Raw genomic sequence first — 54,914 nt, 5'->3', positions numbered from 1 at the left:
GACAGCAGCTCCTTCTGGTCGTCGTCCGGCAGCTCCTCGAGGACGTCGGCCAGGCGCTCGTCGTCCATCGCGTCGGCGACCTCGTGCCGGCGCTTGAGCGGCAGGTCGCGGACGGTCGCGGCGACGTCGACCGAGCGCATGGTGTCGAACAACATGAGCAGCTGGCCCGCGCCCTGCGGCTGCTTCGCCAGGTCGGCGAGCCCCAGCCCGGCGACCTCCTCCCACCGCAGCACCTGCATGGCCGACCGGCGGCGGCCGAGCCCGGCGCGCCGCTCGCGGATGGCGATCTTGGCCAGCACCCAGTCGCGGGTGCGGGTCGGCTCCATCCCGGCGTCGACGACGGTGATCCGGGTGCCGGACCCGGCCAGCGTCGCGTGCGCGTCGAGCAGCTGGCCGAGCACGAGGACCTCGTTGGGGCGCTGGTTGAACTGGCGCATGTTGACCGAGCCGGTGGCGAGCGTCACGGCGCTCGGTTCGATCGAGGTGACGCGCAGCATCGGCACGAACACCCGCCGCCGCGTGGTCAGCTCGACGACCAGCCCGAGGATCCGCGGTGGCTGCGCGTCGAGACGCAGGCCGGCGACCAGGTCGCGGACGCGTCCGATGGACTCGCCGTCCGGCCCGAAAACCGGCAACCCGGACAGCTGAGCTGCGAAAACCCTGTTGACCGCGGCCATGCCGCCGACCCTATCGGCTGGCTGCCCAGGGAGCGATTTCCGCCACGGTGGCGAACGCCGGGTCGTCGCTGTCCTCGCCGGAGTCCGCGAACTCTTCGACCATCCAGATCCAGTTCTGCACCGCGCGCACGAGCGTCCAGGCGCGTGCTTTCTCGGCGTCCAGCTCCAGCGAAGCGACGATCAGCGCCATCCGTTCGTCCAGTGTGGACTCGGTGAAGCGGTTCCAGAACAACGGGATCACGCCGTACTCGAGGTCACCGGCCAGCGGCTTCGGGTCGATGACCAGCCACGGCTCCCGCGTGCCGGCCAGGACGTTCTGGAAGTGCAGGTCCTCGTTCACCAGCAGCGATCCCGCGTCCGGCCCCAGTTCGCGGCAGATCGCGACGGCGTCGTCGACGAGCCGCCGCTCGAACGGCTCGCCCAGCTCGGCCCACCGGCGGGGCAGCTCTTCGGTGAGTCTTTCGGCCTCCACACGCACACTCCTGGCCAGCCCCGGCGGCGCGGCGACGGCCAGGCGGCGGGCCAGCGAGCCGAGCAGCGGGACGGCTTCGCGCAGCGGGAGGTCGTCGAGGGTGCGCGTGGCGTCGAGCCGTTCGAGCAGCAGGACGCCGTCCTCCGGGGCGGACTCCAGCAGCAGCACCGCACCCCGGCCGGCCCATGTGGACAGTGCGAGCGGCTCGTCGGCGGACTCTTCGTCGCGCCAGCCGAGCTTCAGCACCACCGGCGTGCCGTCGGGCCGGCGCGCGGGCTGCACCACGCCGACGTAGCCGTGCATGGCCTCGCCCTCGAACGTCAGGCCCCACTTCCGGGCGTACCCGGCGGCCAGGTCCGGCAGGGCGGCCACCCAGGCGGCGGCCTCCGGGCCGAGCACCCGGGGCGCCCGGTCGGCGAACAGCGGCGGGACGCGGAGATCGTTCACCACCCCAGTCTGGTCGGCGCGTCCAGTGCGTTTCGTCCTGGTCGAGGCGGGCGTACGCTGGGGTTTCAGGGGAAAAACGCAACCCCGGGAGCAGCCATGGTGGTGGAGATCCTCAGCGCCGTAGTCGTCGCGGGCGGAGCCTGGCTCGCGGCCGGTGTGCGCGTCGTGAAGCAGTACGAGCGAGGGCTGGTCTTCCGGTTCGGCCGGGTGCGGGCCCGGGTCTCGGACCCCGGCCTGACGCTGCTGGTGCCGTTCGTGGACCGGATGCAGAAGGTCAACATGCAGATCGTGACCCTGCCGATCCCCGCCCAGGACGGCATCACCCGGGACAACGTCACGGTCCGGGTCGACGCGGTCGTCTACTTCAAGGTCATCGACCCGGTCGTCGCGGCGGTCAACGTCCAGGACTACCGGTCGGCGGTCGGCCAGGTCGCGCAGACGTCGCTGCGCTCGATCATCGGCAAGAGCGAGCTCGACGACCTGCTCTCCAACCGCGAGCGCCTCAACGAGGGCCTGGAGCTGATGATCGACAGCCCGGCGCTGGACTGGGGCATCCACATCGACCGCGTCGAGATCAAGGACGTCGCGCTGCCGGAGGCGATGAAGCGGTCGATGTCGCGGCAGGCCGAGGCGGAGCGGGAACGGCGCGCGCGCGTCATCTCCGCCGACGGTGAGCTGCAGGCGTCGCACAAGCTCGCGCAGGCCGCGGCGACGATGGCCGACACACCGTCGGCGATGCAGCTGCGGCTGCTGGAGACGGTGGTCCAGGTGTCGTCGGAGAAGAACTCGACGCTGATCCTGCCGTTCCCGGTGGAGCTGCTGCGCTTCCTCGACGCGCACACGCCGAAGGCCGCGCCCGCGGCTCCCGCGGCTCAGCCCGAGCCCGAAGCCGTGGAAGCGAAGCCGGAGGCGAACGGCCACGCGACGTCGTCGCCGCGCAGCCCCGGCGACGCGGTGCTGCCGGCGGACTAGGTCAGCCGGCCGTTCGCGGTCAGGATGATGAGGGTGGTGAAGAAGCCGACCCACAGCGCGATCACGACGTAGCCCACGATCACGGCGGCCGTGGCCAGCCCGCGGCCGCCCGCTTCGCCGCGGTTCGTCTTGCTCAGCGCGAGGTGGCCCATGACCAGCCCGGCGATCGCGGTGATGCCGGAGCAGAAGCCGAGGATCGAGCACACCAGCGCGCCGATCGCCAGCGCGTTGTCCGCGCGGCGCGAGGCGGGGACGTACGGCGGCTGGACGTAGGGCGCCGGGCCGCCGTACGGCTGGCCATAGGCCGGCTGGTACGGCTGCTGGTACTGGTACGCGTACGTCGGCTGCGGCGTGCCGGGAGCGACGTACGGCGTGCCGGGGATGTGCGCGGCCGGGGCTTCGAACGCGCCGGGCGGCAGCTCACCGGCCGGCTCCGGAGCGGGCGGCTCCGGAGCCGGTGCGGAGGTTTCCGAGACGGCAGTGTCCGAGACAGTGCTGTCCGAGACGGCGGTGTCCGGGACGGTGGTGCCGGCGATCGTGCTGTCGGCCGCCGGCGGGTCGTAGTTCTCCGGCGTGTACGACGCGGGCTCCGCGGTGGGCGGCGGGTCGTACGAGACAGCCGGGTCTTCCGGACGGTCCTTGTCCCCGGACGGGTCGGTCATGGCGGGTCCCCTCGGTGCGTGCAGGAAGCCAACGTTAGCGGGCGTTCAGCGCAGGCCTCCGAAGAAGCCGAGGGTGAAGAGCAGGGCCACCAGCGCGATGTTCAGCGCGACCCCGGCGTACCCCACGATGACCGCCGCCAGCGCGAGCCCCTGCCCCTCCGCCTCGCCGCGCTTCGCCTTGGCGAGGGCGATGTGGCCCATCACGATGCCCGCGATGGTGACGAGGAAGCAGAGGAAGATGCCGAGGATCGAGCAGATCAGGGCGCCGACGGCGAGCCCCGGCCCCTCCGGCGGGCGCTGCATCCCGCCGGGGTACTGCGACGGGTACTGCGGAAAGCCGCCGGTCGGGTACTGCTGGCCGTAACCGGGCTGCTCGTAGCCGCCCGAGGGCGGCTGCTGGCCGTACGGATTGTTCGGGTCCTGCGGATAAGTCATGTTTTCCCTCCCGCGGAGCACTTTACGGTGCAGATCACGGGCAGCGTGAGCGCCCTCATAGCAGGGTTGGGGCTTTCGGGTCATACTCACCGGTAACCCAGCGCCGGGAGCCGGCGTCGCAACCGGAAAGGGAGCCGTGATGGCCCGTCTCGCCCAGACCGCCGGCTTGACCGACGTGCAGTCGGAGATCCTCGCGACCGTCCGCTCGTTCGTGGACAAGGAGGTCATCCCGCACGCGCAGGAGCTCGAGCACTCCGACACCTACCCGGCGGACATCGTCGAGGGCATGAAGGAGATGGGCCTGTTCGGGATCACCATCCCGGAGGAGTACGGCGGGCTCGGCGAGTCGCTGCTGACCTACGCGCTGGTCGTCGAGGAGATCGCGCGGGGCTGGATGAGCGTGTCCGGCGTGATCAACACGCACTTCATCGTGGCGCACATGATCACCCGTCACGGCACCGAGGCGCAGAAGCGGCACTTCCTGCCGCGGATGGCGACCGGTGAGGTGCGCGGCTCGTTCTCGATGTCGGAGCCGGACCTCGGCTCGGACGTCGCGGCGATCAAGACCAAGGCGAAGAAGACCGACGACGGCTACGTCATCGACGGCGCCAAGATGTGGCTGACCAACGGCGGCTCGTCGAACCTGATCGCGCTGCTGGTCAAGACCGACGAAGGGGCCGAGAAGGCCCACCAGAACCTGACGGCGTTCCTCGTCGAGAAGCCGGAGGGCTTCGGCGAGGTCGCGCCGGGCCTGACGATCCCCGGCAAGATCGACAAGATGGGCTACAAGGGCGTCGACACGACCGAAGCGGTCTTCGACGGCTACAAGATCGGCGCCGACATGGTGCTCGGCGAGGCGCCGGGCAAGGGCTTCGCGTACATGATGGACGGTGTCGAGGTCGGCCGCGTGAACGTCGCGGCGCGGGCGTGCGGCATCGCGATCCGGGCGTTCGAGCTGGCGGTGGAGTACGCGCAGCAGCGCAAGACGTTCGGCAAGGCCATCGCCGAGCACCAGGCGGTCGCGTTCAAGCTGGCCGAGATGGCGACCAAGGTCGAGGCGGCGCACCTGATGATGGTGAACGCGGCGCGGCTGAAGGACTCGGGCGAGCGCAACGACGTCGAGGCGGGGATGGCGAAGCTGATCGCGTCGGAGTACTGCGCGGAGGTCACGCAGGACGCCTTCCGCATCCACGGCGGGTACGGGTACTCGAAGGAGTACGAGATCGAGCGCCTGATGCGCGAGGCCCCGTTCCTGCTGATCGGCGAGGGGACGAGCGAGATCCAGAAGACCATCATCAGCCGCGGCCTGCTGCGGGAGTACAAGTCCCGCTCCTGAAGGAAGGCGCCGATTGTCGATACGGCGACAGTCGGCGCCCGGCCTTTCGGGGTAAGCGGCTCGCACGGTCCGGGCGTTCTTGACAAGATGGACGCCCAGACCCACGAGTGCGCAGGTGATGATGGTGAGTAGTCCCTTTGGCGGGGGCCGGGCGCAAGGTGGCCTCCCGCGGCTGCCGACCCCGCCGACCGGCTGGCCGATCGGGTCGTACGCGACCTACGGCGAGGCGCAGCAGGCCGTCGACTTCCTCGCGGACAGCGAGTTCTCCGTCAGCGACGTGACGATCGTCGGCGTCGACCTGATGCTCGTCGAACGCGTCATCGGCAAGCTCAGCTGGGGCCGTGTGCTCGGCACCGGCGCCGTCTCGGGCGCCTGGTTCGGCCTGTTCGCGGGGTTGCTGCTCGGGCTCTTCGTCAACCAGGGCTTCGCGCTGCAGCTGCTCACCGGGCTCGTGCTGGGCGTCCTCTCCGGGCTGATGTTCGCCGCCATCGGGTACAGCATGTCGCGCGGGCGGCGGGACTTCTCCTCGGCGAGCCAGCTGGTCGCCGGCCGCTACGACGTCCTGTGCCAGCCGCGCTCGGCCGAGCGGGCCCGGGAGCTGCTCGCCAAGCTGGCGCTCAAGCCGCCGCCGGCCAACATCTGAAAGAAACCCTGGAAAACACCGCCAATACCAGGGGAAAATCACAGTTCAGTCTGCAGTGGGCTGAATCGTTACCGATACTGCTTGCGGGGTGTGATCGCCCGGCATAAGTTGTCCGACACCAGTCGGGCGGCCTCGCCCTACCAGCGCGGCGGCCCGATCACTAGCACGTCGGGGTGCTGGCGCGGTTCGCCTCATCGCGTCGTGGTGCCACCGGCACCGCGGTATCCGGCGTGCATGCGGGTGAGGAGGCCTTATGGGGAAGAGGATCGGCGCGGGCAAACGGGGGCGCTCGCCCGGCCGTACCGCGGTCCTGCTGGGGGCAGGGGCTCTGGTGACCGGCATGCTGGCCGGTTGCGGATCGAGCGGCGGGCTCAAGATCAACGTTTACTACGCGCCCGAAGACAGCTTTCAGAAAGTCGTCGACAACTGCAACGCGGCGGCGAACGGCAAGTACGAAATCGTCTACAACAAGCTGCAGCGCGGGGCGGACGACCAGCGCCTGCAGATGGCCCGGCGGCTCGCCGCGGGCGACACCGCGATGGACGTCCTCGGCCTCGACGTGACCTGGGTTTCGGAGTTCGCCGAAGCCGGCTGGGTCGAGGAGTGGAAGGACCAGAACAAGGCGGCGGCGACCGAAGGCGTCCTGCAGGGACCGCTGGAAACGGCGACCTACAACGGGAAGCTCTACGCGGCCACCAAGAACACCAATGTCCAGCTGCTCTGGTACGACGACCGGATCACGCCCACGCCGCCGAAGACGTGGGACGAGATGATCCAGACGTCGAAGGACCTGAAACAACGCGGCAAGCCGTACAGCATCGTGTTCACCGGCGCGCAGTACGAAGGCCTGGTCGTCTTCTACAACACGCTCGTGGAGTCGATGGGCGGGCACATCCTGTCCGACGACGGCAAGTCCGTCGTCCTGGACGACGGCGCGGTGAAGGCGCTGGCGCTGCTGAAGCAGATCGCCTCGTCGGGCATCACCGACCCGTCGCTGACCAACTCGAAGGAGGACGACGTCCGGCAGACGTTCCAGCGCGGTGACGCCGCGTTCGAGCTCAACTGGCCGTTCGTCTACGCCTCCTACGCCAAGGAAAAGCCGCAGGACGTCTCGCACTTCAAGTGGGCCGTCTACCCCGAGGCGCAGGCCGGCACGCCGGCCAAGACCACGATCGGTGGCTACGACCTCGGCGTCAGCTCGCTGTCGCAGCACAAGCCCGAGGCGTTCGAAGCGGCGCTGTGCCTGCGCAACGCGGAGAACCAGAAGTTCTCGGCGATCAACGACGGGGTGCCGCCGACCATCGAATCGGTGTACCACAACGACGCGCCGCTCGACCCGTCGAAGCCGGCGAGCGCCGACAACCCGAACATGGCGCTCAAGTACCCGATGCGCGACTCGATCATCGACGCCATCAAGGACTCGGCGGTGCGGCCGCTGACCCCGGCGTACCAGAACATGTCGACCGTGATGTCGAAAGTCCTTTCCCCGCCGGGTGACATCGACCCGAAGGCCACCGCGGACAAGCTGCGCGAGCAGCTCAACGACGCGCTCCAGTCGAAGGGAGTGATCCCGTGACCGTCCAGGACTCGACCCCGGCGGACACCTCCGGGGCCACGGTCGCCCAGGAGGCGACCTCCCACAAGAAGGGCAAACCCGCCCTGTCGGAAGGGAAGAAGGCCGAGCGGAAGCTCGGGCTGTGGCTGTGCGCGCCCGCGTTCGTCGTGATGATCGCGGTCACCGGCTACCCGATCGTCTACTCGATCTGGCTGTCCCTGCAGCGCTACGACCTGAGGTTCCCGGCGCAGCAGGAGTTCGTCGGCTTCGACAACTACGGGGCCGTGCTGTCCAACTCGTACTGGTGGACGGCGTTCGGCACCACGATGTTCCTGACCGTGGTGTCGGTGGCGATCGAGTTCGTGCTCGGCATGGCGCTCGCCCTGGTCATGCACCGCACGCTCGTCGGGCGCGGCCTGGTCCGCACGGTCGCCCTGATCCCGTACGGCATCGTCACGGTCGTCGCGGCGTTCTCGTGGTACTACGCGTGGACGCCGAAGACCGGCTACCTGGCCAACTGGCTCGCCTCCGACGGTGCGCCGCTGACCGACCAGTGGCCGTCGATGTTCATCATCATCCTCGCCGAGGTGTGGAAGACCACGCCGTTCATGGCGCTGCTGCTGATGGCCGGCCTCGCGCTGGTGCCGGACGACCTGCTCAAGGCCGCGGCGATGGACGGTGCGAGCGGGTGGCAGCGGTTCACGAAGGTGATGCTGCCGGTGATGAAGCCGGCGATCCTGGTGGCGCTGCTGTTCCGCACGCTCGACGCCTTCCGGATCTTCGACAACATCTACGTGCTCACCGGTGGCGCGCAGGACACCGGATCGGTGTCCATGCAGACCTACGACAACCTGGTCAAGGGGCTCAACCTCGGGATCGGGTCGACGATGGCGGTGCTGATCTTCATCACCGTGGCGATCATCGCCTTCATCTTCATCAAGGTGTTCGGCACGGCCGCACCTGGCTCGGACGACGGGGGTAAGCGCTGATGGTGATGGGAACCGTCACGACGGGCCGCAAAGTTCGCTGGGGCCTGGTCGACATCCTCGTGCTCGTGTTCGCGCTGGTGCCGGTGCTCTGGGTCGTTTCGCTGTCGTTCAAGACCAAGGACACGCTGACCGACGGGTACTTCATCCCGCAGTCGTGGACCTGGCAGAACTACGCGGACATCTTCCAGACGTCGGAGTTCCTGCTGGCGCTGGTCAACTCGATCGGCATCGCGATCATCTCCACGGTGATCGCGGTGGTGCTGGGCACGATGGCCGCGTACGCCATCGCCCGGCTGGAGTTCCCCGGCAAGCAGCTGCTCGTCGGCCTCTCGCTGCTGATCGCGATGTTCCCGCAGGTGTCGCTGGTGACCCCGCTGTTCAACATCGAGCGGAACCTGGCGCTGTTCGACACCTGGCCGGGGCTGATCCTGCCCTACATCACGTTCGCCCTGCCGCTGTCGATCTACACGCTGTCGGCGTTCTTCCGGGAAATCCCGTGGGAGCTGGAAAAGGCGGCGAAGATGGACGGCGCGACGCCGGCCCAGGCGTTCCGGAAGGTGATCGCGCCGCTGGCCGCGCCAGGTGTGTTCACCACCGCGATCCTGGTGTTCATCTTCTGCTGGAACGACTTCCTGTTCGCCATCTCGCTGACGTCGACCACGGCGTCGCGCACGGTGCCGGCGGCGCTGTCGTTCTTCACCGGGTCGTCGCAGTTCGAAGACCCGACCGGGCAGGTGAGCGCGGCCGCGGTCGTCATCACCATCCCGATCATTGTGTTCGTGTTGTTCTTCCAGCGTCGCATCGTGGCGGGGCTGACCTCCGGTGCGGTGAAGGGGTAGTCATGGCAGAAATCGTCCTCGACAAGGTGTCGAAGAAGTACCCCGACGGCGCGCTCGCGGTGTCCGAAGTGGACATCACCATCGCCGACGGCGAGTTCCTGGTGCTGGTCGGGCCGTCCGGCTGCGGGAAGTCGACCATGCTGAACATGGTGGCGGGCCTGGAGGACATCTCCTCCGGCGAGCTGCGCATCGACGGCAAGCGCGTCAACGAGAAGGCCCCGAAGGACCGGGACATCGCGATGGTGTTCCAGTCCTACGCGCTCTACCCGCACATGAGCGTGCGGGAGAACATGGCCTTCCCGCTGCGGCTGGCCAAGGTCGACGACCAGACGGTGCGGGCGAAGGTGGAGGAAGCGGCGACGATCCTCGACCTGACCGCGCACCTGGACCGCAAGCCGGCCAACCTCTCCGGTGGCCAGCGCCAGCGCGTCGCGATGGGCCGGGCGATCGTCCGGAACCCGAAGGCGTTCCTGATGGACGAGCCACTGTCCAACCTGGACGCCAAGCTCCGCGGCCAGATGCGGACGTCGGTGTCGAAGATCCAGAAGCAGCTCGGCACGACGACGCTGTACGTCACACACGACCAGACTGAGGCCATGACCCTCGGCGACCGGGTCGTGGTGCTGCGCGGCGGGTTCGTGCAGCAGATCGGCGCCCCGCAGTTCCTCTACGAGAACCCGGCGAACCTGTTCGTCGCGGGGTTCATCGGCTCGCCGTCGATGAACTTCGTGCCGGCCACGCTGGAGAACAACGAACTGCGGACGCCGCTCGGGGTCACGCCGCTGACGGACCGGATCCGGCAGCTGGTGGAGAAGGCGGACGCGCCGCGCGAGGTGCTGGTCGGCATCCGGCCGGAGCACTTCGAGGACGCTGCGCTCGTCGACGCGGCCCAGAAGTCCGGCGGCGGCACGTTCACCGCGCACATCGACGTCCTCGAGTCGATGGGCTCGGAGAAGTTCGCCCACTTCACGGTGGAGGGTGAGACGGCGACGTCCGCGGAACTGGCGGAACTGGCCGCGGACAGCGGTTCGGCCGACGTCCCCGGCTCGGAGTCCCAGATCGTGGCCCGCCTCTCGGCGGAGTCGTCGGCGAAGGAGAACGAGGACCTCGAGGTCTGGTACGACGCGGACAAGATCAAGCTGTTCGACCCGTCGAACGGCAAGAACCTCACCTACGAGGACTGACTCGCGAGTCCGTGAAGGCCACCTCGGCTCCGAGGTGGCCTTCACGGCGTTTCAGGGGTGCGGCGTGGGGCGGTAGACCAGCTCCTGGATGCTGCCGTCGAGCGTCCGGGTCTCGAGCAGCTCGAGGTCGAAGTCCCCGGCACCGGCGAAGATCGGGTTCACGCCGGTCTTGCCGGTGATGACCGGGTAGAGCGTCACCTGGACGCGGTCGACCACGCCGGCGGCCAGCAGCGCCCGGTTCATCGCGAGGCTGCCGTGCGAGCGCAGCGGTACGTCGGACTCCTTCTTGAGCCGGCCCACGACGTCGACGGCGTCGCCGCCCAGGACGGTCGCGTCCGGCCAGTCGAGCGTCTCTCCGAGGGTGTTCGAGACGACCGTGGCCGGCAGGTCCCGCAGCCGCCGCACCCAGGGGTCGAGCTCGTCGTCGGGGACGCCCGCCAGCATCGCCACGTTCGTCCGGAAGGTCGTGGCGCCGAAGACCATCCGCTGGTCCGCCTCGTACTGGGCCAGGCGGTGCGCGAGCAGCTCGGGGCCCTGCTTGCCCCAGTAGCCACCCCAGTCGCCGTGGTGGTCACCGAAGCCGTCGAGGCTGCAGAAGACGTCGAAGGTGTAGGTGGCGGTCAAGGTCGCGTCCTTTCATCGTCCGGAGCCAGGCGGGCTCGCCGGGTCTCCAGGAAGGTCCGTTCGGTTTCGTTGCCGGCCAGCGCGATCGCCTCGTCGTAGGCGGTGGCGGCCTCGGCGAGCCGGCCGAGGCGGGTCAGCAGGTCCGCGCGGGTGGCGGGCAGCAGGTGGTAGCCCGGCAGGTCCAGGTCTTCGATGGTGGCCAGCGCCAGCGCCGGGCCGTGCACCTCGGCGACGGCGACCGCGCGGTTGAGCGCGACGATCGGCGTCGGGTTCTGCGCCAGCAGCTGGTCGTAGAGCGCCAGCACCTGCGTCCAGTCGGTCGACGGCCCGTCCGTGTGCACGGCGTTGATCGCGGCCTGCAGCTGGTACGGCCCCGGCCGGTTGCGGCGCAGGCACCGCCGCACGAGCTCGTGCCCCTCGGCGATCAGCTCCCGGTTCCAGCGCGACCGGTCCTGCCGCGCGAGCACCACCAGCTCACCCGAGGGACCCACCCGCGCCGGCCGCCGGGCTTCGGTGAGCAGCAGCAGCGCCAGCAGCCCGAGGACCTCGGGCTCGTCCGGCATCAGCTCGGCGAGCGCCCGCGCGAGGCGGACGGCGTCGGCGCACAGGTCCGTCCGCAGCAGCTCCCCGGACGTCGACGCGTACCCCTCGTTGAAGATCAGGTACAGCACGGTGAGCACCGAGGCCAGCCGGTCGGGGAGCTCGGCGGCGTCCGGCACGCGGTAGGGGATCCCGGCGTCGCGGATCTTCTTCTTCGCGCGGACGATCCGCTGCGAGATGGTCGCTTCCGGGACGAGGTAGGCGCGCGCGATCTCGGGCACCTCCAGGCCGCCGAGCAGCCGCAGGGTGAGTGCCGTCCGCGCGAGTGGCGACAGCGCCGGGTGACAGCAGGTGAAGATCAGGCTGAGCTGGTCGTCGCGCACCGGTCCCACCTCCTCGGGTTCGTCGGGTTGCCGCAGCAGCAACGCCTGCGCGTGCCGGGCTTCGCGGGTGCTTTCCCGGCGCAGGCGGTCGATCGCCCGGTTGCGGGCGGTGGTCACGATCCACGCGCCCGGGTTGGGCGGCAGGGCGTCGCCCCACTTCGTGACGGCCACCGCGAACGCGTCCTGCACGGCCTCCTCGGCGAGCCCGATGTCCCCGAGGATGCGCGTCAGCGTGGCCACGCACCGGCCGTACTCCGCCCGGTAGACGCCGTCCAGGTCCATCAGCGCCGGCGCGAGCCGTCGTCGAACGGGCGCACCTCGATCGGCTGCCGGCAGGCCAGCGAGCACTTCTCGGCCCAGGCGAGCGCCTGGTCGAGGTCGTCGGCCTGGATCACCCAGAACCCGCCGAGCTGCTCCTTCGTCTCGGCGAACGGGCCGTCGGTGATCGTGGTGGTGCCACCCGCGGTGCGCACGACCGTCGAGGCGTCCGAGTGCTGCAGGCCGCCGACGAACACCCACACCCCGGCGTTCTTCATCTCGTCGACGACCTGGCCGGTGCGGGCCATCTGCGCCTGCAGCTCTTCTTCGGGCTCCGGCGGCGCGCTTTCGTCGAGCTGGACGGCGAGCAGGTACTGCCTCATCACGGGCTCCTTCCTCCGGGCGGGGCGACCGGCTCGGTGCCGGTCCCTCACCCTGGCTACGAACAGGCTGGGCGCCGTTCGACATCGCCAGGAGAAAAGTTTTGGGGAAAGTCGCGGGTTACGCCATGGGGAGGCGCGGCAGGATCGCGTTCGCCGCGGTGCGGGCCAGCGCGCACGTGGCGTCGCCCGCCGTGCCGGCCGTCTCCACCACGCTGAGCTCCGCCAGCTCGCGGCGGCCGGGCAGGCCCGGCGCCGGCTGCGTGGTGTCGACCAGGCAGAACGCACCCGTGACGCGGACCAGGGCCTCGCGGCCGCCGAGCGTCTCGGGCGGGCCGGCCGGGGCCGTCGCCTCGTCCGTCTGCACGGTCAGCTTGAAGCTCACCTTGCCGCGGATGCAGCTGTGCCCGGACAGTCCGATCGCCGGCCGGCTGCCGGCACCCGCGACGGCGCCGAGGTCGGGGGTGTCCAGCAGCACGCACGGCGCCACCAGGCCCCACGAGCGGTCCGGGAACTTCAGCCGGCCCACCTTGTCCGCGGTGACCGCGGCCAGCACCGAGCCGACGGCCGCGTCCGCGACGCCGCAACGGCCGTCCTGGTCGTCACCGGCGTCGGTGACCGAGAGGTCGAGCCGGTTGCCGTCGGCGAAGGTGATCGCCCGGGTGCACGCGCTGCGGTCGTTGAACATCGACTGCTGCACCGCGACGCCGTCGGGCACCGGCCCTTCGTAGGTGTAGGGCTTGATGTTCGGGTCGGAGTCGAAGGCCAGCGGCCCCACCAGGATCGTGCGCCCGCCGGCGTCGGCCCGGCAGGTCTCGAACGTCGGGGTGGTGACCGCGCCCGGTGCGACCTTGGGCACGTCGAGCAGGCTGCAGTAGTCGACGGTCGCGAAGTCCCCGAGCGCGGCGGAAGCGGTCAGCGGCGTGGGCCCCGACGACGTCTCGGGAGCGGCCTGGGTCGTCGCGCACCCGGCGGTGAGCAGGGCGCAGAGCATGGCGACGACCAAGGAAAGCGGACGCGGGTACACGGTGTGCAAGTATCACCGGATCGAAGCGAAAAACCAGCCCTGACGGGGACATCTCTCAAAGTTTTTCGCGCCCCGCAAGGAGAACGCGCAGGTCACCGCTTTCCGCACCGGTTTCCCGGGTTTCGCCGGGGCTTCCGAACGAATTTCGCTTTTACCGTCCCCTAAGGGAGCGATCCTTCTCGCGAGCGATGCGGAAGCGGGTGCTCCGGTGGTCAACTGGGGATATCGAACTTCGAGGAAAGGGAAAGACGATGAGCGCACCGGTCACCACACGACGGCTGTCCCGTCCCCGCTACGGCCGCATGATCGGCGGCGTGTGCGCGGGTCTCGCCCAGCGGTGGGGCATGAAGACCAGCACCGTGCGGCTGCTGGCCGTGCTGTCCTGCCTGCTGCCCGGGCCGCAGTTCGTGGCCTACCTGATCCTGTGGGCGATCATCCCGTCCGAGTGACGGCGACTCGGCGCGAGCGGTGTTTCAGGGGCGCCAGCAGGACATCGCTTCGTCGACCTCGTCCACCCCGAGTGGCGGGTGAGGTAGTTCAGACGGCTTGCCGGGCTGCGCGCGCAGCCCGTCCAGCAGCATCGCCAGGCAGCGGCGCCACAGGTCCGGCTCCACCGCGGACGTGAACTCGATCGCCGAGCCGACCATCATGTGCAGCAGGGGGATGTCCGTCGGGGAGAAGTCGGCGCGCAGGCCGCCCGCCGCCTTCGCCCGCTCGACGAGCTGTGTGATCAAGGGCACCATGCGGGCCTTTTCTTCGGCGACGTGCTCGTGGCCGAACTTGTTGGACAGCATGATCTCGCGCAGTCCGCGGTCCCCGGAGTGAAGCTCGATCGACTTCCAGGTGAAGTCGACGAACGCCTGCCAGGCGTCCTCGGCCTTGAGCGCTTCCTCCGCGAGATCGCCGATTTCTTCCATCCGTTCGGCGAACATGGCTTCGACCAGGTGTTCCTTGCTGGGGAAGCGCCGGTACACCGTGCCGACGCCAAGACCGGCGTGGTGCGCGATGTCGTCGAGCGTGGCTTCGAGGCCTCGTCGGCCGAAGACTTCCCTGGCCGACTGGAGGATGCGGCGGCGGTTGAGTTCGGCGTCGCGCCGCAGCGGCCGCGCCGGTGCGGCGGGACCTGCGTCCCGTGTCATGCCACCAGTCTAGCTCACAAAGTAGAGGCACCCTCTCCGGTTTGTGTGTACCTTGGGACGCGTAAGGGGAGATACCTACTCCACATAGCTTCCTGATCACTCCCAGTGAGGGGACACCCATGTCCGAATCCACTCTCGCCGTCGCGCCGCCGGGGGACGCGCGCGCCGCCGAGAACCCCCACCACAGCCGCCGGTGGCTGATCCTGGTGATGATCGGGCTGGCGCAGCTGATGGTCGTGCTGGACGCGACCGTCGTGAACATCGCGCTGCCCTCCGCCCAGGTCGACCTGGGCTTTTCCAACGACGCCCGCCAGTGGGTCGTCACGGCTTACGCGCTCGCGTTCGGCAGCCTGCTGCTGCTCGGCGGGCGGCTCGCGGACGTCTTCGGCCGCAAGAACGCGCTGCTCGTCGGCCTGGCCGGCTTCGCCGCGGTGTCCGCGCTCGGGGGCGCGGCCACCAACATCGAAATGCTGCTGGTCGCCCGCGCGGCGCAGGGTGTGTTCGGCGCGCTGCTCGCGCCGGCCGCGCTTTCGCTGCTGACCACGACGTTCACCGACCCGAAGGAGCGCGGTCGCGCGTTCGGCGTGTTCGGTGCCATCGGCGGTGGCGGCGCGGCGGTCGGGCTGCTGCTCGGCGGGGTGCTCACCGAGTACCTCGACTGGCGCTGGTGCATGTTCGTCAACATCATCTTCGCGGTCATCGCGTTCGTCGGCAGCTCCGTCCTGCTGAGCAACCAGAAGGACGGCGGCCCGCGCCCGAAGCTCGACCTGCCGGGCACGGTCACCGCGTCGGCCGGTCTGTTCGCGCTGGTCTACGGCTTCGCGAACGCCGAGTCGAACTCGTGGTCGTCGGCCTCGGTCTGGGGCTTCCTGACGGCCGGCGTCGTGCTGCTGGGCGTGTTCGTGTGGCTGCAGCAGCGCGTCTCGCACCCGCTGCTCCCGCTGCGCGTGCTGCTGGACCGCAACCGCGGCGGCTCGTACCTGGCGATGTTCCTGCTGGCCATCGGCATGTTCGCGATCTTCCTGTTCCTGACGTTCTACGTGCAGCAGAACCTGAAGTTCACGCCGATCGAGAGCGGCGTCGGCTTCCTGCCGATGGTCGCGACGCTGATGCTGGCCGCGACGACGGCGACGGCCGTGCTGCTGCCGCGGTTCGGCCCGCGTCCGCTGGTGCCGACGGGCATGGCGATCGCCGCGGTCGGGCTGTTCTGGCTGAGCGGCATCGGGCTCGAGAGCACGTACGCGTCCGGCGTCCTCGGCCCGCTGCTGGTGATGGGCTTCGGCATCGGCCTGGCGATGGCGCCGGCGATGAGCGTCGCGACGTTCGGCGTCGAGGCGCACGACGCGGGTGTCGCGTCGGCCGCGGTCAACACGATGCAGCAGGTCGGCGGTTCGATCGGCACGGCGCTGCTGTCGACGCTGGCCGGCAACGCGGCGACTTCGTACCTCGCGGACAAGGTCCCGACCCCGCAGCTGGCGGCCGAGGCGGCGATCGAGAGCTACACGACGGCGTTCACGTGGGCCGCGGTGATCTTCGCGGTGGGTGCGGTGCTCAGCGGCCTGCTGCTGCAGTCGGGCGTCCCGAAGGGTGAGGCGGCGCCGGGCGCCGTCCACATGTAAGTCCGCTTGAACCTTCCCGGCCCTCCGCGCACTAGTAACACTGAAAGGTGCGAAGGAGGGCCGGGTGGGGGCGTCGAGAGACCTCGATTTCAGCGAGTACTTCGCCGCGCGGGTGCAGCGGTTCCGCCGCGTGGCGTTCGCCTTCTGCGGCGACTGGCACCAGGCCGAAGACCTGGTCCAGGCCATGTTCGTGCAGCTGTACCGCCGCTGGCGGCGCGTCCGGCCGGACACGGTCGACGCGTACGCCCGCCGCATCCTGCTGAACCTGTTCCTCGCCGGCCGGCGGACCTCCGCGCGCGAGTACGTGACGTCGGTGGTGCCGGAACAGGAGTCACCGCCAGGCCGTGACACGCACGCGCGGCTCGACGTCGAACGCGCGCTGGCCGACCTCACGCCCCGGCAGCGCGCGATGGTCGTGCTGCGGTTCCTCGAAGACCTCCCGGTGGCGGAGGTCGCTTCGCTGCTCGGCGTCGCCGAGGGCACGGTCAAGTCCCAGACGGCCCGCGGGGTCGAGGCGCTGCGCGCGGTCCTGCCCGCGCCGACGGGGGAGGAGCGGTGATGAAGGACATCCGATCCGCCTTGACGGCCTACGTGACCGAAGGCGAGCCCCCGCTGGGTCTCTCCACGGCCGGCGTGCTGGCGTCGGCCCGCCGTTCGCGACGGCAGCACCTGCTCACGGGGGCGGTGGCGCTGGTCGTGGTGGTGCTCGCGCTCGGGCTGGCGGTGGTGGTGCTGCCGCACCGCGCCCCGGTGGCAGCGCCGCCGTGCCCCACGGCGTCGGACACGCGCGCGGCGATCGTCGACCGGCTGAGCTGCCTGATCGGCAACGCGGTCCGGTCGATGCTCGACCCCGACGTGCGGATCACGCGGTTGACGACCCCGGGGGAGACCCCGCCGGCCGATCCGTTCCACCTGGTCGCCGACCCGATGGGGGACGCGCCGCGGGAAGCGCTGTTCCACATGGGCGTCCGGGTGACGGACGCGCGCGGGACGGGCTCGGTGTACGTGCTGATGCTGCCGTCCGGAGCAGCGGGGACGCCCCGGTGCGGCCGCCCCACGACGGTCGAGGTCCGGTGCGGGGTGGAGCAGCTCCCCGAGGGCGGCCTGATGCTGAGCACGGACCGGACTTCGGGCGCGCTGAGCTTCCGGGCGTCGTTGTCGGCACCGTGGGGATACCTGCAGGTCTGGTCGAACAACAGCGGGGTGCTGGAGCAGAAGGACGTCCACCTGCCGGAGCAGCGCCCGGAGCCGGTCTTGACGGAGGACCAGGTCCGGCGGCTGGCGTTGACGCCGGGGCTCGGTTTCTAACGTCCCTTGGCTCGCAACGCTTCGATGACCTCGTCGTCCCAGCGGTGGGTGCGGATCAGCCGGTACCGCTCCGCCGCCACCCACATGTACGCCTCGGCGTCCGTGCGGTCGCCGATCATGTCCGCCTGCCGCAGCATCCCGACCACCGGCACGAACTCCTCGTCGAACCACCGCTGGGCCACGGTCGGCCGGTCGCAGAACTTGCCTTCGTCCTGCATCAGCCGGAAGCCCCACGCCTCCACGTGCTCGCCCAGCTTCGCGTAGTCCCACGGGTCCGAGACGATCACCGACGCCCGCGCGTGCCCGGTCAACGGCACGCGCTCCAGGAACAGCCGCCGGTAGTCCTTGACGATCAGGTCGCCTCGGTGGCGGATGCCGCTCGGGTCCAGTTTGGTCCGGACCACCGTCACGAATGCCTCTATTGTGGACAGTCCCTGCGCGAGCGCCACCGAGACGCGGTGGTGGCCGTCGATGATGAAGTGCAGCTCGCCGACGCGGTACACCTCGATCGGCGGGATCTCCTCACCCCGCCGCGCCGCCAACGCCAAGCGTTCCCAGCGCTCGCGGACCCGGCCGGTCGTCGGCCGGAAGCGGCGGTCGAAGTCGCGGCTGCGGTCGACCGTGCCGACGATCGAGTCCAGCTTGATCACCCGCAGCCCGATCCGGTGCTCGCCCGCGTACCCGAGTGCCTCCACCACCTCGTGGAACGGCAGCATGATGTTGACGTCGTCGGGCTCGCGGCGCAGCCACGTCGAAAGCCGCGAGAGCACCTGGCCCCGGCGCGCGCGGAGGAAGTCGTTCTCCGCGTCGGCGCGGGGGAACCCCGTCTCTTTCATGAGAACTCCATGATCCGGTGGCCCACCACGTTGCGGATCCGGGTTTCGCCGACGACCCGGTCCGGCACGGGTTCGCCGTGGGGGTGGATGTGCCCGTGCAGCAACCACTTCGGGCGCAGCACGTCGATCGTCCGGTGCAGGCACGCGAACCCGCGGTGCGGCGGGTCCGCCCGGTCGCCGAGGTCCAGCGGCGGCGAGTGCGTCAGCAGGACGTCGACGTCGCGGCCGTCGCGACGTCGACGCCACCGCGCGCGCCGCACCAGGCCGCGGGCCCGGCGCGCCTGCTGGCGCTGCGTCCACTGGTTCGGACCGTCGTTGTAGCGGATCGAGCCGCCGAGCCCGGCGAACCGGAGCCCGGCGACGTCGACGACCCGGCCGTCGGCGTTGACGCCGCCCGCCGGGCCCGGCCAGACCGTGGGGAAACCGTCCTTCATGGACAGTCCGCCGTAGCGCGTGTAGCCGCTCAGGTCCGGGTCGTGGTTGCCCGGCACGAACACGCACGGTGCGTCGAGCGCGCTGGCCAGGAACGCGAGGTAGTCGTAGGGGAGGTCGCCGGCACCGATGACGAGGTCGACGGCGACGGCGCGGACCGCGTCGGTCCACAGCCGCTCGTCGACCTCGTCGGAGACGACCAGCGCTTTCGGCATGGACCCAGGGTACGACCCCGGGCGTTATTTCATGCCGTGCGCGAACCCGGGGTCGGCGACGATGACGAAAGTGATGACGACGATCCACAGCACGCTGAGCGCGAGCGCCCAGAACTTCAGGTTGGACAGCATCCTGGACATGGCGGTTCTCCGAAGGGTTCCGGTGGGGAGGAAGGGGACCTAGAGCCAGCCGTTCTTCCGGAATATTCGGTACAGCAACAGGCAGATCGCCAGGATCACCGTGATCACCAGCGGGTACCCGAACTTCCAGTGCAGCTCGGGCAGGTAGTCGAAGTTCATCCCGTAGATGCCCGCGATCATCGTCGGCACGGTGATGATGGCCGCCCACGACGTGATCTTGCGCATGTCGGTGTTCTGCTGCAGGGAGATCTTCGCGACCGTCGCGTCGACCAGTGTGGACAGCAGCTCGTCGAACGCCGCCACCCGCTCGGACACGGTCGTGAGGTGGTCGGCGACGTCGCGGAAGTACGAGCGGACCTCGTCCGGCACCAGCCGCGTGTAGCCCTCGGCCAGCCGCTGGATCGGCGTCGCGAGCGGCATCACCGCCCGGCGCAGCTCGAGGACCTCCCGCTTCATCAGGTAGATCTGCTCGGCGCTGACCTGCGACCGGGGCGCGAAGACCTGCGCCTCCATCACGTCGATGTCGTTCTCGATCCGGCCCGTGACGTCGAGGTAGTGGTCGACGACGTGGTCGGTGATCGCGTGCACGACCGCGGCCGGGCCGAGCTGCAGGCGCTCGGAGTCGTCGTCGAGCTCACGGCGCAGGCGCGCCAGGCCCGAGTGGTTCCCGTGCCGGACGGTGATCACGAAGTCGCGGCCGAGGAACACCATGAGCTCGCCGGTCTCGACGATCTCGTTCGCCGTGGTGGGTGATTCGTGTTCGACGTACCGGACGGTCTTGACCACCAGGAAGAGCGTGTCGTCGTAGCGCTCCAGCTTCGGGCGCTGGTGCGCTTCGAGAGCGTCTTCGACGGCCAGCTCGTGCAGCCCGAACGTCTCCGCGATGCCCTGGATCTGCTGGGAGTCGGGCTCGTGCAGCCCGATCCAGACGAACCCCTCGTGGCGCTTGCGGACCTCTTTGATCGCTTCGATGTGCGTCCAGCGGCCGGGCAGGCGCTCGCCCGAGACGTACACCGCGCAGTCCACGACGTACGCGGACAGCGGCACCGGGACCGGGCGGACGGGGACGGCGCCCTTGTTGCCGCGGCCGCGGAGGCCGCCGAGCGAGGGAATGGCAGGCATGGGATCTCCTGGGCGTCGTGCGTGGTCGTGCGAAGACGACTGACCAGGGGCGGAACGCGTCCGCCCGGCGACACCAGCGTTCCCGGGAAAAGGCCTACCAGGAGATGAGCCGGCCGGCGGGTGTGGTGGGAACGCTGGGAGTACTAGGGAGCGGACTATCGCCACTACTCATCGGGGTTCCTCACCTCCTTCGGGCCGGGTCCAGAGTGGTGGGGCTCGCGTTGACGCGCGAACACCAATGGTTGAGGGTACTCCTCACTACGGATGCGTGTCGTACCAGCCTCACGCGGTGTTACGCGGAACAGGGAGAGACGAGTGCAGTTCGGTCGGTACTACGAGGAGTTCGAGGTCGGTGCGGTCTACAAGCACTGGCCGGGCAAAACGGTCACCGAATACGACGACCACCTCTTCTGCCTGATCACCATGAACCACCACCCGCTGCACCTCGACGCGCACTACGCCGAGGAGACCACCGACTTCGGCAAGAACGTCGTGGTCGGCAACTACGTCTACTCGCTGCTGCTGGGCATGTCCGTGCCCGACGTCTCCGGCAAGGCCATCGCGAACCTCGAGGTCGAGTCGCTGAAGCACGTCAAGCCGACCTTCCACGGCGACACCATCTACGGCGAGACCGAGGTGCTGGACAAGACGCCGTCGAAGTCGAAGGACGACCGCGGTGTCGTGTACGTCGAGACCCGCGGTTACAAGCAGGATGGCCTGATCGTGTGCACCTTCCGGCGGAAGGTGATGGTGCCCAAGCGCTCTTACGGGGAAACTCGGGGCGGGGAGCAGCCGGGCCGTCCGGTGCCCCACGAATGAGGCTCTGATGGACCTGGATCACATCAAGGAAATACTGCGCACGTTCGCGGAAGTCGAGGCCGGCGGGGTCTCGCCGTTGTACGAGCACCTGGCGACACAAGCCGCGTCGGACGACGACGTGGCGGGCCTGCTCGCCTCGGCCCGCGACGGCGAGGTGCGCGGCACGCTGCTGATGGCGACCGCGCACCGGCTCGTGCAGGCCGACCCCATCCACCCGCTTTCGCGGTACTACCCGTCGCTGGGCGGCTTCGACGGCGTCGACTCGGAGACCTGGCCGCTGTTCCGGTCGTTCCTGCTGGAGCGGGCGGACAAGGCGCGGGCCCTGATCGCCTCGCGCTACACGCAGACCAACGAGGTCCGGCGGGCCGCGCTGCTGTACCCCGGGGTGGCCCGCGCGGCGAAGGAAGCGGGCGGGAAGGTCTCGCTGCTGGAGGTCGGCTGCAGCGCGGGGCTGCTGCTGGGCCTCGACCGCTTCGGCTACCGCTACCAGTGCGACGGCGGCGAGCAGCTGACGGCGGGCCCGGCGAAGACCACGGTCGGGCTGCACTGCGCGCTCGACCTGGCGCCCGGCGCGGTGACCCCGAAGCTGCCGAAGAAGCTTGCCCTGCTCGACCGGGCCGGGCTGGACCGCGCGCCGGTGGACCTCTCGGACGAGGACGAGCTCGCGTGGCTGGAGGCGTGCGTCTGGGCCGACCAGCCGGACCGCATCCGGCTGCTGAGGACGGCGGCGGCCGAGCAGGCGAAGCACCGCCCCCGCCTCATCGCGGGCGACGGCGTCGACGACCTCGCTTCGGCCGCCGAGTCGCTGGAAGGGCCGCTGGTGGTGGTCACGAGCCATGCGCTGGCGTACTTCCCGGCCGACCGGCGGGCCGAGTTCGTCGAGCAGCTGGCCTCGCTCGCGGCTTCACGGCCGCTGTGGTGGGTGTCGGAGGAGTTCTACGGCGCCGGGCTGGAGCTGGTCCTGCCGGGACGGGACGACCTGGTGGGCGACGGGCTGGCAACGCTGGGCGTCGTGCGGTGGGAGGGCGGCAAGGCGGAGGCTCATGCCTTGGCCCGGACCGCTCCGCACGGGCAGCGGATGACCTGGCTGCCGCTTTGACGTGAGCGATGAAGGCCTCCATGCCGGCTTTATGGCCGTTATGGGGGCCTTCGCGGCTTTTCAAGCCCGCGGGAACGCGTTCCAGTCGCGGAGGGTCACGTACAGGAGATCCACCAGGGCCCCGGCCGCCTCCAGCGCCGACAGGTCTGCCGCATCGGACCAACGCGCGTCCGACGCGTCGTCACCCGCCGTGAGGACCCCGCCGGCGACCGTGCACCAGTAGTCGTGGATTTCATACGGCCCGCGGGTCACCGTCCCGACCAGTGTGCCGGGAATCACGTCGAGACCGGTCTCTTCCAAAAGCTCCCTGACCACAGCCTCTTTGTCCGTTTCGCCCGGTTCGATTCGGCCACCCGGCAGCGACCATTGCCCCGAACCGGGGTCATTCGCCCGCCGGATGAGCAGCAAGCGGCCGTGCGGGTCGAACGCGATGCCGCCGACACAGCGGATCGTGGTGCTGGTGAGGCGGTCCATGTCCCGAAGGGTAGACGTGACCGACTTGAAAACGGATGTCCTGTACACGGAGAGTAGCCGTACGGTACACTTCGGACCACGTGCTGACCCAAGCGCGGGACTTACCTCCCGTGTGCCTGTTCAGTGCGGTACAACGTAAAAGTCAGGCTTTCAGCTGTTGTCCGGTGTCACCGTAAGAGACGGGATTTGATCGCGGTGAACGTGAAGAAGATTGCGGGCCTCGCCGGTATCGCGTTGGTGCTGTTCTTCGTCATTGCCCAGCCCGGTCAGGCCGCGGGGCTTGTGGGCAACATCGTCCAGTTCCTCCGGGACTCGGCCGAATCGGTGATCACCTTCGTCAGCAACGTGTTCAAGGGCTGATCGCGAGGCTACCCTCGAACCATGTTCGCGCCTCGCGATCCCGACGAGTACCTCCTCGACACCGAGCGGCGGGTCATCCGGATCCGCCGCCACTGGGCGGTGCTGCTGTGGGACACCTTCGAAGCGGCGGCCCTGCTGGCCGTCTGCGTCCTGGTGTCCTACCTGCTGCCACCGGCGCTGTACATCGGCCAGAACATCCTCTGGTACGTCGCGCTCCTCGTCGTGCTGCGGTTCGCCTACGTGGTGATGGAGTGGTGGGTCGAGCGGCTGGTGGTCACCGACAAGCGGTTCGTCATGACCACCGGGGTGTTCACCACCAAGGTCCTGATGATGCCGATCAGCAAGGTCACCGACCTCAGCTACGTCCGCACCGCCACCGGCCGCATGATGGGCTACGGCACGATGGTCGTCGAGTCGGCCGGTCAGATCCAGGCCCTCAACAAGATCGACTTCCTGCCGCGGCCCGAAGAGTTCTACGACACGATCTCGGAGCTCGTCTTCGGTGACAAGCAGAAGCAGGCCGAGCGCTTCTCGATGATCAAGGCCCAGCGAGCCGCCCGGGGCAAGAAGCCGGTCGGCTAGCCTCATCCCGCCGCGCGTGTGACGCAGCGCATCGTCGACAATGGACCCGATGCGCATCGACCTGCACGCCCATTCCACCGCTTCCGACGGCACCGACTCGCCGGCCGGGCTCGTCGCCGCGGCCGCGAGAGCCGGGCTCGACGTCGTCGCGATCACCGACCACGACACCACCGCGGGCTGGGCGCCCGCCACCGAAGCCATGCCGCCGGGCCTGACCCTGGTCCCCGGCGCCGAGCTCTCGACGGTGTCGATCAACCCCGAAACCGGCCGTCAGATCAGCGTCCACCTGCTGGCCTACCTCTTCGACCCGACGTCCGAGCCGGTCGTCACCGAGCAGACCCGGCTGCGCGTCGAGCGCCGCACGCGCCTGCGCCGGATGGCCGAGCGGATGGCCGCCGACGGCCTCCCGATCGACGCCGACGAGATCTTCGGCCTGCTCCCCGAGGACTCGCCGCCCGGACGACCGCACCTGGCCCAGGCGCTGGTCCGGGCCGGGCTGGTCAAGTCCGTCGACGAGGCCTTCGCCGACTACCTCAGCCCGCGCCGCGGCTACTACGTCGCCCGCCGCGACACGCCGGTCGAGGAAGCCATCGACATGATCGCCGCGGCCGGCGGCGTCACGGTCATCGCGCACCCCTTCGCCTTCAGCCGCGGCGCCACGATCAGCGAAGAGACCCTCGCCGGTCTGGCCGCGCACGGGCTCACCGGCGTCGAGGCGGACCACCCCAACCACGACGCGCCGACGCGCGCCCGCACCCGCGCGCTGGCCGGTGAGCTCGGCCTGCTCGTCACCGGGTCGAGCGACTACCACGGCACGAACAAGACGATCGCGCTCGGCGAGTGCACCACCGACCCCGGGCAGCTCGAGGAGCTCGTCGCGCGCGCGACCGGCTTCCAGGTCGTGAAGAGCTGACGTGGCGATCGCCGACTTCTTCGACGCCAAGCTCTTCATGAGCGCGACGATCACCCTGGTCGTGATCATGGACCCGCCCGGCACGGTGCCGGTGTTCCTGAGCCTGGTCGGCCGCAAGCCGCTGGCGACGCGGGCGCGCGCCGCCCGGCAGGCCGTCCTGGTGTCGCTGCTGGTCATCAGCCTGTTCGCGGTCGCCGGCCAGGCGATCCTGGCCTACCTCGGCATCGGCATCCCGGCGCTGCAGGGCGCCGGCGGCCTGCTGCTCCTGCTCATCGCGCTGCAGCTGCTCACCGGCAGCGGCCACGAGCCCGAGGCGGCCGCGGAGGACGTCAACGTCGCGCTGGTGCCGCTCGGCACGCCGCTGCTGGCCGGGCCCGGCGCGATCGCCGCGACCATCGTGTTCGTCCGCCAGGCCGACGGGCACATCGGCGCGTACATCGCGCTGGCGCTGGCGATCGTCACCACGCACTTCGTGATCTACATCTGCATGCGCTACTCCGGTGTCGTCATCCGGCTGATCAAGGAAAGCGGCATCACGCTGCTGGCCAAGGTCGCCGGCCTGCTGCTCGCGGCCATCGCCGTGGAGCTCGTCGCGAACTCCGTCCGGGGCTTCATCGCCGGCGGCAGCTGACCCCGCCTTTCGGGTTGTCCTGCCGGACAGGAACCGGCGGGTTCGTTGACATCGTTGGCACGCCTCCCGCAGATTGAATCCCAGCCCAGCGGTTGAAACGATTCAAACGCCTTGCGGAGGCCTCGATGAAGTGGCTCAGAGCAATCCTGCCGGTCACGGTCCTGGTGGCGAGCGGCGTGGTCGCGGCGCCGGCGGCGACCGCCCTGCCCGGTCCGAGCTGGCAGAAGTACGTCGTCGCGCCGACGAGCCGGGACGTGCGGCCGGTGAAGGTCCTGTCCACCACCGGTGACGTCACGAACCCGGACGGCCTGCTCGGCCGGGGCGTCACGACGTTCAAGCGCCAGGCGCCGCCGCCGAAGCCGGCCTGGCCCGCGGGGACCACGGCGGCCGCGTCGTCGTTCCACGCGCCGAACAACGGCGGGAACGGCCAGCCGCGGACGTACGCGCCCGGCAACGCCGTCGACGGCAACCTCGACACGTTCTGGAACGACGACACGATCGGCGCCTACCCGGACGTCCTGACGATCACCTCGGCCGCGCCGGTGACGCTCCCCGGCGTCACTGTTCTGTCCAGTGTGGACGGTGTGCCGCAGGACTACACCGTGGAGGTGCTGGACGGCGGCGCCTGGCGCGTCGCGGCATCGGTGAGTGGCAACACCGCCGTCCAGCGGGCGGTCGCCTTCGACCGGCCGGTGACGACCGCGCAGGTCCGGATCACCGTCACGAAGGACCAGAGCACGCCTTCGGGCGAGTTCAGCCGCGTCACCGAGGTCTGGCCCGGCCTGGTCGCCGACCCGCCGGTGCCGGTCGCGGTGGTCGACTTCGGCAAGGTCGTCGCGGGGTACCCGAAGATCTCGTTCGCGGGCGCGTCGGCGAACCACCCCGGCGTCCGGGTGTCGACCTCGGAAACCCAGCAGTACCTGGGCGAACGGTCCGACTTCTCGCGCTCGGACTTCTCCGGCGGGCCGGGCAGCGACCAGATCGCGGTGCCCGCGACACCGACCGTCTGGCGGGACACCAAGGGCTGCGCTGCCGGCACGCAGGTGTGCGCGGACGGCCTGCGCGGCTTCCGCTACCTGCGGATCAGCCTCGACGCGCTCGCGTCGGACGCGCCGCTCACGCAGCCGTCCGGTGAGGTGCGGATCAACGGCGTCTCGCTCGACTTCACGCCGTTCCTCGGGACCCCGAGCAGCTACCGCGGCTGGTTCGAGTCGTCCGACGACGCCTTGAACCGCTACTGGTACGCCGCGTCCTACACGAACGAGCTGGGCATGGACACCTTCCGCGAGTCCGATGTGGACCCACGCGGCGCGTTCTCGCCTTCGCTGGACGGGAAACTGGTGCTGCACGACGGCGCCAAGCGCGACCGGGACCCGTACGTCGGCGACGTCGCGGTGTCCGGGCTGACCCAGTACCTGACCCACCAGGACGGCACCGCGGCGCGCAACGTGCTCGCCGACCTGGCCGACCACCAGCGCGCGGACGGCTGGATCCCGCCCGCGTCGATCAACAACTACACGTTGCCGCTGTTCGACTATCCGCTCTGGTGGGTGACGTCGAGCTGGGACTACGTGCTCTACACGGGTGACACCGCGTACGCGTCTTCGTACTACTCGAACCTCGTGAAGACGCTCGACGCGTGGTATCCGTCGGTCACCGATTCGCGCGGGTTGCTCTCGAAGGGCCTCAACGGCACAGGCGGCTACGGCGACTACGCGTTCCTGCCGCGGACCGGCGAAGTGACGTACTACAACGCGTTGTACGTCCGCGCGCTTCAAGGCGCAGCCGGGCTCGCTCGGGCGACCGGGCACGCGTCCGACGCGGATCGGTGGCTTTCGCGGGCTTCCGGCGTCGCGGCGGCGGTGAACCAGTACCTGTGGGACCCGGCGGCGGGGGCGTACCTCGACTCGGGGACGGGCGCGGTGCGCCACGGCCAGGACGGCAACAGCCAGGCGATCGTCGCGGGGATCGCGTCGCCGGCGCAGGCCACGTCGTCGCTGGCGCGGCTCGCGGCCGGGGCGTTGCCCTACGGGAATCCCTTCATGGACAACGACACTCTCGTCGGTGACGGGACGAAGCGCGTGTACGCGTTCACGTCGTTCCCGGAGATCCAGGCGCGGTTCCGGACCGGGCAGGCGACGTCGGCGATCGACCAGATCAAGCGGATGTACGGCTGGATGGCGTCCCACGACCCGGGCATCACGGCGTGGGAAGGCATCGGCGACGGCGGATCGCACTACGAGCAGGGCTACACGTCGGCCGCGCACGGCTGGTCGACCGGGGTCGTGCCGGCTCTGACGAACGAGCTGCTGGGCGTCTCGCCGACTTCGCCGGGCTTCGCGACGTGGACGGTTTCGCCGCACCCGGGTTCCGTTGCCTGGGCGAGGGGAGCGGTGCCGACGCCGAAGGGCGCGGTGTCGGCTTCGTGGACCCAGCAGGGTTCGGTGTTCTCGTTGACCGTGACGGCACCGCGCGGGACGTCCGGTTCGCTGGTGGTCCCGGCCGGGCGCCTGGTGCTGCTCGACGGGCGCCCGATGCGGGCCGCGGCCGGCGGTGCGCTGGCCGTTTCCGGCGGGACGCACACGGTGTTGGTGGTGCGGTAGCCGCACTTTCCGCGCGGGGCGGCCTCGCCCCGCGCGGAAAGTGTCGGTGGTGGTGCGTAGCGTGGCAGCCGTGAAGGAGCAGATGGGGTTCGACTTCGGCGTGGCGCAACCGGTGCGGCTCACGAAGGTGTCGCCGGCGCGGCTGGCCACCTTCGACGACTGCCCGCGCCGGTACCGGCTCGCGTACCTCGAACGGCCTACCCCGCAACGCACGGGGCCGTGGGCGCACAGCACGCTCGGCGCGGTGGTGCACAACGCGCTGCGGGCGTTGTTCGACCTGCCGGTGCTCAAGCGGGTGCCGCAGCGCGCGGTGGCGCTGGTGGCGGAGTTCTGGAAGGACGCGGGCTTCGAGAGCGACGAGCAGGCGGCGCGCTACCGGGCGCGCGCGAAGGGGTGGGTGGCGGAGTACGTCGAGGACAACGACGTCACGCACGACCCCGTCGGGCTCGAGCGCTGGGTGTCGGCGCCGGTCACTGCCACGCCGGGGGAGAAGCCGTCGATGATCATCGAGGGCCGCGCGGACCGCATCGACGCCCGTGACGGCGAACTGGTCATCGTGGACTACAAAACCGGACGCCGTCCGCCGGACGAGTACGAGGCCCGCGCGTCGCAGGCACTGGCGCTGTACGCGGTGGCGGCGGCGCGGACGCTGCGGATGCCGTGCACGACCGTGGAGCTGCACCACCTCCCGACCGGCACGATCGCGGCGGCCGAGCACACGCCGGAGAGCCTGCGGCGGCAGCTGCAACGCGCCGAAGAGACCGCCGGAGACCTCAGGCTGGCCACGGATACCCTGGACGCGGGCGGCGACGGGGACGTGCTGTTCCCGGCCCGCCCGGACCGCCGTTGCGCCTGGTGCGACTTCAGGCCGAGCTGCAAGGCGGGGCAGGAAGCGGCCCCGCAGATGCAGCCGTGGGACCTGCTCGCGCCGTGACAGGGAGGGAAAGTGGCTTCACCGGAGACCGACGAGCTGGCCACGGTGCCCCTGCCCGCGGGCGCCGAGCCGGTGGTTCCGCGGCAGCAGACCGAGCCGATCGCGCTTGAGCCGGACGAGGAGCAGACGGTTCCCCAGGAACGCGTCGAGCCCGAGCCGCCGGACGCGCCCGAAGAGCCCACCGCGCCTGCTGAACCCGCTGCGCCCGCGAAGCCGGGCGGCCGCTGGTGGCGCGGATTCACCGGCTCACTCGCCGCCGGACTCACGGTCCTGGCCATCGGAGTCCTGGTGGTGGCGGGAATCGACCTGAACACGGGCGCCCCGGGCCCCGGCGCGGTCCTGCTGATCGGTCACCCGGTGGCGGCGATCCTGGCCTTGCTGGCCCAGCGAGTCGCGGACCGCCGCAACGGCGCCCCGGCCGTGGGCGCCGGCCTCGCGGTCGTGCTGTTCACGGTCTCGGCCCTGACCCTCTTCTGGCTCACCTGAGCCCGGCTCGCGCGTGATGCCCCTCCAATCACGCGTGATGCCCGCGCAGACACGCGCGAAGCCCGCCCGATCACGCGCGCGGTGAAGTCGCCTGCCTGTGGCCCTACTTCAGGGCGGTCAGCGTGTCGCCGCGTTCTTCCAGCAGCACCGGGCCCGCCGCGCCCAACCGGACGACTCCGGCATAACCGCGCCGGTCCACGCCCACCGTGCGGATGGTCGAACCGTCGTTCTCGTTCAGCACCGCCAGGCCGCCCTTGATCGGGACCACCAGCTGCGCGGCGAACATGATCCCCGGGCCCGAAGCGCTGCTCAGCGTCCACCGCGGCGAAAGGTCGTCACGCGACAACGCCACCACCTTCGACCCGCTGAACCAGTACAGGTTCTGCGCCGTCTGGGTCGTCGCCTCGACGCCGCCGGGGGGATCCGCGGCCAGGTCGGCCGCCGGGACGTCCAGGGGGTAGGCCGCGCGCTGGGAACCGTCGCCGTTGTAGACCACCATCAGCTTCTGGTCCGGCAGGACCACCGCCGTCAGGTCGCCGGACATCGCGATCACGCGCGCCCGCTTGCCTGCCAGGACGCTGCTGAACGACACCGATGGCTCGTCGTCCTTCTCCGGCGCCGCCTTGTAGACCGTCAGGCGGTCGGCCGGGTCGCCCGGGCAGTGCTCGATGACGCCGACCTTGCCCGACGCCGCCGCGACCGTGCCGTACGTGCAGCCGGTGCGGGGCTGCTTGCCCGCGTTGACCAGCGCCGGGACCTGGCCGTACTCGGCGCTCTGCACCAGGTCGTCGCGCCACGTCGTCAGCAGCTTCTTGCCCGTCGCTGTCACGTGGGAACCGTCGCCGACCAGGCGCGTGCCCAGCTCCGCGTTGCCGTTGCGCTGCGCCGTGATCCGCCCGGTGCCCGGGTCGAGCTGCGTGACTTCGCTGCAGTTCTCGGTCTTGTGATAGACGGCGTTCAGCCGCCCCCACGTCTCGTTCACCGTGCACAACGGCAGGTCACGCGTGTAGTGCCAGCGGATCTGCCCGGTCAGCGGGTCGCGGGCGGCGACCTCGCCGCCGTCCGCCGTCGCCACCGTGTCGCCCGCCACCACCGGGACCGGGGTCGCGCCGCTGCGGGCGCTCCAGATCTCGGCCAGCGAGCCGGGCACCTTGTCCGGCGCCGCCGGCAACGGCGGGGGTGCCGCCGCCTCGGTCCGGTCGGTCGCCGCGCTGTCGCTCGTCACGCCGACCACCAGCGCGACGGCGACCGCGGTGACCGCGACCAGCGCCGCGATCACCCGGTCCCGCCCGCGGTTCCAAGGCGAACGACGCGCCTTGACCCGCGGGGCGGGCGGAGTGCTTTCGACGTCCTCGAGGACGTCCTCCGAGCCGTACTCGGGGGTCTCTTCGGGCGCGTCTTCAGGCGCCTTCTCGACGTCGTCGCTCACGTGCCCGGACCCCCGCGCTCAGGTTCAGTCTGCCGACGCAGGTGTATCAGACGTCGCGGCGGGACGGCGACGGCGGCGCCGCCGAGCGGGCCGCTCGGCGTTGTCGCCGGCTTCCTTCTCGGTGGCCGGGCCGGTCGCCTCGGGCGCGGTGCCGCGGGTGCGGCGACGCGACCGGGTGCGTCCCTCCGAGGCCGGAGCCTCGTCCGGCGAAGTGGCAGTGGCGTTGTCCGCGGCCTCGATCGCCTCGGCCGAGCGCGCTCCGCCGCGGGTCCGCTTGCGCGGGGTGCGGTTGCGCTTGCGCGGCGCGTCTTCCGCCGGGGTGTCTTCGGTCTTGCCCCGGCCACGCGGGCCGCGGCGCTTGCCGCCCAGGTCCTCTTCGACCTCGGCGCCCAGGCCGGCGCGGGTGCGCTTGCCCAGCGGCAGCCTGCCGGTGGTGCCCTCGGGGATGCCCAGGTCCTCGTACAGGTGCTTCGACGACGAGTACGTCTCCACCGGCTCCGGCTTGTCGAGGCCGAGGGTGTCCGAAATCAGCTTCCAGCGCGGCATCTCGTCCCAGTCGACGAGGGTGACCGCGACCCCGGTGCGACCCGCGCGGCCGGTGCGGCCGATGCGGTGGACGTAGGTCTTCTCGTCGTCCGGGCACTGGTAGTTGATGACGTGCGTGACGTCGTCGATGTCGATGCCGCGGGCGGCGACGTCGGTCGCGACCAGCACGTCGACCTTGCCGGAGCGGAACGCGCGCAGTGCCTGCTCACGGGCGCCCTGGCCCAGGTCACCGTGTACGGCGGCGGCCGCGAAGCCGCGCTCGACCAGGTCGTCGGCCACCTTCTGGGCGGTGCGCTTGGTGCGGCTGAAGATCATCGTCAGGCCGCGGTCGGCCGCCTGCAGGACGCGGGCGATCACCTCGGGCTTGTCCATCGAGTGCGCCCGGTAGACGAACTGGGTGGTGCGCTCGTGGATCGCGCTCGCGTCGTTCTCTTCGGCGCGGATGTGCGTCGGCTGGCGCAGGAACGTGCGGGCCAGCGTGATGATCGGGCCGGGCATGGTCGCCGAGAACAGCATGGTCTGCCGCTCGTCCGGCACCATCCGGAGGATGCGCTCGATGTCGGGCAGGAAGCCCAGGTCGAGCATCTCGTCGGCCTCGTCGAGCACCAGCCCGCGGACCTTGCCCAGCACCAGGTGCTGCTGCTCGGCCAGGTCGAGCAGGCGGCCCGGGGTGCCGACGACGACGTCGATGCCCTTGCGGAGCGCCTCGATCTGGGGCTCGTAGGGGCGGCCGCCGTAGATGGCGAGGGTGCGGATGCCGAGGTGCTTGCCGGCGCCCTTGAGGTCGTTGGCGACCTGGATGCACAGCTCGCGGGTCGGCACCACGACCAGCACCTGCGGGGTGCCGTCGCCGGGGACCTGCACGCGGTGCAGCAGCGGGACGCCGAAGCCCAGCGTCTTGCCCATGCCGGTGCGGGCCTGGCCGATGAGGTCGTCGCCGGCCATGGCCAGCGGCAGGGTGAGTTCCTGGATCGCGAAGGTGCGCTCGATGCCGGCCTCGCCGAGGGCCTTGACGATCTCCGGCTTGACGCCGAAGGACGCGAAGGTCGGGTTTTCGGGCTCGACCTCGACGCCCGCCTGGAGCGGGTGCGAGGTGTCGAGCGCGGCCGGACCGGTCTCGCTGTGTTCCAGCGCGACGGCGGGGGACTGTTCGGTTGTGGGAATTTCTGCGGTCAGGGTGATCGCCTCTCTCGTGACCAGCGCGCACAGCCCTGGGTCCGCTCGACACTCGACCGGGAGTAAACCCTGGTCCCTGGCGCTGATCTTGAGCGCGGAACCGGTCCGTCCCGGGAATGCCGGAAGAGGCGTGCACGCACATTGCAGTACGTCGGCAAGCCACGTGACCTGCCTGATCCCGACGCCGGTATGGCGTACGGAAGCTTCGATATCATCCGCAGTGTACCTGGTCAGCAGTTTTTCGACACTACCCGGCACGCCGGAACCAGTGTGATCGGTCTCGTCCCGACACGCCCGGGTGCTTCGGCGATACCCTGCCCCCGTGACCGAGCCGAAAGAGACTCCCGAAGGCGTCGTAGACCTTCTGGGTGTGATCGCCTACCTCGAACTTTCCGCGTTCGACCGGATGGCCGAAGACGCGCGCAGCGCCCCGACGCTCGCCGGGCGGGCCGCGCTGGCGCAGATGGCGGCCGCGGAGATCGGTCACTACGGCCTGCTCGCCCAGCACCTGGCCGCGCACGACGTCAAGATCGAAGACGCGATGGAGCCGTTCGTGGCCCAGGTCGACGCCTGGCACGCCTCGACGCCACCCAAGTCGTGGCTCGAGTCGCTGGTCAAGGCCTACGTCGGCGACGGGCTGGCCGCCGACCTCTACCGGGAGATCGCCAGCTGGCTCGACCCGGAGACCAAGGACCTCGTGCTCACCGTGCTGGCCGACACCGGCCACTCGGCGTTCGCCGAACGCGAAGTCGCGGCCGGCATCGAAGCCGACCCCAAGACCCGCGACAAGCTCGCCCTGTGGGGGCGCCGCCTGCTCGGCGAGGCGCTGACCCAGGCCCAGTACGTCGTCGCCGAGCGCGACGGGCTGGCCGAGCTGATCATCGGCGGCTCGGGTGACCTCTCCGGAATTGCCGCGTTGTTCCGGCGGTTGCAACAGGGGCACACCAAGCGCATGCAGGCGCTCGGCCTGGGCTGATCCCGATGGAGTACCCGGAAGTGACGACGCGGTCAGGTGCGGACATGCGCCACCGGAACGAGCCCGTTCGGTTAGCCTTGCCGAGCACATCCCTTACGAATTTCCAGCGGAGGTCCCACGTGGAGGTCAAGATCGGCATCAAGGACACGCCGCGCGAGCTGGTGGTGTCCAGTGGCCAGTCTCCCGAAGAGGTGGAGAAGCTGGTCGCCGAGGCCCTGACGGCCGGTGACGGGCTCTTCCGCATCAGCGACGAGAAGGGACGCAAGTACATCGTCCCGTCCGACCGCATCGCGTACGTCGAGATCGCCCCGTCCGACGTCCGCAAGGTCGGCTTCGGCGTCGGCGACTGACCCGTAGCCACTCGAAGGCCACCCCGGGACCGCCCGGGGTGGCCTTCGTGCGCTCCGGGGTTCACCGGATCGGTCGGTTCTCCTTGGTGTGTCGCGATTCCGCCGCCTAACTTCGGCGAGCGATCCGGTGTCACGGGACCCGGACGCCCCGCCCCCCAGGAGCACCCAGCATGACCACTGTCGAGCCGATGGCGAGCGACGTGGCGGATCTCGTGCGGAACACCCTCTCCGCGCACAAGTCGATGTTCCTCGCGACCTCGGGCAGCGACGGCCCGTGGGTCGGCGGCGTGTATTTCGCCGAGAGCGGACCGTTCACGCTGAACCTCGTCCTCGAGGATCGGGGCCGCACGCTGGCCGCCGTCCGCGAGAACCCGGTCGTCTCGGTGGTGGTGTCGACGGGCTCGCCGATGCAGCCGTTCCTGCAGGCCCAGGCGCTGGCCGAGGTCGTCCCGGCCGACGACGACGCGCTGGTGCGCGACCTGCTCGTCGCGAAGGTGCCCGAGGCGGGGCCGTTCCTGGCAGCCCCGGTCACCGCCGTGCGCCTGAGCGTCCGCAAGTGGCGCGCGACGGACATCCCGAACGGCTGGCTGCCCGGGCGTGAGCTGCCGGGCCCGTTGCCCGGCCCGCGCCACCCCTGATCCGGCCGGGTCGGCCGCCGCGCGGGTCGGCCGCCCCGGCTTTCAGGCGTTGAGCTCCTCGAGCGACGTCGGCACGTGGAACGGCGGGGTGCTCGTCCCCATGATCCGGTAGCGCCCCCACGGGTCCGGGTCCGACAGCTCCCCGTCGGCCGCGTACGAACCGGCCTGGATCGACACCGGCTTCTTCTTGCCGCCGGCCAGCTTCGTCAGCTCGTCGTTCACCGCGACCCGCCCGTACCAGCGGTAGAAGCCGTCGATCGGCTGGAAGTAGCCGCGCAGCTCCACCGTCGTCGTCAGGGAAACGCCGTCGACGACCAAGGTCGCCTCGCCGCTGTAGCCGTCTTCGTCGTGCTCGCTCATGACGTCTCCTCCAAGGACTCCGAAGACTCCGCGCGGCCCAGCTGGACCACCTTGTTGGCTTCCAGGGGCAGGTTCGGGTCGATGACCACGCCGTTCTGGCGGGTCAGCCCGTCGATCGCCGCCCAGATGATCTGCGTCAGGTACTCGACGACCGCGTCGCGGCCCATCGAGCGGCGGCCGAGCCACCACTCGCCCGTGTTCTGGACCATGCCGACGATGCCGTGCGCCCACGGCTCGGCCGCGCCGGAGTCCATGTTGAACATCCGCATGTAGTCGCCCAGCAGCGCGGTCAGCGCCGTCGCGATCAGTTCCTTGTCCTCGGCCACGACGTCCGACGAGACCGGCTTCTCCGGCCGCCCGTGCGCCAGCAGCCGGTACAGGTTCGGGTGCTCCTCGATGACCGTGAAGAACGCGTCGAGCGCCATCCGGATCCGCGGCACCGGCGCCAGTTCGGCGTTGATCGCCGGGATCAGGCGCTCGAAGAGGATCTCCGTGCCGCGCTGGCCGAGGGCCACGTACAGGTCGGCTTTGTCGTCGAAGTGCCGGTACAGCACGGGTTTCGTGACACCGGCCTCCGCGGCGACGTCCTCCATGCCGAGGTCCGGTCCGTGGGTGTCGAGCGCCCGCAGCGCGGCCTCGACGAACTCCTTGCGCCGCGCGATCCGGTGCTTGCGCCAGCGGTCGCGCCGGGCGTCGCCGGTCGCCTCCTCGTCGCGCGACGAGTGCTTGGACGGCTTGCCGGAGCGCTTGACACGTTCGATCACCAGGGTCATGCTACCAGAGGTAACTGTTACCTCAAGTTACATGTTGGAAGGGGTGTCGGCGATGACGCGGACGCTGAAGGAACCGGATCGCGAAAAGACCGCGGACCGCCTGCTGAAGTCGTCGGCCAACAAGTTCTACGACCCGGACGTCGACATCGACTGGGCGGCGCCCCTGGTCGAGGGCAAGCGCTTCATCCTCGACGAGCGCTCTTCGCTCTACGGCACCGAACTCTGGGACAAGCTGACCCCCGAGCAGCGCATCGAGCTGGGCAAGCACGAGGTCGCGAGCGTCGCGACGACCGGGTTGTGGTTCGAGATCCTCCTGATGCAGATGCTGCTCAAGGAGGTCTACGAGCAGGACCCGACGTCCGCGCACGCGCAGTTCGCGCTCACCGAGATCGCCGACGAGTGCCGGCACTCGACGATGTTCGCGCGGATGGCGTCGCGGATCGGCTGCCCCGCCTACGGCCCGGTGCCGTGGCTGCGAAAGCTGGCCAAGCTGATGCCGACGATCTCCTACGGCCCGGCGCGCTACGGCGCGATCCTGGTGGCCGAGGAGGTCCTGGACCGGCTGCAGCGCGAGCAGATGAACGACGACGGCGTCCAGCCGCTGGTCCGGATGGTCAACCGGATCCACGTCCTCGAAGAGGCGCGGCACGTCACCTTCGCCCGCGAAGAGGTCACGCGCGGCATGGCGAAGCTGTCGAAGGCCGAGATCGGCTACCAGCAGTTCGTCATCGCGCTCATCTCGTACTTCGTGACGCGGGCGTTCATCAACCCGAACGTCTACAAGGCGGTCGGCATCCGGCCGCGCGACGGTGTCGAAGCGGCGCTGAACAACCCGCACTGGCAGGGGACCATCGCGTGGGCAGGGGAGAAGATCATGCCGTTCCTGGAGGAGTCCGGCCTGGTCGGGCTGCCCGGGAAGTACTTCTGGCGCAAGTCGTTCCTGCTCCCGGCGGGCCGGTGACGACCGCGTCGCGGCTCCGGGACCCGTCGCTCGGGCACCGGTTCGTCGCGAGCGACGGCGCCGCACTGCACGTGTCACAGTCGGGGCCGGCCGATTCGGCCGTGACGCTGGTGCTGGTGCACGGCTGGACGCAGGACCACCGGACGTGGGACTTCGTGCTGCCGCACCTCGACCCCGGCGTGCGCGTCCTGCGCTACGACCTGCGCGGCCACGGCGGCTCGGCGCACGCCCGCGCGGGCTCGGCGTCGATCGCCCGGCTCGCCGACGACCTGGCCGAGCTGATCGCCGACCGCGTCCCGGAAGGGCCGCTGGTGCTGGCCGGGCACTCGATGGGCGGCATGACGCTCATGGTGCTCGCCGAACGGCACCCCGCTCTCGTCCGCGAGCGGCTGGCGGGCGCGGCGTTCGTCGCGACGTCGTCGGGGGACATGGACCAGCTGACGCTGGGCTTCCCGGGCCTGGTCGGCCGGGGTGTGACGCGCTTCGAGCCGCGGGTGGCCCGCCTGCTCGCCCGGCTCCGGTCGGACACGCTGCGGCTGCGCCCGGGGATGGTCCGCTCGGGCGCCCGGCGGCTGGTCTTCGGTCTTCGTCCGGGGCGCGAGCAGGTGGACAGCGTCGTCGAGCAGCTGCTCAGCGCGCACCCGGCGAGCGCGGGGATGTTCCTGGACGCGATCGCGGCCCACCGCGGCGTCGGCGGCCTGGGCGCGCTGTGCGACGTCCCGTCGGTGGTGCTGGCGGGGGAGAAGGACCGGCTCTGCCCCCTGGCGCACGCGAAGGTGATCGCGGACGAGCTGCCGCACGCGGAGTTCGTCCGGTTCCCCGGGGCCGGGCACATGCTGCCGCAGGAGCGTCCGTTCGAGGTCGCCCGCAGGATCAGCGCCCTGGTCCGGGTGGCCGCCACCCGCTGACGCCGAGACGGCGCTTCCCAGGGGGAAGTGCCGTCTCGGCGGTTCAGGAGTCCTTGAGCGGGAAGCCACCACCGATGCCGCGCCACGCCAGGTTGGCCGTCAGCGCGACCGCCTCCTCGCGGCTCATCGACTGGTGGTGCTGCAGCCAGAACCGGGCGCTGACCTGGCTCATTCCGACCAGTCCCACCGCCAGCAGCCGTGCCTTGTCCTCGTCGAGGCCCGCGTCCGCCGTGATCGTCTCCGTGATCGCGTCCACGCTCGCCGACGTCGCGCGGTCGACCGCCTCCTGGACCGCCGGCTCGCCGCGCAGGTCGGACTCGAACACCATCCGGAACGCGCCCGCGTCGTTGCTGACGAAGTCGAAGAACGCGCCGACCGTCGCCGGGACGCGCTGGCGGTTCTCCGTGGTGGAGTCCAGCGCCGTCTGCACGCGCTTGACCAGCTCGTCGACGTGGCTCTCCAGCAGCGCGATGTAGAGATCGAGCTTGCCGGGGAAGTGCTGGTACAGCACCGGCTTGCTGACGCCGGCCACCTCGGCGATCTCGTCCATGGCGGCGGCGTGGTAGCCGTTCTCGGCGAAGACCCGCTGCGCCGCGGCGAGGAGCTGGGCCCGGCGCTCGGTCCGGGGCAGGCGCACCCCACGTTGCTGCAGCCGCGTCATCTCCGTCATGCCCATCCTCCCGTCTTCACACCTTCGACGGGCGGGGTCGCCACCGCGTGAAGTCGTCCTGAAGATTACTCGCCGGTATGTATGCCTTGCCAAGTGTCGGGCATCCTGGACCCGTGAACGCCGCCGTGACGACGCGGGTGCCCCTCACCCACGTGCCCCTCTCGACCAGGGAGTTACCCGCCCTGGAGCCGATCCTCCCGCCGTGGCCGGCGACTTTCGAAGAAGTCGGCACGGCCCGCCTGAACGTCCGCCGCACGCCCGGCCCGGACGGCGTTCCGGCGGTCTACGTGCACGGCCTCGGCGGCTCGTCGACGAACTGGACCGACCTGGCCGCGCTCCTCGCGCCGGTCGCCGGCGGCACCGCGCCCGACCTGCCCGGTTTCGGCTATTCCGAGCCCGAGAAGGGCTTCGACTTCAGCCTCCAGGCCCACGCCGAGGTCGTCGCGCGGCACATCGAGGACGTCGGCGCGCCGGTGCACCTGCTCGGCAACTCGATGGGCGGGGCGATCGCGCTGCTCATCGCCGAACGCCGTCCCGAGCTGGTCAAGACGCTGACCTTGATCTCGCCCGCGATGCCGGACCGCCGCGTCGACCCGCGGCGGCTGTCGGACCCGCGGATGGCGCTGGCGTACCTGCCGCTGGTCGGCGCGCGGGTGCGGGCACAGCTGGCCGCCCTCGGCCCGCGCGAACGCGCCGCGCAGGTGATCAAGCTGTGCTTCGCCGACCCGTCGCGGTTCCCGGAGAGCCGGCTGGACGAGCTGGCCGACGAGCACGGCGCCCGCGCCGGGTTCACCTGGGCCGCGCCGGCCATGGCCCGCAGCACGTTCGCGATCTTCCGGGCGTGGTCGACGCTCGGGAAGGCCTCCCTCTGGTCGGCGGCGCCGCGGGTGCGGGCGCCGACGCTGGTGGTCTGGGGCCGCGAGGACCGGGTCATCTCCGTGCGCCGCGCCACGCGGACGGCCCGGGTGATCCCGCGGGCCCGGCTGCTCGTCCTGCCGCGGACGGGCCACGTCGCGCAGATGGAGCGTCCGATCGTCGTGGCGAAGGCCGTGCTCGGCATGTGGGAGCACGTCGAGGCCGGCACTTGGTAGCCCGATCGGGCGACAACAATCCCCGGGTGGACCGCCAGTCGCCGATAACGGTTCGGTGGCGCTGTGGCACCCTGGTGCGGTGGACCGGGTGAAGCACGACGCGCGAGGCGAAGATCGGCGGGCTCCCCACCGCGCGTCGGCCCGCCGCGCCCCGGAGCCCGAAGACACTCCGCGGACCGGCCAGTACCGCCCCGCCCGGCAGCCCGCCCAGCGCGTCGGCGAGGACCGCTACCGCCCGGGCGGGCGCCGGACCAGCGCCGAGCCGCTGAGCGCCTCCTGGAAGCCGCAGGCCGAGACTCCGCGCGAGAAGCCGGAGCCGCCGCAGGCCGGCCTCTCGAAGTTCACCAAGACCTACGGCTGGCGCGTCTACGCCCTGCCGATCCTCGTCGTGCTGACCGTGCTCGTCGTCTTCAACACCGCGAACAGCCCGGCCGAGCCGATCGCCGAGCAGGGCGCCCCCGCGAACGTCGAGTCGGCGGGTGGCGACGCGGCGGGCGGCGCGATCGACGGCAACGGCGAGCAGGCCATCCCGGAGAACCCGGCCACGCCGGTAGACCTCAAGGTGCCGACCGCCGACCTGCCCGAGGGCAGCCCGTTCACCCAGGCCGGCGCCGGGACGTGGCACGTCGTGCCGGGCAACGGTCCCAAGGTCGGCACCGGGAAGCTGTACACCTACACGATCGAGGTCGAGGACGGCATCGACCCGGCCAGCTACGCCGGCGACGACGCGTTCGCGGCGGCCGTCCAGGGCACGCTGTCCGACCCCAAGAAGGGCTGGACCTGGGACGGCAAGATCGCGCTGCAGCGCGTCGACGCCAACTTCCCGAACCCGACCTTCAAGGTGAGCCTCACCACGCCGGACACCACCCACCGGGCCGACGCCTGCGGCTTCCAGATCAAGTTCGAGGCGTCCTGCTACCGCAAGAGCCTGGGCCGCGTGCTGATCAACCTGGCCCGCTGGGTCCGCGGCGCGAAGGCGTTCAACGCCGACATGACCGGCTACCGGCAGTACGCCATCAACCACGAGGTCGGCCACGCTCTGGGCAACCAGCACGTCGGCTGCGGCGGCCAGAACCAGCCCGCGCCGGTGATGATGCAGCAGTCCTTCGGCGTGGACGACAACTACGTGTCGATGCTCAACGACATCCCCGGCGGCGACAAGGGCAAGGTGGCCAAGGACGGCCTCACCTGCATCCCCAACGCCTGGCCGAACCCCACTCCCAAAACGCAGTAGGTCTTCCCACCATCTGAAACCGGGAAGCCTTATTTGCCTGCGCGAGTTGTGCATAGTGGGATGGACGCGATCCGCGCGAGATGGAGGACCCGATGTCAGCACTGCCGCCGCTCGTCGAGCCGGCTGCCGAGCTCACCAAGGACGAGGTGGCCCGGTACAGCCGTCACCTGATCATCCCGGACGTCGGGGTGACCGGGCAGAAGCGGCTGAAGAACGCGAAGGTCCTGGTCATCGGCGCCGGCGGCCTCGGCAGCCCCGCGCTGCTGTACCTGGCCGCGGCCGGGGTCGGCACGCTCGGCATCGTCGACTTCGACGTCGTGGACGAGTCGAACCTGCAGCGCCAGGTCATCCACGGCCAGTCCGACGTCGGCAAGCTCAAGGCCGCGTCCGCGCAGGAGTCGATCGCCGAGATCAACCCGCTGGTCAAGGTGTACCTGCACACCGAGCGCCTCGACTCGTCGAACGCGCTCGAGATCTTCGGGCAGTACGACCTGATCGTCGACGGCACCGACAACTTCGCCACGCGCTACCTGGTGAACGACGCCGCGGTGCTGCTGGGCAAGCCGTACGTCTGGGGCTCGATCTTCCGGTTCGAGGGCCAGGTCAGCGTGTTCTGGGAGGACGCGCCGAACGGCAAGGGCCTCAACTACCGCGACCTCTACCCGGAGCCGCCGCCCCCGGGCATGGTCCCGTCGTGCGCCGAGGGTGGCGTGCTGGGCGTGCTCTGCGCGTCCATCGGCTCGATCATGGTGACCGAGGCGATCAAGCTCATCACCGGCATCGGCGACCCGCTGCTCGGCCGCCTGATCAGCTACGACGCGCTGGACATGAAGTACCGCGAGGTGAAGATCCGCAAGGATCCGGACACACCGAAGATCACCGAGCTGATCGACTACGAGGCGTTCTGCGGCGTGGTTTCGGACGAGGCGGCCCAGGCCGCGACGGGCAGCACCATCACGCCCGCCGAGCTCAAGGCCAAGTTCGACAGCGGCGAGAACTTCGCCCTGATCGACGTCCGCGAGCCGCACGAGTACGAGATCGTCAACATCAAGGGCGCGACGCTGATCCCGAAGGACCGGATCCTCTCGGGCGAGGCGCTGGCCGAGCTGCCGCAGGACAAGCCGATCGTCCTGCACTGCAAGTCGGGCGCGCGGTCCGCGGAGGCGCTCGCCGCGCTGCACGCGGCCGGTTTCAAGGACGCGACGCACCTCGGCGGCGGCGTGCTGGCCTGGGCCAAGCAGATCGACCCGAGCCTGCCGACCTACTGACAGTGGTCGTCCGTGAAGGCCGTCTCCGGCTTCGGAGGCGGCCTTCACGACATTCCGGGCACCCCGTAAAACACTGCGTGACCAGCGCGTCTTCTCGATCGTGGACCACCCGGCCGGGTACCGTCACCAGTTGTGCGGACAACCCTCGAACGCCCTCCGGCGCACGTCAGCGCGGCCTTCGGCGGCCTTGACGACGGCGGCGAACCGCTGCCGGACTCGACGGCGTGGCGCAGCGGCGACCTCGTCTTCAAGCCGGTCACCGACAAGGCCAGGACGCTGTGGACGGCCCGCGCGCTCGACTACGCCGACGAGCCGGGCCTGCGCGTCGCCAAGCCGGTCCGCTCGACCGACGGCCGCTGGATCGTCGGCGGCTGGACGGCCTCCCGGTTCGTTTCGGGCACCCCCGAGCACCTCGGGGACGCGTCGGTGCTGGCGGCGGTGAAGCTGCACCGCGCGACCATCGGCCTGCCCCGGCCGGACTTCCTCGCCGGCCGGCGCGACATCGACGCCGTCGCCGACCGCGTCGCGTGGGAAGAGCTCGAGGTCCCGCTGGAGGAGACGAAGGGCGGCCGCTGGTTCGAGGTTCTCGCCGGCGCCCGCCGCCCGATCCGCCTGCCGCTGCAGGTGGCCCACGGCGAGCTGCTGGCCGGGCTGCTGTTCGATGGCGACGCGGCCCCGGGCGTCGTCGACTTCGTCCCGTACTACCGGCCGGGCGAGTACGGCGCGGCGATCGTGGCGGTGGACGCCCTGGCCTGGGGCGGCGCGACGCGGGAGCTGCTGGAGCGCTGGGCCCACCTGCCGGAGTGGCCGCAGCTGCTGCTGCGCGCGGTCCTGTTCCGGCTGGCGTCGAACGCGCTGAACCCGAGGTCGACGCAGGCGTCGCTGGACGGCCTGCGGGTAGCGGCGCGCGAGGTCAGCGGCATCTTGTGACGGGCGCGGCGGGCTGCGATGCTGAGCTCATGATCTCTTCCTGCCGAAAGGGCCATGCCGCGTAGGCGGCCTGGAAGCTTGCGTGGCACCCGCCGGCTCGACGTCGCGGGGCCACCGCCGGCCAAGATCCCCCACCTCTCCCGCCGCGCTCAGCGGCAGCTCGCCTTCGCCGAAGTGGACGCCGGCCTGTGGCCCGGCGCCGTTTCCGACCTGCTCCGGGCCTGGCTGCACGGGACGCGGCGCATGACGCGGCCGTCGTGGCCGCACTGTTCCTGTCCCGGCTGCGACCCGGTCGGCGCCCGGGCCGACCTCGGCCTCAGGCTGAGCGAACTGCCCCGCCGCGACCGGGCGTCGGTCGGTGCCGTGCTGGCGCGCGCCGACCGGCGGTACGCGAGCCGGACCCTGCCCGATTCGCTCGGCACGTCGCCGTGGTGGTTCGAGCGGCGGCTGCGGGACCAGAACGGCTGGTGACCCAGGTCACGCACCTCACCGCCGGGGGCTCGTGATTCCCGCCGCAATGTCAACTGCCTGAAACATTCGGTCGAATCCGGTTAACACGGCCTCCTTAGCGTCGGGTCATCCCGAACGCCGAGGAGGTGCCCGTGCCGCAGGTCGACACCCACTGCCCGTACTGCGCGCTGCAGTGCGGGATGCGCCTCGACGGCGTCCGCGTGACGCCGCGGGACTTCCCGGTGAACGCCGGCGGCCTGTGCCAGAAGGGCTGGACGTCCGGCTCGCTGCTGACTTCGCCGCGGCGGCTGACCACCCCGATGATCCGGGTGGACGGCGCGCTCGAACCCTGCAGCTGGGACTTCGCCCTCGACCTCGTCGCGCGGAAACTGGCCGAGCTGAAGGAACTCCACGGCCCGGACGCCGTCGCGGTCTTCGGGGGCGGCGGGCTGACCAACGAGAAGGCCTACCTGCTGGGCAAGTTCGCCCGGGTCGCGCTCGGTACCTCGCAGATCGACTACAACGGCCGCTTCTGCATGTCCTCGGCCGCCGCCGCGGGCACCAAGGCCTTCGGGGCGGACCGCGGGATGCCGTTCCCCGTCACCGACCTCAAGAACGCGGACGTCGTGCTGCTCGCCGGGGCGAACCCGGCCGAGACGATGCCGCCGTTCACCCAGCACCTGCGCGGCGCCGACCTGATCGTCGTCGACCCGCGGCGCACCCCGACCGCCGAGCTGGCGAGCCTGCACCTCGCGCCGGCGCCGGGCACGGATCTCGCACTGGCACTGGGCATCCTGCACGCCGTCGTCGAAGGCGGTCACCTCGAAGAGTCCTATGTGGACACTCGGACGAGCGGCTTCGACGCGATGTGGCGGATCGCCGCGGCGTGGTGGCCGGAGCGCGCCGAGCGCGTCACCGGCGTCTCGGCCGCCGACATGCGCCTCGCCGCCACCAAGCTCGCCACTGCCCGCAACGCCTACATTCTCACCGCCCGCGGCACCGAACAGCACGCCACCGGCACCGCGACCGTCGGCGGCTGGATCAACCTCGCCCTCTCGCTGGGCCTGCCCGGCCGCGCGGGCTCCGGCTTCGGCTGCCTCACCGGCCAGGGCAACGGCCAGGGCGGCCGTGAGCACGGTCAGAAGGCCGACCAGCTGCCCGGCTACCGCAAGCTCGACGACCCGGCCGCGCGCGAGTACGTCGCCGGCGTCTGGGGCGTCGACCCCGACAGCCTGCCCGGGCCCGGGCGGTCGGCCGCCGAGCTGCTCGACGCGCTGGGTACCGAAGAGGGCCCGAAGGCGCTGATGGTGTTCGGCAGCAACGTCGTCGTCTCGGCGCCGCGGTCCGAGCGCGTCCAAGACCGGCTGTCCGCTTTGGACTTCCTGGTCGTCGCCGACTTCGTGCTTTCGGAGACCGCCGCGCTGGCCGACGTCGTCCTCCCCGTCACGCAGTGGGCCGAGGAAGACGGGACGCTCACGAACCTCGAAGGCCGGATCCTGCTGCGGCGCAAAGCCATCGCCCCGCCGGTCGGCGTCCGGTCCGACCTGGACGTCCTCAGTGGACTGGCCGACCGGCTCGGGCAGCCTTCGGACCGTTTCCCGACCGACGCCGAGACGGCTTTCGAGGAACTGCGGATCGCGTCGAAGGGCGGGATCGCCGACTACTCCGGCGTCAGCTACGACCGGCTCCGCGCGGGGGAAGCCCTGCACTGGCCGGTCCCGGAGAACGACCACCCCGGTACCCCGCGGATGTTCCTCGACGCCTTCGCCCACCCGGACGGCCGCGCGCGGTTCGCGGCCGTCGAGCACACCGGACCGGCCGAGCTGCCCGACGACGAGTTCCCGCTGCAGGCCACCACCGGCCGGGTGCTGCAGCACTACCAGTCGGGCGCGCAGACGCGGCTCATCCAGGAGCTGAACGACGTCGTCCCGGAGGTGTTCGTCGAGGTCCACCCGGACACGGCCAAGCGGGCCGGGCTGGAAGAAGGCGATCCCGCCCGGATCCGGTCGCGACGCGGAGAAACGGTTGCCAAGGTCCGGTTCGTCCAGAGCCTCAAGCCCGACCTCGTGTTCCTGCCGTTCCACTTCCCCGGTGAACAGCGCGCGAACCTGTTCACCAACCCGGCGCTCGACCCGGTCAGCCGGATGCCGGAGTTCAAGGTGTGTGCCGTGTCCTTGTCTACTGTGGATGGTGCCGCATGAGCCCCCGTGAAGTCGTCATCGTCGGGTACGGGATGGCCGGTGCCCGGCTGGCCGACGAGATCCGCCGCCGCGATCCGATCGCCGAGCGCGTCCGCCTGACCGTGCTCGGCGCCGAGAAGCACGCCGCCTACAACCGCGTCCTGCTGTCGGCCGTCGTCGCCGGCGGGATGAGCGCCGAGAGCGTCCGCCTGCACGACGACGAATGGGCCGCGCGGCACAACATCGACCTGCGGCTCGGGGTCGACGTCGCCCGGATCGACCGTGAGAAGCGCTGCGTCGAACTCGGCGACGGATCCACCGTGGACTACGACGCGTTGGTCCTCGCGACCGGCGCCAACCCGTGGATCCCGCCGGTCGAGGGGCTGGAGCCGGGACCCGGCGTGGTCGCGTTCCGCAGTCTCGACGACTGCGCCAAGATCCTCGACGCCGCCCGCTACGGCGCGCCGGTCGCCGTGCTCGGCGGCGGCCTGCTCGGCCTCGAAGCCGCCCGCGGCCTGGCCGGGCGCGGCAACCAGGTGACCGTCGTGCACCCGCTCGGGCACGTGATGGAACGCCAACTCGACCCGGCCGCCGGGCACGTGCTGGCCCGGCAGCTCACCGAAATGGGCGTGACGTTCCGGTTCGGCGCCACCGCCGCGCGCTACCTGCCCGGCGACGGCCTCAAGCTCGACGACGGCACGCTCGTCCCCGCCGACCTGGTCGTGGTCGCCGCCGGCGTCCGCGCCGAGACGCGCCTGGCCGCGGAAGCCGGCCTCGACATCGACGGCGCCGTGCTCGTGGACGACGTCCTGCGCACCAGCGACGGCCGCATCCACGCCCTCGGCGACTGCGCCCGCCACCCCGGCGCCCCGGCCGGGCTGATCCAGCCCGCGTGGGAGCAGGCGGCGGTCCTCGCCGACGTCCTGACCGGCACGAACGCGGCCGCCCGCTACCGCGGGACCACGGCCGTCACCCGGCTCAAGGCCCGCGGCATCGACCTCGCCGCGCTGGGCGAGACGCAGCTCGACGCCGGTACCCCGGACGTCGAGGTGCTGACCTTCAACGACCCCACCGGCGGGCGGTACGGCAAGCTCGTCGTCCGCGAAAACCGCGTCACCGGCGCGATCCTGCTCGGCCTGCCCGACGCGGCCGCGACCATCACCCAGTTCCACGACCGCGGCACCCTGCTGCCCGACGACCGCCTCGCGGTCCTGCTGGGCCGCGCGCTGCCCACCGGCAGTGCCCCGGCGGCCAGCCCGGCCGACCTGCCCGCGACGGCGGTGATCTGCCGCTGCAACAACGTCACCAAGGGCCGGCTGGTCGAAGCCTGGAAGGCCGGGGCCACCGACACTCCCGCACTGGCGCGGGCCACGCGAGCGACGACGGGCTGCGGCGGGTGTTCCGACACCGTCGGCGGCATCGCCGGCTGGCTCGCGGCGCAATGACCGACTCGACCCGCACTGAGGAGAACGCCGTGCAACACCAAGGAAAGCACTGGATCGAGCACTGGGAACCGGAGAACGAGCAGTTCTGGGAGGCGACGGGCAAGAAGGTCGCGCGCCGCAACCTCTGGTTCTCCGTGTTCGCCGAGCACATCGGCTTCTCGGTCTGGACACTGTGGTCGGTCATCGTCCTGTTCATGGGCCCGCAGTACGGGTTCTCCGCGGCCGACAAGTTCCTGCTCGTCTCGACGCCGACGCTCATCGGCGGCCTGATGCGGCTGCCCTACACCTTCGCCGTGGCGAAGTTCGGCGGTCGCAACTGGACGGTCGTCAGCGCCCTGCTGCTGCTGATCCCGACGATCCTGGCCGCGGTCGTGCTGCACCCCGGCACGTCGCTCGGCACGTTCATGCTGGTCGCGGCGCTCGGCGGGGTCGGCGGCGGCAACTTCGCGTCGTCGATGACGAACATCAACACCTTCTACCCGGAGAAGCACAAGGGCTGGGCACTCGGCCTCAACGCCGGCGGCGGCAACCTCGGCGTCGCCGCGATCCAGCTCGTCGGGCTGCTGGTGATCGGCACGGCGGGCGCGACCGCACCGCGGATCGTGCTCTACGTCTACATCCCGCTGATCGTGGTGGCCGCGCTCTGCGCGTACTTCTACATGGACAACCTCGCCACGGTCCGCGGCGACACGAAGGCGATGCGCGAAGTCGTCAAGGACCCGCACACCTGGGTGATGTCGTTCCTCTACGTCGGCACGTTCGGTTCGTTCATCGGCTACAGCTTCGCGTTCGGGCTGGTGCTGCAGAACCAGTTCGGCCGCACCCCGCTGCAGGCCGCGGCGGTCACGTTCCTCGGCCCGCTGCTCGGCTCGCTCTCGCGGCCGGCGGGCGGCTGGCTGGCCGACCGGATCGGCGGCGGCAAGATCACCTTCTTCACGTTCATCGGGATGGCGCTGGCCACGGTCGTGCTGATCCTCGCGTCGACGTCGAAGTCCCTGACGCTGTTCACGATCGCGTTCATCGTGCTGTTCGTGCTCGCCGGGGTCGGCAACGGCTCGACGTACAAGATGATTCCGGCGATCTTCCGGGCGAAGGCCGCCACGGCCATCGCGAACGGCGCCGAGGAGACGGCCGAGCTGCTCAAGGCGCGCCGCCTGTCCGGAGCGTTGATCGGGCTGGCCGGTGCGATCGGCGCCGAGGGCGGCCTGTTCATCAACCTCGCGTTCCGGCAGTCGTTCGCCGACGCCAAGAGCGGGATCCCCGCGTTCATCGGGTTCCTCGTCTTCTACGGGCTGTGCTTCGCCGTCACCTGGGCGGTCTACCTGCGCAAGCCCGCCGAACAGCCCACGAGTGAGCGCGGTCTGGCGCTCGCGGGAGCGGAGGTCTGAGATGCCCACCCTGGTCGTCGCCGGACACGGCATGGTCGCCCACCGGCTCGTGGAGGCGGTGCGCGCGGAAGACCCCTCCGGCACTTGGCACATCGTCGTCCTGTCCGAGGAGCCGCGTCCGGCGTACGACCGGGTGGCGCTCACGTCCTATGTGGATACCTGGGACCCGGCTTCGCTCGCGCTGCCCGGTTCGGACTACGCGGACGACTCCTTTGTGGATCTCCGGCTCGGTGAACTGGCGGTATCGATCGACCGGGCCGCCCGGACGGTCACCACGGCATCTGGCGACGTCGTTTCTTACGACGCGTTGGTGCTGGCCACCGGCTCGCGGCCGTTCGTGCCGCCGGTGCCCGGGCACGACCTGCCCGGCTGCTTCGTCTACCGGACCATCGAGGACCTCGACGCGATCCGCGCGGCGGCCGTCGAGAAGCCGGGACGCGGGCGGCGCTCGGCCGTGGTCATCGGCGGCGGCCTGCTCGGCCTGGAGGCCGCGAAGGCGTTGCGGGACATGGGACTCTCCCCGCACGTCGTCGAGATGGCGCCGCGGTTGATGCCGCTGCAGGTCGACGAGGGCGGCGGGTCGCTGCTGCGGCGGCTCATCACTTCGCTGGACGTGACCGTCCACACGGGAACCTCCACCGACGCCATCGAGGCCGACGGCTCGCGGCTGGTGGCCAAGCTGGGCAACGGCACCGAGCTGGACGTCGACCTCGTCGTGTTCTCCGCCGGTGTCCGGCCGCGCGACGACCTTGCCCGCCAGTCCGGTTTGGACGTCGGACCGCGCGGTGGAGTGCTCACGGATTCGTCGTGCCGCACCAGCGATCCGGCGGTCTACGCGATCGGCGAGTGCGCGGCCGTCGACGGCCGGGTGTACGGCATCGTGGCGCCCGGCTACGCGATGGCCGAGATCGTCGCCGCCCAGCTGACCGGCGGTTCCGGTGAGTTCCCGGAGCCGGACACGTCCACGAAGCTGAAGCTGATGGGCGTCGACGTCGCGTCCTTCGGCGATGCGCACGCGCAGACCGAAGGTGCGCTGGAGGTCGCGGTCAACGACGCGGTCGCCGGGACGTACAAGAAGCTCGTGGTCACCGACGACGGCAAGACGCTGCTCGGCGGCGTTTTCGTCGGCGATGCTACCGAGTACAACACGCTGCGCGCGCTGGTCGGCCGTCCGCTGCCGGCCGAGCCCGGCGCGATCCTCGCCCCGGCGGGCGGGGGCGCCGCGGTCGGTGTCGACGCGCTGCCCGACGCGGCGCAGATCTGTTCGTGCAACGCGGTGTCCAAGGGCGCGATCACCCGCGCGATCCACGAGGACGGCTGCGACACCGTCCCGAAGCTCAAGGCGTGCACCCGCGCCGGCACCGCGTGCGGCTCGTGCGTCCCGCTGCTCGGCAAGCTGCTGACGGCGTGTGGCGTCGAGCAGTCGAAGGCCGTGTGCGAGCACTTCCCGCAGTCGCGCGCGGAGCTGTTCGAGATCGTCCAGGCGACCCGGATCACGACGTTCAGCGAGCTGATCGGCCGCTACGGCTCGGGCAGCGGCTGCGCGGTCTGCAAGCCCGCGGTGGCGTCCATCCTGGCCACCCTCGGCAACGGGCACGTGCTCGCCGGCGAGCAGATGACGTTGCAGGACACCAACGACCGGTACCTGGCGAACCTGCAGCGCAACGGCACGTACTCGGTCGTCCCGCGGATCCCCGGCGGCGAGATCACGCCGGAGAAGCTGATCGTCATCGGCCAGGTGGCCCAGGATTTCGGGCTGTACACGAAGATCACCGGCGGTCAGCGGATCGACCTGTTCGGGGCCACGGTGGACCAGCTGCCGGAGATCTGGCGGCGGCTGGTCGACGCGGGGTTCGAGTCCGGGCACGCGTACGGCAAGGCGCTGCGGACGGTGAAGTCGTGCGTCGGGTCGACGTGGTGCCGCTACGGCGTGCAGGACAGCGTCGGGCTCGCCATCGAGCTGGAGCTGCGCTACCGCGGGCTGCGGTCGCCGCACAAGCTCAAGTCGGCGGTGTCGGGGTGCGCGCGGGAGTGCGCGGAGGCGCGCAGCAAGGACTTCGGGATCATCGCCACGGAGAACGGCTGGAACCTCTACGTCGGCGGCAACGGCGGCACGACGCCCCGGCACGCCGAGCTGCTCTTGTCCGATGTGGACACGGCGACGCTGATCCGGACGATCGACCGGTTCCTCATGTTCTACGTGCGTACCGCCGACCGGCTGCAGCGGACCGCGCCGTGGATCGAGGAGCTGGACGGCGGCCTCGACCACCTGCGCGCGGTGATCGTCGACGACTCGCTGGGCATCTGCGAAGACCTCGACGCGGCGATGGCCAAGCACGTCGACAACTACGCCGACGAGTGGAAGGGCGTGCTCGAGGACCCGGAGAAGCTGGCCCGGTTCTCCTCCTTCGTCAACGCGCCGGGCACGCCCGACCCGGCGATCTCGTTCCGCTCGGAGCGGGAGCAGAAAGTCCCGGTCATGCTGGGAGTCCCGGAGGTGCGCCGATGACGACGTCCATCGAGAAGACCTGGACGGCGGTCTGTTCCGCCGGTGCGGTGCCGGAGTACGCGGGGGTCGCCGCGCTGCTCGACGGCGGCGTGCAGGTGGCGATCTTCCACCTGCCCGGCGCGCGGTGGTACGCACTGTCCAACTGGGACCCGTGCAGCGGCGCGGCGGTGCTCTCGCGCGGCATCGTCGGGGACGCGGGCGGGGTCCCGGTGGTCGCCTCGCCGGTCTACAAGGAACGGTTCGCGCTCGACAGTGGACAGTGCCTGGACGCCTCCGGTGTGACGGTCCCGGTGTACGAGGTGCGCGTGCGAGAGGGCGTGGTCGAAGTGGAGAGCCCGTGATCCTGCCGCTGACCGGGTTCGTGGTCGGCATCACCGCGGCGCGCCGGGCGGACGAGCTCGGCGCGCTGTTCGTGCGCAAGGGGGCGAGCGTCCGGTACGGCCCGGCGATCCGGATCGTGCCGCTGACGGACGACACGGAGCTGCACCGGGCGACGTCGGCGTTGCTGGAGTCGCATGTGGACGCGGTCGTGGCGACGACGGGCATCGGCTTCCGCGGCTGGCTCGAGGCGGCCGAGGGCTGGGGCCTGGGCGACGCTCTGCTGTCGCGCCTTTCGTCGTCATCGCTGCTGGCGCGCGGCCCGAAGGTGACGGGCGCGATCCGCGCGGCGGGTCTTTCGGAGTCGTACTCGCCGGCGTCGGAGAGCAACGCGGAGTTGTTGCAGCACCTGCTTTCGTCGGACGTCACGGGCAAGCGGATCGCGGTCCAGCTGCACGGCGAGCCGCTCCCGTACTTCGTCGACGCGCTGCGTTCGGCGGGGGCGGAGGTCATCGAGGTCTCGGTGTACCGCTGGGTCGGCCCGGTGGACCCCGGCCCGGTCGACCGGCTGCTCGAGGGGGTCTTGGACGGATCGATCCACGCGTTGCCGTTCACGAGCGCCCCGGCGGTGGCGTCATTGGTGGCGCTGGCCCGCCGCACGGGCCGGCTGCCGGGGCTGGTGTCGGCATTGTCGGGCCCGGTGGTGGCGGCATGCGTCGGCCCGATCACGGCGGGCCCGTTGGCGGCACTCGGCGTGCCGACGGTGCAACCGCACCGGGCCCGCATCGGAGCGCTGGCGAGGACGGTGTCGGAGACGCTGCTGGCGCGCTCCCCGCGGTTCTCGGCGGGAGGGTTGTCGATCGAGCTGCGCGGCCAGTCGGCGGTGGTGGACGGCGAGTGGCGCGAGGTGGCCCCGGCCCCGATGGCGTTGCTGCGCGCGTTGGCGGCCTCGCCGGGGAGGGTGGTTTCGCGGAGGGAGCTGATTTCGGCGTTGCCGGGGGGTGGGGAGGAACACGCGGTGGAGACGGCGATCGGCCGGCTCCGGACGTCATTGGGCGGCGGGAGGGTGGTCCAGACGGTGGTGAAGCGCGGCTACCGGCTGGCGGTGGACGCCTGAGTGCTCACGACTCCGCCCAGGTCACCGTGTGTTTTTCGAACCCCCGCGCCTTCGCCACGCGCGCAGCCTCGGCTTCGGCGTTCTCCCGCACCTCCGGGCGCAGCGGGTCGAACGCCGTCACCGTGAACGCCAGCTTCGCGCCGCTGCCCTTGGTCCGCCAGGTCCCCGCGATGTCGCCGTCCGCCAGCAGCACCCCGGGGTTGCCCAGCATCTTCCAGACTTCCTTGCGCCGCGCCGGATCCGGGACCAGCAACGCCTTGTCGCGCGCCTGGATGAACGGATCCCACGGCGGCAGCAGCCGCACGACGTCCGGCTCCGGTGGGTTCTCCAAAGCCGGCAAGCACGACGACGGCAGGTAGCGGACCTTGCCCTCCACCTTCACCGACGCCAGGTCCGACGGCCACGTCTTGTCCACGACCGCCCGCGCCGTCCCCACGAACTCCGCCGCCTCGCCCGGCGACGCCGGCCCGTTGAGCCGCAGGTACGACTCGACCACCGACGTCGCCGCCGCAACGTCCGGAGTGCGGCGCATCCGGCCACGCCCCTCGAGGGGCGCCAGCGTCGCCGGAGAAGCGCCGGCCACCAGGCGGACGCCCGCGTGCGGGGCCGCGATGCGCATCAGCTGCTCCTGGATGTGCGTCGCGTTGCAGCCGCGGCACCAGCGGGAGAACTCCGGTGGCAGCGCCTTCGTCACCGCCGTCGAAACCGCACCCTTGGTCATCGGCTTCTTGACCACCGTGCGGAGGGCGGCCGCCGCCGTGAACACCACCTCGGCCGCGTCGAGCCCGGTCGCCGCGATCTCCTTGCGCTGCCAGAGCATCCGGGCCAGCGCGTCCGCGTCGTCCAGGGGCACCAGCGCGCGCGTCACCTCGGCCAGGTCGAGGTGGTAGTGCGGCGCGCCCCGCAACGTCCACGCGAGCACGAGCCGCGGATCGTCCACCGGGGACACGGGCTCGTCGAGCCGGGCCACCAGGGCGATCAGCGCGGTGTCGCGCATGCTGTCCTGCAGCCCGGCCCGCACGACCGCGAGGTCGGTGACGTCCCGCGCGGTGCGGTGCAGCCCGTGCTCGGCGATGCGGTAGGCGAGTACCTGACGACGGTCCACGTGCGACTCCTAGAACGTGTACTCGAAGGTGTACCCCATCTTCTCCTCACCCATCGCGCCACCGACGGTGCCGCTCCCGGTGAGTCCCGCCAGCCCGCCGGTGCCCGAGCCGGGGACGACGCTGAACATCGACGCGATGCCCTGGGCGTCGAACGTGAACTCGTGCTTCACGATGAACGTCCCTTCGCGACCGTCGACCTTGCCCTCGAAGCGCTCGAAGCTCGGCGACGTCGTCGTGCCGCTCTCGTAGCCTTCGCCCGCGTAGTACAGCAGGAGATCGCAGACCGATTCACCCTCGATGACGCCGTCGTACGCCATCGAGGCGTGCGCGTACGCCACCCGAGGCCCGCCTTCGGTCCCGCTGACGACGTTCTCTTCCCAGTTCTTCATGGTGAATGCGTTCATGGGGACCACTCTGCCGGGCATACCTGTCAGCTTGTGTCAGGTATTTCTGCCAGAATCGGAGGCATGCGCGCCAGCCGCCTCCTGTCCGTCCTCCTCCTGCTGCAGAACCGCGGCCGGATGACGGCCGAAGAGCTGGCCGAGGAGCTCGAGGTCTCGGTCCGGACGGTCTACCGGGACATCGACGCGCTGTCGGCGTCCGGCGTCCCGGTGTACGCCGACCGCGGCCGGACCGGCGGGTATCGCCTGGTCGACGGCTACCGCACGCGTCTCACCGGGATGACCGAGGAGGAGGCGCAGTCGCTGTCGCTCGCCGGGCTGCCGGTGGCGGCGGCCGAGCTGGGCCTCGGCACCGTCCTCGCCGCGGCCCAGCTCAAGCTGTACGCGGCGCTGCCGTCGGAGCTGCGCGACCGCGCCGGGCGCGTCGCCGAGCGGTTCTACCTGGACGTCCCCGGCTGGCACCGGGGCATCGAAAGCCTGCCGGCGCTGTCCGCGATCGCCGACGCCGTGTGGTCGTCGCACCGGATCCGGATCCGCTACGAACGGTGGGGCCAGCGGGTCGTCGAGCGGGACGTCGAGCCGCTGGGCCTGATCCTCAAAGGGGGAAACTGGTACCTCGCCGGCCGCTGCGAGGGCACCGACCGCACCTACCGGATCTCGCGGGTGCTGGAGCTGACCGACCTCGGCGAGGAGTTCGAACGGCCCGCTGGGTTCGACCTCGCGGAGTACTGGCGAGAGTGGTCCGAGCAGTTCGAACGCCGGATGTTCCCGCGCGTCGCCGTGGTGCGGCTGTCCCCGCGGGCGCAGGCTCTCGTACCGTTCTACGCGGGTTCCGTCGGCGCCCGCGCGCTGCGCGCGGCGACCGGGGAGCCCGACGCGGACGGCTGGCTCACCGTGGAGCTGCCGGTGGAGCCGGGTGAGCCGGCCATCGGCGAGCTGCTGCGGTTCGGGCCGCACCTGGAGGTCCTCGAACCCGCGGACCTGCGGGCCGAGCTGGCCGAAGCGATCGAGCGGATGGGTGCGATCTATGGGTGAGCTGAGCGGGATCGCGATCGGCGTGACGGCCGAGCGCCGCGCCGAGGAGTTCATCGGCGCGCTCGAACGCCACGGCGCCGACGTCCGCCACGCGCCGACGATCACCATCGTGCCCCTGGACGGCGACCCCGAGCTGCGCGCGGCCACCTCGGCGCTCGTCGAGCGGCCGGTCGACTTCACGGTGGTGACGACCGGCGCGGGCTTCCGCGGCTGGCTCCACGCGGCCGAAGGCTGGGGCCTGCGGGAGCCCCTGCTGGACCGCGTGGGTGAGTCCCGGATCTACGCCCGCGGCCCCAAGGCGGTGGGTGCGGTCCGCGGCGCCGGGCTGCGCGAGGCGTTCTCCGCCGAGTCGGAGAGCAACGCGGAGCTCTTCGGCGCCTTGACCGAGGTCGACGGCGCGCGGATCGCCGTGCAGCTGCACGGCACCCCGCTGCCGGAGCACACCGGCCCGCTGGCGACCGCCGGGGCGACGCTGATCGAGGTGCAGCCCTATCGCTGGTTTTCGCCGCCGGACGTCCG

General features: G+C 70.8%; 58 protein-coding genes (2 of these 58 cut by a window edge). 38 read left to right on the top strand and 20 right to left on the bottom strand.

The annotated features are described in order from the left end of the window. Positions 1-677, bottom strand: the 5' portion of a protein-coding gene (locus tag ACZ7PG_RS12320; RefSeq protein ID WP_470239181.1) for a magnesium transporter MgtE N-terminal domain-containing protein. The gene continues 625 nt to the left of window position 1, outside the view; 677 of the gene's 1,302 nt are visible here — the first part of the coding sequence; its start codon is at positions 675-677; the stop codon falls past the left edge of the window. Positions 678-687: 10 nt separating this feature from the next. Then, positions 688-1,599 (bottom strand): aminoglycoside phosphotransferase family protein, encoded by a 912-nt coding sequence (locus ACZ7PG_RS12315; RefSeq protein ID WP_470239180.1) that lies wholly within the window; start codon positions 1,597-1,599, stop codon positions 688-690. Positions 1,600-1,692: 93 nt separating this feature from the next. On the opposite strand from ACZ7PG_RS12315, the gene ACZ7PG_RS12310 reads away from it, so the two are divergent. After that, the gene (locus tag ACZ7PG_RS12310) at positions 1,693-2,568 is read left to right on the top strand and encodes a slipin family protein (protein WP_470239179.1); all 876 of its coding nucleotides are present in this window, start codon (positions 1,693-1,695) and stop codon (positions 2,566-2,568) included. Here ACZ7PG_RS12310 and ACZ7PG_RS12305 read toward each other — a convergent pair. Together ACZ7PG_RS12305 and ACZ7PG_RS12300 are read right to left on the bottom strand one after the other, a co-directional pair. Next, the gene (locus tag ACZ7PG_RS12305; protein WP_470239178.1) at positions 2,565-3,230 is read right to left on the bottom strand and encodes a DUF4190 domain-containing protein; all 666 of its coding nucleotides are present in this window, start codon (positions 3,228-3,230) and stop codon (positions 2,565-2,567) included. The genes ACZ7PG_RS12310 and ACZ7PG_RS12305 overlap by 4 nt on opposite strands. A 45-nt stretch (positions 3,231-3,275) precedes the next feature. Continuing rightward, positions 3,276-3,665: a DUF4190 domain-containing protein gene (locus tag ACZ7PG_RS12300; RefSeq protein ID WP_470239177.1), complete on the bottom strand. Its 390-nt coding sequence runs from the start codon at positions 3,663-3,665 to the stop codon at positions 3,276-3,278. A 139-nt stretch (positions 3,666-3,804) separates the two neighbouring features. On the opposite strand from ACZ7PG_RS12300, the gene ACZ7PG_RS12295 reads away from it, so the two are divergent. The 6 genes from ACZ7PG_RS12295 (at position 3,805) to ACZ7PG_RS12270 (ending at position 10,211) form a co-directional block, all read left to right on the top strand. After that, the gene (locus ACZ7PG_RS12295; protein ID WP_470239176.1) at positions 3,805-5,001 is read left to right on the top strand and encodes an acyl-CoA dehydrogenase family protein; all 1,197 of its coding nucleotides are present in this window, start codon (positions 3,805-3,807) and stop codon (positions 4,999-5,001) included. Positions 5,002-5,119: 118 nt separating this feature from the next. Further along, entirely contained in the window at positions 5,120-5,644 is a 525-nt protein-coding gene (locus ACZ7PG_RS12290) for a YflT domain-containing protein (RefSeq protein WP_470239175.1), read from the top strand. A gap of 253 nt (positions 5,645-5,897) precedes the next feature. Further along, positions 5,898-7,220 (top strand): ABC transporter substrate-binding protein, encoded by a 1,323-nt coding sequence (locus ACZ7PG_RS12285; protein WP_470239174.1) that lies wholly within the window; start codon positions 5,898-5,900, stop codon positions 7,218-7,220. Then, positions 7,217-8,188 carry a carbohydrate ABC transporter permease gene (locus ACZ7PG_RS12280; RefSeq protein ID WP_470239173.1) on the top strand — a complete coding sequence of 324 codons (972 nt, stop codon included), beginning with the start codon at positions 7,217-7,219 and terminating at the stop codon, positions 8,186-8,188. The genes ACZ7PG_RS12285 and ACZ7PG_RS12280 overlap by 4 nt, the downstream gene beginning before the upstream one ends. Beyond that, positions 8,188-9,027 carry a carbohydrate ABC transporter permease gene (locus ACZ7PG_RS12275; protein ID WP_323334521.1) on the top strand — a complete coding sequence of 280 codons (840 nt, stop codon included), beginning with the start codon at positions 8,188-8,190 and terminating at the stop codon, positions 9,025-9,027. Before ACZ7PG_RS12280 ends, ACZ7PG_RS12275 begins: the two co-directional genes overlap by 1 nt. A 2-nt stretch (positions 9,028-9,029) precedes the next feature. Then, on the top strand, positions 9,030-10,211 hold the full coding sequence (locus ACZ7PG_RS12270; RefSeq protein WP_360469667.1) for an ABC transporter ATP-binding protein: 1,182 nt from the start codon (positions 9,030-9,032) through the stop codon (positions 10,209-10,211). 51 nt (positions 10,212-10,262) lie between these two features. Here the strand turns inward: ACZ7PG_RS12270 and ACZ7PG_RS12265 are convergent, their stop codons facing one another. The 4 genes from ACZ7PG_RS12265 to ACZ7PG_RS12250 all read right to left on the bottom strand — a co-directional run bounded on the left by ACZ7PG_RS12265 (position 10,263) and on the right by ACZ7PG_RS12250 (position 13,390). After that, the gene (locus ACZ7PG_RS12265) at positions 10,263-10,835 is read right to left on the bottom strand and encodes a dihydrofolate reductase family protein (protein WP_470239172.1); all 573 of its coding nucleotides are present in this window, start codon (positions 10,833-10,835) and stop codon (positions 10,263-10,265) included. Further along, complete coding sequence (locus tag ACZ7PG_RS12260; RefSeq protein WP_470239171.1) at positions 10,832-12,040, bottom strand: RNA polymerase sigma factor; 1,209 nt, start codon at positions 12,038-12,040, stop codon at positions 10,832-10,834. Before ACZ7PG_RS12260 ends, ACZ7PG_RS12265 begins: the two co-directional genes overlap by 4 nt. Continuing rightward, entirely contained in the window at positions 12,040-12,399 is a 360-nt protein-coding gene (locus tag ACZ7PG_RS12255; RefSeq protein ID WP_470239170.1) for a YciI family protein, read from the bottom strand. Before ACZ7PG_RS12255 ends, ACZ7PG_RS12260 begins: the two co-directional genes overlap by 1 nt. Before the next feature lie 118 nt (positions 12,400-12,517). After that, complete coding sequence (locus ACZ7PG_RS12250) at positions 12,518-13,390, bottom strand: hypothetical protein (RefSeq protein ID WP_470240738.1); 873 nt, start codon at positions 13,388-13,390, stop codon at positions 12,518-12,520. Positions 13,391-13,674: 284 nt separating this feature from the next. Between ACZ7PG_RS12250 and ACZ7PG_RS12245 the strand changes: the two genes are divergently transcribed. Beyond that, positions 13,675-13,872 carry a PspC domain-containing protein gene (locus ACZ7PG_RS12245; protein WP_155549215.1) on the top strand — a complete coding sequence of 66 codons (198 nt, stop codon included), beginning with the start codon at positions 13,675-13,677 and terminating at the stop codon, positions 13,870-13,872. 24 nt (positions 13,873-13,896) lie between these two features. Here ACZ7PG_RS12245 and ACZ7PG_RS12240 read toward each other — a convergent pair whose 3' ends face one another. Continuing rightward, the gene (locus ACZ7PG_RS12240; protein WP_470239169.1) at positions 13,897-14,562 is read right to left on the bottom strand and encodes a TetR/AcrR family transcriptional regulator; all 666 of its coding nucleotides are present in this window, start codon (positions 14,560-14,562) and stop codon (positions 13,897-13,899) included. 119 nt (positions 14,563-14,681) lie between these two features. Here ACZ7PG_RS12240 and ACZ7PG_RS12235 point away from each other — a divergent pair, with 119 nt between their 5' ends. From ACZ7PG_RS12235 to ACZ7PG_RS12225, 3 genes are all read left to right on the top strand, one after another. Further along, positions 14,682-16,181 (top strand): MFS transporter, encoded by a 1,500-nt coding sequence (locus ACZ7PG_RS12235; protein ID WP_470239168.1) that lies wholly within the window; start codon positions 14,682-14,684, stop codon positions 16,179-16,181. Between the two features lie 64 nt (positions 16,182-16,245). Next, a complete protein-coding gene (locus ACZ7PG_RS12230) occupies positions 16,246-16,740 on the top strand; it encodes a SigE family RNA polymerase sigma factor (protein WP_470239167.1) in 495 nt (164 codons plus the stop codon). Then, positions 16,740-17,489: a hypothetical protein gene (locus ACZ7PG_RS12225; protein WP_470239166.1), complete on the top strand. Its 750-nt coding sequence runs from the start codon at positions 16,740-16,742 to the stop codon at positions 17,487-17,489. Before ACZ7PG_RS12230 ends, ACZ7PG_RS12225 begins: the two co-directional genes overlap by 1 nt. Here the strand turns inward: ACZ7PG_RS12225 and ACZ7PG_RS12220 are convergent. The 3 genes from ACZ7PG_RS12220 to corA all read right to left on the bottom strand — a co-directional run bounded on the left by ACZ7PG_RS12220 (position 17,486) and on the right by corA (position 20,235). Next, on the bottom strand, positions 17,486-18,325 hold the full coding sequence (locus ACZ7PG_RS12220; protein WP_470239165.1) for a chromosome partitioning protein ParB: 840 nt from the start codon (positions 18,323-18,325) through the stop codon (positions 17,486-17,488). The two genes, ACZ7PG_RS12225 and ACZ7PG_RS12220, sit on opposite strands and share 4 nt — an antisense overlap. Next, positions 18,322-18,972, bottom strand: a complete 651-nt coding sequence (locus ACZ7PG_RS12215; RefSeq protein WP_470239164.1) for a metallophosphoesterase family protein — start codon at positions 18,970-18,972, stop codon at positions 18,322-18,324. The genes ACZ7PG_RS12220 and ACZ7PG_RS12215 overlap by 4 nt, the downstream gene beginning before the upstream one ends. 180 nt (positions 18,973-19,152) lie before the next feature. Beyond that, positions 19,153-20,235: a magnesium/cobalt transporter CorA gene (gene corA / locus ACZ7PG_RS12210; RefSeq protein ID WP_470239163.1), complete on the bottom strand. Its 1,083-nt coding sequence runs from the start codon at positions 20,233-20,235 to the stop codon at positions 19,153-19,155. Between the two features lie 315 nt (positions 20,236-20,550). Between corA and ACZ7PG_RS12205 the strand changes: the two genes are divergently transcribed. Next, positions 20,551-21,054 carry a MaoC family dehydratase gene (locus tag ACZ7PG_RS12205; protein ID WP_013223004.1) on the top strand — a complete coding sequence of 168 codons (504 nt, stop codon included), beginning with the start codon at positions 20,551-20,553 and terminating at the stop codon, positions 21,052-21,054. Between the two features lie 7 nt (positions 21,055-21,061). Beyond that, on the top strand, positions 21,062-22,153 hold the full coding sequence (locus tag ACZ7PG_RS12200; protein WP_470239162.1) for a DUF2332 domain-containing protein: 1,092 nt from the start codon (positions 21,062-21,064) through the stop codon (positions 22,151-22,153). A gap of 60 nt (positions 22,154-22,213) precedes the next feature. On the opposite strand, the gene ACZ7PG_RS12195 is transcribed toward ACZ7PG_RS12200, so the two are convergent. Further along, the gene (locus ACZ7PG_RS12195; protein ID WP_470239161.1) at positions 22,214-22,627 is read right to left on the bottom strand and encodes an NUDIX hydrolase; all 414 of its coding nucleotides are present in this window, start codon (positions 22,625-22,627) and stop codon (positions 22,214-22,216) included. Positions 22,628-22,822: 195 nt separating this feature from the next. Between ACZ7PG_RS12195 and ACZ7PG_RS12190 the strand changes: the two genes are divergently transcribed. From ACZ7PG_RS12190 to ACZ7PG_RS12160, 7 genes are all read left to right on the top strand, one after another. Then, positions 22,823-22,987: a hypothetical protein gene (locus tag ACZ7PG_RS12190; protein WP_196425937.1), complete on the top strand. Its 165-nt coding sequence runs from the start codon at positions 22,823-22,825 to the stop codon at positions 22,985-22,987. Positions 22,988-23,008: 21 nt separating this feature from the next. Next, on the top strand, positions 23,009-23,569 hold the full coding sequence (locus ACZ7PG_RS12185) for a PH domain-containing protein (protein WP_003095467.1): 561 nt from the start codon (positions 23,009-23,011) through the stop codon (positions 23,567-23,569). Positions 23,570-23,618: 49 nt separating this feature from the next. After that, positions 23,619-24,482, top strand: a complete 864-nt coding sequence (locus ACZ7PG_RS12180) for a PHP domain-containing protein (protein WP_470239160.1) — start codon at positions 23,619-23,621, stop codon at positions 24,480-24,482. A gap of 1 nt (position 24,483) precedes the next feature. Beyond that, positions 24,484-25,113, top strand: a complete 630-nt coding sequence (locus tag ACZ7PG_RS12175; protein ID WP_364523743.1) for a MarC family protein — start codon at positions 24,484-24,486, stop codon at positions 25,111-25,113. Positions 25,114-25,238: 125 nt separating this feature from the next. Then, positions 25,239-27,716 carry an alpha-L-rhamnosidase-related protein gene (locus ACZ7PG_RS12170; protein ID WP_470239159.1) on the top strand — a complete coding sequence of 826 codons (2,478 nt, stop codon included), beginning with the start codon at positions 25,239-25,241 and terminating at the stop codon, positions 27,714-27,716. 82 nt (positions 27,717-27,798) lie between these two features. Next, positions 27,799-28,650 (top strand): RecB family exonuclease, encoded by an 852-nt coding sequence (locus ACZ7PG_RS12165; RefSeq protein ID WP_470240737.1) that lies wholly within the window; start codon positions 27,799-27,801, stop codon positions 28,648-28,650. 12 nt (positions 28,651-28,662) lie between these two features. Next, positions 28,663-29,136 carry a hypothetical protein gene (locus ACZ7PG_RS12160; RefSeq protein ID WP_470239158.1) on the top strand — a complete coding sequence of 158 codons (474 nt, stop codon included), beginning with the start codon at positions 28,663-28,665 and terminating at the stop codon, positions 29,134-29,136. A gap of 103 nt (positions 29,137-29,239) precedes the next feature. Here the strand turns inward: ACZ7PG_RS12160 and ACZ7PG_RS12155 are convergent, their stop codons facing one another. Continuing rightward, on the bottom strand, positions 29,240-30,565 hold the full coding sequence (locus tag ACZ7PG_RS12155) for an Rv3212 family protein (RefSeq protein ID WP_470239157.1): 1,326 nt from the start codon (positions 30,563-30,565) through the stop codon (positions 29,240-29,242). Positions 30,566-30,589: 24 nt separating this feature from the next. Continuing rightward, positions 30,590-32,056, bottom strand: coding sequence for a DEAD/DEAH box helicase (locus tag ACZ7PG_RS12150; protein WP_470239156.1), 1,467 nt, complete (start codon positions 32,054-32,056; stop codon positions 30,590-30,592). Positions 32,057-32,609: 553 nt separating this feature from the next. Between ACZ7PG_RS12150 and ACZ7PG_RS12145 the strand changes: the two genes are divergently transcribed. The 3 genes from ACZ7PG_RS12145 to ACZ7PG_RS12135 all read left to right on the top strand — a co-directional run bounded on the left by ACZ7PG_RS12145 (position 32,610) and on the right by ACZ7PG_RS12135 (position 34,251). After that, the gene (locus ACZ7PG_RS12145; protein WP_470239155.1) at positions 32,610-33,263 is read left to right on the top strand and encodes a ferritin-like fold-containing protein; all 654 of its coding nucleotides are present in this window, start codon (positions 32,610-32,612) and stop codon (positions 33,261-33,263) included. 119 nt (positions 33,264-33,382) lie between these two features. Further along, a complete protein-coding gene (locus ACZ7PG_RS12140) occupies positions 33,383-33,613 on the top strand; it encodes a DUF3107 domain-containing protein (protein WP_125307071.1) in 231 nt (76 codons plus the stop codon). Between the two features lie 170 nt (positions 33,614-33,783). Beyond that, a complete protein-coding gene (locus ACZ7PG_RS12135) occupies positions 33,784-34,251 on the top strand; it encodes a pyridoxamine 5'-phosphate oxidase family protein (RefSeq protein WP_155549232.1) in 468 nt (155 codons plus the stop codon). A 42-nt stretch (positions 34,252-34,293) separates the two neighbouring features. Here the strand turns inward: ACZ7PG_RS12135 and ACZ7PG_RS12130 are convergent, their stop codons facing one another. Together ACZ7PG_RS12130 and ACZ7PG_RS12125 are read right to left on the bottom strand one after the other, a co-directional pair. Then, complete coding sequence (locus ACZ7PG_RS12130) at positions 34,294-34,611, bottom strand: DUF4873 domain-containing protein (protein ID WP_470239154.1); 318 nt, start codon at positions 34,609-34,611, stop codon at positions 34,294-34,296. Beyond that, entirely contained in the window at positions 34,608-35,384 is a 777-nt protein-coding gene (locus ACZ7PG_RS12125) for a TetR/AcrR family transcriptional regulator (RefSeq protein ID WP_470239153.1), read from the bottom strand. Before ACZ7PG_RS12125 ends, ACZ7PG_RS12130 begins: the two co-directional genes overlap by 4 nt. A gap of 52 nt (positions 35,385-35,436) precedes the next feature. Between ACZ7PG_RS12125 and ACZ7PG_RS12120 the strand changes: the two genes are divergently transcribed. Both ACZ7PG_RS12120 and ACZ7PG_RS12115 read left to right on the top strand, forming a co-directional pair. Further along, entirely contained in the window at positions 35,437-36,345 is a 909-nt protein-coding gene (locus ACZ7PG_RS12120) for an AurF N-oxygenase family protein (RefSeq protein WP_470239152.1), read from the top strand. Then, a complete protein-coding gene (locus ACZ7PG_RS12115) occupies positions 36,342-37,253 on the top strand; it encodes an alpha/beta fold hydrolase (RefSeq protein WP_470239151.1) in 912 nt (303 codons plus the stop codon). The genes ACZ7PG_RS12120 and ACZ7PG_RS12115 overlap by 4 nt, the downstream gene beginning before the upstream one ends. 43 nt (positions 37,254-37,296) lie before the next feature. On the opposite strand, the gene ACZ7PG_RS12110 is transcribed toward ACZ7PG_RS12115, so the two are convergent. Continuing rightward, positions 37,297-37,923 (bottom strand): TetR/AcrR family transcriptional regulator, encoded by a 627-nt coding sequence (locus ACZ7PG_RS12110; RefSeq protein ID WP_125307066.1) that lies wholly within the window; start codon positions 37,921-37,923, stop codon positions 37,297-37,299. Positions 37,924-38,000: 77 nt separating this feature from the next. Between ACZ7PG_RS12110 and ACZ7PG_RS12105 the strand changes: the two genes are divergently transcribed. The 11 genes from ACZ7PG_RS12105 to ACZ7PG_RS12055 all read left to right on the top strand — a co-directional run bounded on the left by ACZ7PG_RS12105 (position 38,001) and on the right by ACZ7PG_RS12055 (position 51,853). Further along, positions 38,001-39,014, top strand: coding sequence for an alpha/beta fold hydrolase (locus ACZ7PG_RS12105; RefSeq protein WP_470239150.1), 1,014 nt, complete (start codon positions 38,001-38,003; stop codon positions 39,012-39,014). A gap of 79 nt (positions 39,015-39,093) precedes the next feature. Continuing rightward, positions 39,094-40,248, top strand: a complete 1,155-nt coding sequence (locus ACZ7PG_RS12100) for a DUF3152 domain-containing protein (RefSeq protein ID WP_470239149.1) — start codon at positions 39,094-39,096, stop codon at positions 40,246-40,248. A 92-nt stretch (positions 40,249-40,340) separates the two neighbouring features. After that, positions 40,341-41,516 (top strand): adenylyltransferase/sulfurtransferase MoeZ, encoded by a 1,176-nt coding sequence (gene moeZ, locus ACZ7PG_RS12095; RefSeq protein WP_470239148.1) that lies wholly within the window; start codon positions 40,341-40,343, stop codon positions 41,514-41,516. Between the two features lie 132 nt (positions 41,517-41,648). Continuing rightward, complete coding sequence (locus ACZ7PG_RS12090; protein ID WP_470239147.1) at positions 41,649-42,446, top strand: TIGR02569 family protein; 798 nt, start codon at positions 41,649-41,651, stop codon at positions 42,444-42,446. 78 nt (positions 42,447-42,524) lie between these two features. Continuing rightward, entirely contained in the window at positions 42,525-42,917 is a 393-nt protein-coding gene (locus tag ACZ7PG_RS12085; protein WP_470239146.1) for a hypothetical protein, read from the top strand. 131 nt (positions 42,918-43,048) lie between these two features. Further along, positions 43,049-45,097 carry a molybdopterin oxidoreductase family protein gene (locus ACZ7PG_RS12080; protein WP_470239145.1) on the top strand — a complete coding sequence of 683 codons (2,049 nt, stop codon included), beginning with the start codon at positions 43,049-43,051 and terminating at the stop codon, positions 45,095-45,097. Beyond that, entirely contained in the window at positions 45,094-46,521 is a 1,428-nt protein-coding gene (locus tag ACZ7PG_RS12075; RefSeq protein ID WP_470239144.1) for an FAD-dependent oxidoreductase, read from the top strand. The genes ACZ7PG_RS12080 and ACZ7PG_RS12075 overlap by 4 nt, the downstream gene beginning before the upstream one ends. Next, positions 46,518-47,909 carry a nitrate/nitrite transporter gene (locus ACZ7PG_RS12070; RefSeq protein WP_470239143.1) on the top strand — a complete coding sequence of 464 codons (1,392 nt, stop codon included), beginning with the start codon at positions 46,518-46,520 and terminating at the stop codon, positions 47,907-47,909. Before ACZ7PG_RS12075 ends, ACZ7PG_RS12070 begins: the two co-directional genes overlap by 4 nt. Position 47,910: 1 nt before the next feature. Further along, on the top strand, positions 47,911-50,418 hold the full coding sequence (gene nirB, locus ACZ7PG_RS12065) for a nitrite reductase large subunit NirB (RefSeq protein WP_470239142.1): 2,508 nt from the start codon (positions 47,911-47,913) through the stop codon (positions 50,416-50,418). Further along, on the top strand, positions 50,415-50,759 hold the full coding sequence (gene nirD / locus ACZ7PG_RS12060; protein WP_470239141.1) for a nitrite reductase small subunit NirD: 345 nt from the start codon (positions 50,415-50,417) through the stop codon (positions 50,757-50,759). Before nirB ends, nirD begins: the two co-directional genes overlap by 4 nt. After that, the gene (locus ACZ7PG_RS12055; RefSeq protein ID WP_470239140.1) at positions 50,756-51,853 is read left to right on the top strand and encodes a uroporphyrinogen-III synthase; all 1,098 of its coding nucleotides are present in this window, start codon (positions 50,756-50,758) and stop codon (positions 51,851-51,853) included. Before nirD ends, ACZ7PG_RS12055 begins: the two co-directional genes overlap by 4 nt. Positions 51,854-51,857: 4 nt before the next feature. On the opposite strand, the gene ACZ7PG_RS12050 is transcribed toward ACZ7PG_RS12055, so the two are convergent. After that, positions 51,858-52,958, bottom strand: a complete 1,101-nt coding sequence (locus ACZ7PG_RS12050; protein WP_470239139.1) for a DNA glycosylase AlkZ-like family protein — start codon at positions 52,956-52,958, stop codon at positions 51,858-51,860. Between the two features lie 9 nt (positions 52,959-52,967). Beyond that, positions 52,968-53,363, bottom strand: a complete 396-nt coding sequence (locus ACZ7PG_RS12045) for a DUF3224 domain-containing protein (protein ID WP_470239138.1) — start codon at positions 53,361-53,363, stop codon at positions 52,968-52,970. Between the two features lie 63 nt (positions 53,364-53,426). Here ACZ7PG_RS12045 and ACZ7PG_RS12040 point away from each other — a divergent pair, with 63 nt between their 5' ends. Both ACZ7PG_RS12040 and ACZ7PG_RS12035 read left to right on the top strand, forming a co-directional pair. Then, the gene (locus tag ACZ7PG_RS12040) at positions 53,427-54,395 is read left to right on the top strand and encodes a helix-turn-helix transcriptional regulator (RefSeq protein ID WP_470239137.1); all 969 of its coding nucleotides are present in this window, start codon (positions 53,427-53,429) and stop codon (positions 54,393-54,395) included. Beyond that, positions 54,388-54,914: the 5' portion of a uroporphyrinogen-III synthase gene (locus tag ACZ7PG_RS12035; protein ID WP_470239136.1), read on the top strand. 301 nt of this gene lie beyond the right edge of the window; the window shows 527 of its 828 coding nt (coding positions 1-527); it begins with the start codon at positions 54,388-54,390; its stop codon lies off the right edge, out of view. Before ACZ7PG_RS12040 ends, ACZ7PG_RS12035 begins: the two co-directional genes overlap by 8 nt.

This window comes from Amycolatopsis sp. NPDC114504 (genome assembly GCF_055633595.1).
Note: the sequence above shows the minus strand (reverse complement) of the source record. Positions and strands in the feature narration are given on the sequence as shown.

Excerpts from the sequence above, each read along its gene's own strand:
- ACZ7PG_RS12070 (WP_470239143.1), top strand. The coding sequence starts at position 46,518 with ATGACCGACTCGACCCGCACTGAGGAGAACGCCGTGCAACACCAAGGA.
- ACZ7PG_RS12200 (WP_470239162.1), top strand. The coding sequence starts at position 21,062 with ATGGACCTGGATCACATCAAGGAAATACTGCGCACGTTCGCGGAAGTC.
- corA (WP_470239163.1), bottom strand. The coding sequence starts at position 20,235 with ATGCCTGCCATTCCCTCGCTCGGCGGCCTCCGCGGCCGCGGCAACAAG.
- ACZ7PG_RS12260 (WP_470239171.1), bottom strand. The coding sequence starts at position 12,040 with ATGGACCTGGACGGCGTCTACCGGGCGGAGTACGGCCGGTGCGTGGCC.
- ACZ7PG_RS12215 (WP_470239164.1), bottom strand. The coding sequence starts at position 18,972 with ATGCCGAAAGCGCTGGTCGTCTCCGACGAGGTCGACGAGCGGCTGTGG.
- ACZ7PG_RS12150 (WP_470239156.1), bottom strand. The coding sequence starts at position 32,056 with ATGGCCGGCGACGACCTCATCGGCCAGGCCCGCACCGGCATGGGCAAG.
- ACZ7PG_RS12290 (WP_470239175.1), top strand. The coding sequence starts at position 5,120 with ATGATGGTGAGTAGTCCCTTTGGCGGGGGCCGGGCGCAAGGTGGCCTC.
- ACZ7PG_RS12220 (WP_470239165.1), bottom strand. The coding sequence starts at position 18,325 with ATGAAAGAGACGGGGTTCCCCCGCGCCGACGCGGAGAACGACTTCCTC.
- nirB (WP_470239142.1), top strand. The coding sequence starts at position 47,911 with ATGCCCACCCTGGTCGTCGCCGGACACGGCATGGTCGCCCACCGGCTC.
- ACZ7PG_RS12270 (WP_360469667.1), top strand. The coding sequence starts at position 9,030 with ATGGCAGAAATCGTCCTCGACAAGGTGTCGAAGAAGTACCCCGACGGC.
- ACZ7PG_RS12105 (WP_470239150.1), top strand. The coding sequence starts at position 38,001 with ATGTATGCCTTGCCAAGTGTCGGGCATCCTGGACCCGTGAACGCCGCC.
- ACZ7PG_RS12235 (WP_470239168.1), top strand. The coding sequence starts at position 14,682 with ATGTCCGAATCCACTCTCGCCGTCGCGCCGCCGGGGGACGCGCGCGCC.
- ACZ7PG_RS12045 (WP_470239138.1), bottom strand. The coding sequence starts at position 53,363 with ATGAACGCATTCACCATGAAGAACTGGGAAGAGAACGTCGTCAGCGGG.
- ACZ7PG_RS12245 (WP_155549215.1), top strand. The coding sequence starts at position 13,675 with ATGAGCGCACCGGTCACCACACGACGGCTGTCCCGTCCCCGCTACGGC.
- ACZ7PG_RS12040 (WP_470239137.1), top strand. The coding sequence starts at position 53,427 with ATGCGCGCCAGCCGCCTCCTGTCCGTCCTCCTCCTGCTGCAGAACCGC.
- ACZ7PG_RS12120 (WP_470239152.1), top strand. The coding sequence starts at position 35,437 with ATGACGCGGACGCTGAAGGAACCGGATCGCGAAAAGACCGCGGACCGC.
- nirD (WP_470239141.1), top strand. The coding sequence starts at position 50,415 with ATGACGACGTCCATCGAGAAGACCTGGACGGCGGTCTGTTCCGCCGGT.
- ACZ7PG_RS12250 (WP_470240738.1), bottom strand. The coding sequence starts at position 13,390 with ATGCTCTGCGCCCTGCTCACCGCCGGGTGCGCGACGACCCAGGCCGCT.
- ACZ7PG_RS12195 (WP_470239161.1), bottom strand. The coding sequence starts at position 22,627 with ATGGACCGCCTCACCAGCACCACGATCCGCTGTGTCGGCGGCATCGCG.
- ACZ7PG_RS12275 (WP_323334521.1), top strand. The coding sequence starts at position 8,188 with ATGGTGATGGGAACCGTCACGACGGGCCGCAAAGTTCGCTGGGGCCTG.
- ACZ7PG_RS12225 (WP_470239166.1), top strand. The coding sequence starts at position 16,740 with ATGAAGGACATCCGATCCGCCTTGACGGCCTACGTGACCGAAGGCGAG.
- ACZ7PG_RS12300 (WP_470239177.1), bottom strand. The coding sequence starts at position 3,665 with ATGACTTATCCGCAGGACCCGAACAATCCGTACGGCCAGCAGCCGCCC.
- ACZ7PG_RS12075 (WP_470239144.1), top strand. The coding sequence starts at position 45,094 with ATGAGCCCCCGTGAAGTCGTCATCGTCGGGTACGGGATGGCCGGTGCC.
- moeZ (WP_470239148.1), top strand. The coding sequence starts at position 40,341 with ATGTCAGCACTGCCGCCGCTCGTCGAGCCGGCTGCCGAGCTCACCAAG.
- ACZ7PG_RS12295 (WP_470239176.1), top strand. The coding sequence starts at position 3,805 with ATGGCCCGTCTCGCCCAGACCGCCGGCTTGACCGACGTGCAGTCGGAG.
- ACZ7PG_RS12285 (WP_470239174.1), top strand. The coding sequence starts at position 5,898 with ATGGGGAAGAGGATCGGCGCGGGCAAACGGGGGCGCTCGCCCGGCCGT.
- ACZ7PG_RS12125 (WP_470239153.1), bottom strand. The coding sequence starts at position 35,384 with ATGACCCTGGTGATCGAACGTGTCAAGCGCTCCGGCAAGCCGTCCAAG.
- ACZ7PG_RS12135 (WP_155549232.1), top strand. The coding sequence starts at position 33,784 with ATGACCACTGTCGAGCCGATGGCGAGCGACGTGGCGGATCTCGTGCGG.
- ACZ7PG_RS12305 (WP_470239178.1), bottom strand. The coding sequence starts at position 3,230 with ATGACCGACCCGTCCGGGGACAAGGACCGTCCGGAAGACCCGGCTGTC.
- ACZ7PG_RS12240 (WP_470239169.1), bottom strand. The coding sequence starts at position 14,562 with ATGACACGGGACGCAGGTCCCGCCGCACCGGCGCGGCCGCTGCGGCGC.
- ACZ7PG_RS12170 (WP_470239159.1), top strand. The coding sequence starts at position 25,239 with ATGAAGTGGCTCAGAGCAATCCTGCCGGTCACGGTCCTGGTGGCGAGC.
- ACZ7PG_RS12130 (WP_470239154.1), bottom strand. The coding sequence starts at position 34,611 with ATGAGCGAGCACGACGAAGACGGCTACAGCGGCGAGGCGACCTTGGTC.
- ACZ7PG_RS12110 (WP_125307066.1), bottom strand. The coding sequence starts at position 37,923 with ATGACGGAGATGACGCGGCTGCAGCAACGTGGGGTGCGCCTGCCCCGG.
- ACZ7PG_RS12310 (WP_470239179.1), top strand. The coding sequence starts at position 1,693 with ATGGTGGTGGAGATCCTCAGCGCCGTAGTCGTCGCGGGCGGAGCCTGG.
- ACZ7PG_RS12255 (WP_470239170.1), bottom strand. The coding sequence starts at position 12,399 with ATGAGGCAGTACCTGCTCGCCGTCCAGCTCGACGAAAGCGCGCCGCCG.
- ACZ7PG_RS12185 (WP_003095467.1), top strand. The coding sequence starts at position 23,009 with ATGTTCGCGCCTCGCGATCCCGACGAGTACCTCCTCGACACCGAGCGG.
- ACZ7PG_RS12165 (WP_470240737.1), top strand. The coding sequence starts at position 27,799 with ATGGGGTTCGACTTCGGCGTGGCGCAACCGGTGCGGCTCACGAAGGTG.
- ACZ7PG_RS12180 (WP_470239160.1), top strand. The coding sequence starts at position 23,619 with ATGCGCATCGACCTGCACGCCCATTCCACCGCTTCCGACGGCACCGAC.